The 53,534-nt window shown below is 61.8% G+C and carries 64 protein-coding genes and 1 pseudogene; 16 read left to right on the top strand and 49 right to left on the bottom strand.

Going from position 1 to position 53,534, the window contains the following annotated elements; translation table 11 throughout:
* Positions 1–79: 79 nt before the first annotated feature.
* Positions 80–1,345, bottom strand: coding sequence for an NAD(P)/FAD-dependent oxidoreductase (locus NKH54_RS22290; protein WP_023710542.1), 1,266 nt, complete (start codon positions 1,343–1,345; stop codon positions 80–82).
* A gap of 178 nt (positions 1,346–1,523) precedes the next feature.
* Here NKH54_RS22290 and NKH54_RS22285 point away from each other — a divergent pair, with 178 nt between their 5' ends.
* Both NKH54_RS22285 and NKH54_RS22280 read left to right on the top strand, forming a co-directional pair.
* The gene (locus tag NKH54_RS22285) at positions 1,524–2,207 is read left to right on the top strand and encodes a 5-formyltetrahydrofolate cyclo-ligase (RefSeq protein WP_023710543.1); all 684 of its coding nucleotides are present in this window, start codon (positions 1,524–1,526) and stop codon (positions 2,205–2,207) included.
* 78 nt (positions 2,208–2,285) lie between these two features.
* Positions 2,286–2,699 (top strand): hypothetical protein, encoded by a 414-nt coding sequence (locus NKH54_RS22280; RefSeq protein WP_031202102.1) that lies wholly within the window; start codon positions 2,286–2,288, stop codon positions 2,697–2,699.
* Here the strand turns inward: NKH54_RS22280 and NKH54_RS22275 are convergent.
* Positions 2,696–3,169 carry an Lrp/AsnC family transcriptional regulator gene (locus tag NKH54_RS22275; protein WP_023668897.1) on the bottom strand — a complete coding sequence of 158 codons (474 nt, stop codon included), beginning with the start codon at positions 3,167–3,169 and terminating at the stop codon, positions 2,696–2,698. The genes NKH54_RS22280 and NKH54_RS22275 overlap by 4 nt on opposite strands.
* Before the next feature lie 155 nt (positions 3,170–3,324).
* On the opposite strand from NKH54_RS22275, the gene ald reads away from it, so the two are divergent.
* On the top strand, positions 3,325–4,440 hold the full coding sequence (gene ald, locus NKH54_RS22270) for an alanine dehydrogenase (protein WP_352741584.1): 1,116 nt from the start codon (positions 3,325–3,327) through the stop codon (positions 4,438–4,440).
* Between the two features lie 387 nt (positions 4,441–4,827).
* Here the strand turns inward: ald and NKH54_RS22265 are convergent, their stop codons facing one another.
* The 4 genes and pseudogenes from NKH54_RS22265 to sseA all read right to left on the bottom strand — a co-directional run bounded on the left by NKH54_RS22265 (position 4,828) and on the right by sseA (position 6,974).
* Entirely contained in the window at positions 4,828–5,295 is a 468-nt protein-coding gene (locus NKH54_RS22265; protein WP_353028880.1) for a DUF1203 domain-containing protein, read from the bottom strand.
* Positions 5,296–5,429: 134 nt separating this feature from the next.
* A pseudogene (locus NKH54_RS22260) lies at positions 5,430–5,534 on the bottom strand (OmpA family protein); the annotation flags it as partial.
* 19 nt (positions 5,535–5,553) lie between these two features.
* Entirely contained in the window at positions 5,554–6,117 is a 564-nt protein-coding gene (locus NKH54_RS22255; RefSeq protein ID WP_353028879.1) for a GNAT family N-acetyltransferase, read from the bottom strand.
* Positions 6,118–6,122: 5 nt separating this feature from the next.
* The gene (gene sseA, locus NKH54_RS22250) at positions 6,123–6,974 is read right to left on the bottom strand and encodes a 3-mercaptopyruvate sulfurtransferase (protein ID WP_353028878.1); all 852 of its coding nucleotides are present in this window, start codon (positions 6,972–6,974) and stop codon (positions 6,123–6,125) included.
* Positions 6,975–7,180: 206 nt separating this feature from the next.
* Between sseA and NKH54_RS22245 the strand changes: the two genes are divergently transcribed.
* From NKH54_RS22245 to NKH54_RS22235, 3 genes are read left to right on the top strand one after another with little or no spacing between them, the layout of a single operon-like run.
* The gene (locus tag NKH54_RS22245; protein WP_023672793.1) at positions 7,181–7,612 is read left to right on the top strand and encodes a hypothetical protein; all 432 of its coding nucleotides are present in this window, start codon (positions 7,181–7,183) and stop codon (positions 7,610–7,612) included.
* Positions 7,612–8,478, top strand: a complete 867-nt coding sequence (locus tag NKH54_RS22240; RefSeq protein WP_353028877.1) for an alpha/beta fold hydrolase — start codon at positions 7,612–7,614, stop codon at positions 8,476–8,478. Before NKH54_RS22245 ends, NKH54_RS22240 begins: the two co-directional genes overlap by 1 nt.
* A gap of 32 nt (positions 8,479–8,510) precedes the next feature.
* On the top strand, positions 8,511–9,299 hold the full coding sequence (locus NKH54_RS22235) for a Stf0 family sulfotransferase (protein ID WP_023672791.1): 789 nt from the start codon (positions 8,511–8,513) through the stop codon (positions 9,297–9,299).
* 9 nt (positions 9,300–9,308) lie between these two features.
* Here the strand turns inward: NKH54_RS22235 and NKH54_RS22230 are convergent, their stop codons facing one another.
* The gene (locus NKH54_RS22230) at positions 9,309–10,511 is read right to left on the bottom strand and encodes a cytochrome P450 (protein WP_353028876.1); all 1,203 of its coding nucleotides are present in this window, start codon (positions 10,509–10,511) and stop codon (positions 9,309–9,311) included.
* A gap of 220 nt (positions 10,512–10,731) precedes the next feature.
* Here NKH54_RS22230 and NKH54_RS22225 point away from each other — a divergent pair, with 220 nt between their 5' ends.
* Both NKH54_RS22225 and NKH54_RS22220 read left to right on the top strand, forming a co-directional pair.
* On the top strand, positions 10,732–11,658 hold the full coding sequence (locus NKH54_RS22225) for an Lpg1974 family pore-forming outer membrane protein (protein ID WP_156931562.1): 927 nt from the start codon (positions 10,732–10,734) through the stop codon (positions 11,656–11,658).
* 51 nt (positions 11,659–11,709) lie between these two features.
* Positions 11,710–12,567 (top strand): alpha/beta fold hydrolase, encoded by an 858-nt coding sequence (locus NKH54_RS22220; protein ID WP_353028875.1) that lies wholly within the window; start codon positions 11,710–11,712, stop codon positions 12,565–12,567.
* A 53-nt stretch (positions 12,568–12,620) separates the two neighbouring features.
* Here the strand turns inward: NKH54_RS22220 and NKH54_RS22215 are convergent, their stop codons facing one another.
* Together NKH54_RS22215 and NKH54_RS22210 are read right to left on the bottom strand one after the other, a co-directional pair.
* A complete protein-coding gene (locus NKH54_RS22215) occupies positions 12,621–13,364 on the bottom strand; it encodes an alanyl-tRNA editing protein (RefSeq protein ID WP_353028874.1) in 744 nt (247 codons plus the stop codon).
* Positions 13,364–14,398 (bottom strand): cysteine synthase A, encoded by a 1,035-nt coding sequence (locus NKH54_RS22210; protein WP_023672785.1) that lies wholly within the window; start codon positions 14,396–14,398, stop codon positions 13,364–13,366. Before NKH54_RS22210 ends, NKH54_RS22215 begins: the two co-directional genes overlap by 1 nt.
* Positions 14,399–14,612: 214 nt before the next feature.
* Between NKH54_RS22210 and NKH54_RS22205 the strand changes: the two genes are divergently transcribed.
* The gene (locus tag NKH54_RS22205; protein WP_353028873.1) at positions 14,613–15,434 is read left to right on the top strand and encodes an SDR family oxidoreductase; all 822 of its coding nucleotides are present in this window, start codon (positions 14,613–14,615) and stop codon (positions 15,432–15,434) included.
* 70 nt (positions 15,435–15,504) lie between these two features.
* The gene (locus NKH54_RS22200) at positions 15,505–16,485 is read left to right on the top strand and encodes an alpha/beta hydrolase (protein ID WP_352459015.1); all 981 of its coding nucleotides are present in this window, start codon (positions 15,505–15,507) and stop codon (positions 16,483–16,485) included.
* Between the two features lie 93 nt (positions 16,486–16,578).
* Here the strand turns inward: NKH54_RS22200 and NKH54_RS22195 are convergent, their stop codons facing one another.
* The gene (locus tag NKH54_RS22195; protein WP_023698795.1) at positions 16,579–18,015 is read right to left on the bottom strand and encodes a DEAD/DEAH box helicase; all 1,437 of its coding nucleotides are present in this window, start codon (positions 18,013–18,015) and stop codon (positions 16,579–16,581) included.
* 407 nt (positions 18,016–18,422) lie between these two features.
* Here NKH54_RS22195 and NKH54_RS22190 point away from each other — a divergent pair, with 407 nt between their 5' ends.
* Positions 18,423–19,955: an acyl-CoA carboxylase subunit beta gene (locus tag NKH54_RS22190; RefSeq protein WP_353028872.1), complete on the top strand. Its 1,533-nt coding sequence runs from the start codon at positions 18,423–18,425 to the stop codon at positions 19,953–19,955.
* A gap of 99 nt (positions 19,956–20,054) precedes the next feature.
* The gene (locus tag NKH54_RS22185; protein ID WP_353028871.1) at positions 20,055–21,032 is read left to right on the top strand and encodes a M48 family metallopeptidase; all 978 of its coding nucleotides are present in this window, start codon (positions 20,055–20,057) and stop codon (positions 21,030–21,032) included.
* A 25-nt stretch (positions 21,033–21,057) separates the two neighbouring features.
* Here the strand turns inward: NKH54_RS22185 and NKH54_RS22180 are convergent, their stop codons facing one another.
* Positions 21,058–23,058: a hypothetical protein gene (locus NKH54_RS22180; protein WP_353028870.1), complete on the bottom strand. Its 2,001-nt coding sequence runs from the start codon at positions 23,056–23,058 to the stop codon at positions 21,058–21,060.
* Positions 23,055–24,608 carry an NAD(P)H-hydrate dehydratase gene (locus NKH54_RS22175; protein ID WP_353028869.1) on the bottom strand — a complete coding sequence of 518 codons (1,554 nt, stop codon included), beginning with the start codon at positions 24,606–24,608 and terminating at the stop codon, positions 23,055–23,057. Before NKH54_RS22175 ends, NKH54_RS22180 begins: the two co-directional genes overlap by 4 nt.
* Positions 24,609–24,992: 384 nt before the next feature.
* Between NKH54_RS22175 and NKH54_RS22170 the strand changes: the two genes are divergently transcribed.
* Positions 24,993–25,331, top strand: a complete 339-nt coding sequence (locus NKH54_RS22170; RefSeq protein ID WP_006205430.1) for a P-II family nitrogen regulator — start codon at positions 24,993–24,995, stop codon at positions 25,329–25,331.
* A gap of 58 nt (positions 25,332–25,389) precedes the next feature.
* Positions 25,390–26,799, top strand: a complete 1,410-nt coding sequence (gene glnA / locus NKH54_RS22165; protein ID WP_023672775.1) for a type I glutamate--ammonia ligase — start codon at positions 25,390–25,392, stop codon at positions 26,797–26,799.
* Positions 26,800–26,935: 136 nt separating this feature from the next.
* Here the strand turns inward: glnA and NKH54_RS22160 are convergent, their stop codons facing one another.
* Positions 26,936–27,976 (bottom strand): glutamine synthetase beta-grasp domain-containing protein, encoded by a 1,041-nt coding sequence (locus NKH54_RS22160; protein ID WP_023755199.1) that lies wholly within the window; start codon positions 27,974–27,976, stop codon positions 26,936–26,938.
* A gap of 316 nt (positions 27,977–28,292) precedes the next feature.
* Here NKH54_RS22160 and NKH54_RS22155 point away from each other — a divergent pair, with 316 nt between their 5' ends.
* On the top strand, positions 28,293–28,490 hold the full coding sequence (locus tag NKH54_RS22155; RefSeq protein ID WP_023682589.1) for a DUF2735 domain-containing protein: 198 nt from the start codon (positions 28,293–28,295) through the stop codon (positions 28,488–28,490).
* A 94-nt stretch (positions 28,491–28,584) separates the two neighbouring features.
* Here the strand turns inward: NKH54_RS22155 and NKH54_RS22150 are convergent, their stop codons facing one another.
* The 8 genes from NKH54_RS22150 to NKH54_RS22115 all read right to left on the bottom strand — a co-directional run bounded on the left by NKH54_RS22150 (position 28,585) and on the right by NKH54_RS22115 (position 37,779).
* Complete coding sequence (locus NKH54_RS22150) at positions 28,585–30,471, bottom strand: MFS transporter (RefSeq protein WP_023682590.1); 1,887 nt, start codon at positions 30,469–30,471, stop codon at positions 28,585–28,587.
* A 177-nt stretch (positions 30,472–30,648) separates the two neighbouring features.
* Positions 30,649–31,440 carry an ATP12 family chaperone protein gene (locus tag NKH54_RS22145; RefSeq protein WP_027050821.1) on the bottom strand — a complete coding sequence of 264 codons (792 nt, stop codon included), beginning with the start codon at positions 31,438–31,440 and terminating at the stop codon, positions 30,649–30,651.
* An 11-nt stretch (positions 31,441–31,451) separates the two neighbouring features.
* The gene (locus NKH54_RS22140; protein WP_502907564.1) at positions 31,452–32,309 is read right to left on the bottom strand and encodes a DMT family transporter; all 858 of its coding nucleotides are present in this window, start codon (positions 32,307–32,309) and stop codon (positions 31,452–31,454) included.
* Between the two features lie 62 nt (positions 32,310–32,371).
* Positions 32,372–33,352, bottom strand: coding sequence for an RluA family pseudouridine synthase (locus NKH54_RS22135; protein WP_023691252.1), 981 nt, complete (start codon positions 33,350–33,352; stop codon positions 32,372–32,374).
* Between the two features lie 133 nt (positions 33,353–33,485).
* Complete coding sequence (crcB, locus tag NKH54_RS22130) at positions 33,486–33,860, bottom strand: fluoride efflux transporter CrcB (RefSeq protein ID WP_353028867.1); 375 nt, start codon at positions 33,858–33,860, stop codon at positions 33,486–33,488.
* 53 nt (positions 33,861–33,913) lie between these two features.
* On the bottom strand, positions 33,914–34,744 hold the full coding sequence (locus NKH54_RS22125; RefSeq protein WP_353028866.1) for an aspartyl/asparaginyl beta-hydroxylase domain-containing protein: 831 nt from the start codon (positions 34,742–34,744) through the stop codon (positions 33,914–33,916).
* A 183-nt stretch (positions 34,745–34,927) separates the two neighbouring features.
* Complete coding sequence (locus NKH54_RS22120) at positions 34,928–36,238, bottom strand: replication-associated recombination protein A (protein WP_023701776.1); 1,311 nt, start codon at positions 36,236–36,238, stop codon at positions 34,928–34,930.
* Between the two features lie 47 nt (positions 36,239–36,285).
* Entirely contained in the window at positions 36,286–37,779 is a 1,494-nt protein-coding gene (locus NKH54_RS22115) for a DegQ family serine endoprotease (protein WP_023736687.1), read from the bottom strand.
* Positions 37,780–37,913: 134 nt separating this feature from the next.
* Between NKH54_RS22115 and NKH54_RS22110 the strand changes: the two genes are divergently transcribed.
* Positions 37,914–38,540 carry a hypothetical protein gene (locus NKH54_RS22110; protein ID WP_023832214.1) on the top strand — a complete coding sequence of 209 codons (627 nt, stop codon included), beginning with the start codon at positions 37,914–37,916 and terminating at the stop codon, positions 38,538–38,540.
* A gap of 82 nt (positions 38,541–38,622) precedes the next feature.
* Here NKH54_RS22110 and rplQ read toward each other — a convergent pair whose 3' ends face one another.
* From rplQ to NKH54_RS21970, 28 genes are all read right to left on the bottom strand, one after another.
* Positions 38,623–39,054, bottom strand: a complete 432-nt coding sequence (gene rplQ, locus NKH54_RS22105; RefSeq protein WP_023682598.1) for a 50S ribosomal protein L17 — start codon at positions 39,052–39,054, stop codon at positions 38,623–38,625.
* 105 nt (positions 39,055–39,159) lie between these two features.
* Positions 39,160–40,170, bottom strand: a complete 1,011-nt coding sequence (locus NKH54_RS22100; protein WP_023682599.1) for a DNA-directed RNA polymerase subunit alpha — start codon at positions 40,168–40,170, stop codon at positions 39,160–39,162.
* 102 nt (positions 40,171–40,272) lie between these two features.
* A complete protein-coding gene (gene rpsK / locus NKH54_RS22095; RefSeq protein ID WP_006205444.1) occupies positions 40,273–40,662 on the bottom strand; it encodes a 30S ribosomal protein S11 in 390 nt (129 codons plus the stop codon).
* A gap of 125 nt (positions 40,663–40,787) precedes the next feature.
* Positions 40,788–41,156: a 30S ribosomal protein S13 gene (gene rpsM, locus NKH54_RS22090; protein ID WP_006205445.1), complete on the bottom strand. Its 369-nt coding sequence runs from the start codon at positions 41,154–41,156 to the stop codon at positions 40,788–40,790.
* 211 nt (positions 41,157–41,367) lie between these two features.
* A complete protein-coding gene (locus NKH54_RS22085; RefSeq protein WP_023682600.1) occupies positions 41,368–41,976 on the bottom strand; it encodes an adenylate kinase in 609 nt (202 codons plus the stop codon).
* Entirely contained in the window at positions 41,973–43,313 is a 1,341-nt protein-coding gene (gene secY, locus NKH54_RS22080; RefSeq protein WP_023672761.1) for a preprotein translocase subunit SecY, read from the bottom strand. Before secY ends, NKH54_RS22085 begins: the two co-directional genes overlap by 4 nt.
* Before the next feature lie 257 nt (positions 43,314–43,570).
* A complete protein-coding gene (gene rplO, locus NKH54_RS22075) occupies positions 43,571–44,041 on the bottom strand; it encodes a 50S ribosomal protein L15 (RefSeq protein WP_023682601.1) in 471 nt (156 codons plus the stop codon).
* 22 nt (positions 44,042–44,063) lie between these two features.
* Positions 44,064–44,261: a 50S ribosomal protein L30 gene (rpmD, locus tag NKH54_RS22070; protein ID WP_006205449.1), complete on the bottom strand. Its 198-nt coding sequence runs from the start codon at positions 44,259–44,261 to the stop codon at positions 44,064–44,066.
* Between the two features lie 24 nt (positions 44,262–44,285).
* Positions 44,286–44,849, bottom strand: a complete 564-nt coding sequence (rpsE, locus tag NKH54_RS22065) for a 30S ribosomal protein S5 (RefSeq protein WP_006333394.1) — start codon at positions 44,847–44,849, stop codon at positions 44,286–44,288.
* A 153-nt stretch (positions 44,850–45,002) separates the two neighbouring features.
* Positions 45,003–45,362, bottom strand: a complete 360-nt coding sequence (rplR, locus tag NKH54_RS22060; protein ID WP_023682602.1) for a 50S ribosomal protein L18 — start codon at positions 45,360–45,362, stop codon at positions 45,003–45,005.
* Positions 45,363–45,502: 140 nt separating this feature from the next.
* Positions 45,503–46,036, bottom strand: coding sequence for a 50S ribosomal protein L6 (gene rplF / locus NKH54_RS22055; protein WP_023755194.1), 534 nt, complete (start codon positions 46,034–46,036; stop codon positions 45,503–45,505).
* Positions 46,037–46,077: 41 nt separating this feature from the next.
* Positions 46,078–46,476: a 30S ribosomal protein S8 gene (gene rpsH, locus NKH54_RS22050; RefSeq protein ID WP_006205453.1), complete on the bottom strand. Its 399-nt coding sequence runs from the start codon at positions 46,474–46,476 to the stop codon at positions 46,078–46,080.
* Positions 46,477–46,488: 12 nt separating this feature from the next.
* Positions 46,489–46,794 carry a 30S ribosomal protein S14 gene (gene rpsN / locus NKH54_RS22045; RefSeq protein ID WP_010909282.1) on the bottom strand — a complete coding sequence of 102 codons (306 nt, stop codon included), beginning with the start codon at positions 46,792–46,794 and terminating at the stop codon, positions 46,489–46,491.
* A 27-nt stretch (positions 46,795–46,821) separates the two neighbouring features.
* Positions 46,822–47,421, bottom strand: coding sequence for a 50S ribosomal protein L5 (gene rplE, locus NKH54_RS22040; RefSeq protein WP_023672755.1), 600 nt, complete (start codon positions 47,419–47,421; stop codon positions 46,822–46,824).
* Positions 47,414–47,728 (bottom strand): 50S ribosomal protein L24, encoded by a 315-nt coding sequence (gene rplX / locus NKH54_RS22035; protein WP_013531428.1) that lies wholly within the window; start codon positions 47,726–47,728, stop codon positions 47,414–47,416. Before rplX ends, rplE begins: the two co-directional genes overlap by 8 nt.
* 12 nt (positions 47,729–47,740) lie before the next feature.
* The gene (gene rplN / locus NKH54_RS22030; protein WP_006205457.1) at positions 47,741–48,109 is read right to left on the bottom strand and encodes a 50S ribosomal protein L14; all 369 of its coding nucleotides are present in this window, start codon (positions 48,107–48,109) and stop codon (positions 47,741–47,743) included.
* A 72-nt stretch (positions 48,110–48,181) separates the two neighbouring features.
* On the bottom strand, positions 48,182–48,421 hold the full coding sequence (gene rpsQ, locus NKH54_RS22025) for a 30S ribosomal protein S17 (protein ID WP_010909280.1): 240 nt from the start codon (positions 48,419–48,421) through the stop codon (positions 48,182–48,184).
* An 11-nt stretch (positions 48,422–48,432) separates the two neighbouring features.
* Positions 48,433–48,633, bottom strand: a complete 201-nt coding sequence (gene rpmC / locus NKH54_RS22020) for a 50S ribosomal protein L29 (RefSeq protein WP_006205459.1) — start codon at positions 48,631–48,633, stop codon at positions 48,433–48,435.
* A 13-nt stretch (positions 48,634–48,646) separates the two neighbouring features.
* The gene (gene rplP / locus NKH54_RS22015) at positions 48,647–49,060 is read right to left on the bottom strand and encodes a 50S ribosomal protein L16 (RefSeq protein ID WP_006205460.1); all 414 of its coding nucleotides are present in this window, start codon (positions 49,058–49,060) and stop codon (positions 48,647–48,649) included.
* 26 nt (positions 49,061–49,086) lie between these two features.
* Positions 49,087–49,812: a 30S ribosomal protein S3 gene (gene rpsC, locus NKH54_RS22010; protein WP_023672753.1), complete on the bottom strand. Its 726-nt coding sequence runs from the start codon at positions 49,810–49,812 to the stop codon at positions 49,087–49,089.
* Positions 49,812–50,201: a 50S ribosomal protein L22 gene (rplV, locus tag NKH54_RS22005; protein WP_006205462.1), complete on the bottom strand. Its 390-nt coding sequence runs from the start codon at positions 50,199–50,201 to the stop codon at positions 49,812–49,814. The genes rpsC and rplV overlap by 1 nt, the downstream gene beginning before the upstream one ends.
* Positions 50,202–50,203: 2 nt before the next feature.
* A complete protein-coding gene (gene rpsS / locus NKH54_RS22000; RefSeq protein WP_006205463.1) occupies positions 50,204–50,482 on the bottom strand; it encodes a 30S ribosomal protein S19 in 279 nt (92 codons plus the stop codon).
* A 16-nt stretch (positions 50,483–50,498) separates the two neighbouring features.
* Positions 50,499–51,332, bottom strand: a complete 834-nt coding sequence (gene rplB, locus NKH54_RS21995) for a 50S ribosomal protein L2 (protein WP_023706515.1) — start codon at positions 51,330–51,332, stop codon at positions 50,499–50,501.
* A gap of 22 nt (positions 51,333–51,354) precedes the next feature.
* Positions 51,355–51,648 (bottom strand): 50S ribosomal protein L23, encoded by a 294-nt coding sequence (locus NKH54_RS21990; RefSeq protein ID WP_023672751.1) that lies wholly within the window; start codon positions 51,646–51,648, stop codon positions 51,355–51,357.
* A complete protein-coding gene (gene rplD / locus NKH54_RS21985; RefSeq protein ID WP_023672750.1) occupies positions 51,645–52,265 on the bottom strand; it encodes a 50S ribosomal protein L4 in 621 nt (206 codons plus the stop codon). The genes NKH54_RS21990 and rplD overlap by 4 nt, the downstream gene beginning before the upstream one ends.
* Entirely contained in the window at positions 52,265–52,993 is a 729-nt protein-coding gene (gene rplC / locus NKH54_RS21980) for a 50S ribosomal protein L3 (protein WP_023682606.1), read from the bottom strand. Before rplC ends, rplD begins: the two co-directional genes overlap by 1 nt.
* Positions 52,994–53,054: 61 nt before the next feature.
* Positions 53,055–53,363 (bottom strand): 30S ribosomal protein S10, encoded by a 309-nt coding sequence (gene rpsJ, locus NKH54_RS21975; RefSeq protein WP_010909272.1) that lies wholly within the window; start codon positions 53,361–53,363, stop codon positions 53,055–53,057.
* 69 nt (positions 53,364–53,432) lie between these two features.
* Positions 53,433–53,534 (bottom strand): EF-Tu C-terminal domain-related protein (locus tag NKH54_RS21970; RefSeq protein ID WP_152536282.1); only part of this gene is annotated, 102 nt, incomplete at its 5' end.

The raw sequence follows: 53,534 nt of genomic DNA, 5'->3' as shown, positions 1-53,534 counted from the left end.
CCGGCCATGTCCATCGGGAAGTCAGTCGATCAGCAAAAGGTGACGGCTGGATGAATATCCTTGGCCGCGGTTGAGAACCTCAGCCCTTGTTATCATCGCCCTGGGTGATCAGCCGCGCGCTGCGCTGGCCGGTGAAATAGATCCATAGCCAGCTAAGCGACACCGAGAGCCGGTTGCGAAAACCGATCAGGAAGTAGATATGCGCCACGCCCCACAGCCACCAGGCAAGCCATCCCGTGAGCTTGATCGAGCCGAAATCGATCGCGGCTGCCCACTTGCCGATCGTCGCCAGGTCGCCGGCATGTTTGTAGCGGAAAGGGCGCGGCGCGCTATCGCCGGCCAGCCGCGCCCTGATTGTCGCGGCAACATGCTTGCCCTCCTGCTTGGCGGAGGGCGCCACGCCTGGCACCGGCTTGCCGTCCAGCCGCAAGACATGCGCTGTGTCGCCGACGACGAAGATCTCCGGACTGTTCGGCACGGTCAGATCGGGCTCGACCATTACCCTGCCCGCCCGGTCCACCGGCGCGCCCAGCCACTCTCCCGCGGGCGAAGCCGCTACGCCGGCGGCCCACAGGATGGTTCGCGCCGGCAGATGCGTCTCGCCAAAGACGACGCCTTCGGCATCGAGGCGCGTGACGGCGCGGCCAAGCTCGACCGTGACGCCCCGCCGCTCCAGCGCCTTGCGCGCATAGTCGGACAGCTTTGGCGCGAAATTGGCTAGGATCCTGTCTCCGGCCTCCACCAGCACCACACGCGCCTCACGCGTGTCGATGTTGCGGAATTCGCCGCGCAGCGTTTCATGCGCGAGTTCGACAATGGTGCCGGCAAGCTCCACGCCGGTCGGGCCGCCGCCGACGATGACCAGTGTCAGCAGTGCCTGGCGCTTGGCCGGATCGGTCTCGCGCTCGGCCTGCTCGAAGGCGAGCAGGATGCGCCGGCGAATGGTGGTTGCGTCTTCAAGCGTCTTCAGCCCGGGCGCGAAAGGCTCCCATTCGTCGTGGCCGAAATAAGCATGACGCGCGCCGGTGGCGAGCACCAGCGTGTCGTAGGGAACAGAACTGCCGTCCTCAAGCAGCACGCGTTTGCCTGGACGGTCGACGCCGGTGACGTTGCCGAGCAGGGTCGTCACGTCCTCGCGCTTGCGCAGCAGATGACGGATCGGCCAGGCGACTTCCGAGGTCGCCAGCGAGGTGGTCGCCACCTGGTAGAGCAGCGGCTGGAAAAGGTGATGGTTGCGCTTGTCGATCATGGTGATGCGCACGGGTGCGCCGGCCAGCGCCCGGGTGAGTTCGAGACCGCCGAACCCTGCGCCGACGACAACGACATGATGGCTGGTTTCACTCATCGCATTCACCCCTATTTGTCTCCCTTTATCTAGTGATTTTTGTGCACCGCAACAATGTCGCGGCGAGCTAGATTGCCGCTTAAGGCTGCCCAGGACTCGTCGCCGGATGTCGCGAATGCCTATGTCGGCAAGCATGGACGGGTATAGCCTTGCAGGGCTGGAACCACGGGAGTGAAGCATGGCCAACGACGATGACAAAGATGGCAAAGGGCGGGCGCAATATTCTTCGCCGCCTTGCTTCATGCACGAACTCGATCCGGAATTTCGCGCGCCATTGACCGACTGGACCGATGTGCGCCGTTGGCGCAAGGCCGAGCGCGAGCGTCTGATCGCGGCACGGTTGGCGGTTTCCGCCGATGCGCGGGTGGCGATGTCGCGGGCTATCGCCGAAGGGCTCGACGCGGCAATCGGCGACATTGCCGGCCGCATGGTCAGCCTCTATTGGCCGTTTCGCGGCGAGCCGGACCTGCGGCCGTGGATGGCGTCGATCAACGAACGCGGCGGCCGCACGGCGCTGCCCATCGTGATCGAGAAAGGCCAGCCGCTGATCTTCCGCGCTTATGTACCCGGCGACCGGCTGGAAAAAGGCATCTGGAACATCCCGATCCCGGCCGAAGGCGAGCCGGTGCTGCCCGACATCGTCATCTCGCCGATCGTCGGCATCGACCCGCGAAACTACCGCCTGGGCTATGGCGGTGGCTTCTTCGACCGCACGCTGGCTGCCATGCCGTTCAAGCCATTGGTCATCGGCGTCGGCTACGAACTGCAGCGCATAGCCACCATCTACCCGCAGCCACACGACATCCCGATGGACCGGCTCGTCACCGAGGCCTCCGCCGTATTGCAGCGCAGTGTCACCTGACAAAAATCCGACTTGGTCGATAAATAATCTTCAAAAAGGAACACGCTGCGGAGAACCGTTTCGACAACGGATGACAAGATGATCGGACGAACCATAGCGGCTGCCCTTGCAATTGCGTTCTCCCTTTCGCCCTCGCATGCGCAACCACAGCATCGTTTGCCGAGCGGTTATAAATGGGGCCGCTGCCTGCTTGTTGTTGACGGTCAGACCCGCATATCCGGAAGATGCTCCTATCAAATCGAGACGGGCGGCGATTTTAACATCCAGGGACGCAAGCAAGTTTTTGCAGGGATCGACTATCCTGATCCGCATAGTGGCGCTGGCGAAATGTCCAAAGATTACTGGGCGGTTGTCTACAAGGACGGTGATATCTGGGCAGGCTATGCGAACTCGGACATTCCCGAAACTCACGGGGATGAACGTTGGGAAGAACTTCGCCGCGAAGGCGCGTGCTATATCGGAAAGAACATCCGTATATGCCTTTGGCGTTAAGCCAGTTCCGGCTTCATGCCCATGGCCGTGCGATCGACGATCTCGCGCAGGGCAAACGACGAATTGATCTTGGTCACGTGCGGCATCGCCGACAGCCATTCCTTGTGGATGCGCTCATAGTCGACTAGGTCCTTGGCGGCGATGCGCAGGATATAGTCATATTCGCCCGACATCAGGTGGCAGGACAGCACATTGGGGCAGCGCTTGATCGCCGCCTCGAAATCCGACAGCGTCTTTTCGAATTGGCCCGACAGCGATATGTGCACGATCGCCGTCATCTGGTGGCCGAGCGCGGCATTCGAAAGCCGAGCGTGATAGCCGCGGATGGTGCCGGATTTCTCCAGATTGTCGAGCCGGCGCGAACAGGCCGACTGCGACAGGCCGACCCTTTCGGCGAGCGCCGCATTGGGTATGCGCCCATCCTTCTGCAGAGCCTCGAGAATGGCGATATCGATCCTGTCGAGCGGCATTTCTCGTGATTCCTGCGAAATTTCCTTGATTTCGCGCAACGATTATCGAAACGCGTGACCCCGCGCAAGCGCATTCGCAAACACCTGCGCAACGATTCGTGGTTCACTCGGTTGATACAGGGAACGAGCCCGAAGGGCCGGATCAGGAGAAGACTATGCGCGTCGGCTGCCCCAAGGAAATCAAGAACCACGAATACCGCGTCGGCCTGACGCCGGGCTCCGTCCGCGAATATGTCGCGCATGGCCATGAAGTGCTGGTCGAAAGCGGCGCCGGCGCCGGCATCGGCGCCGATGACAATGCCTACCGCGCCGCCGGCGCCACCATCGCCAGGACCGCCGCCGACGTGTTCGCCAAGTCCGACATGATCGTCAAGGTCAAGGAGCCGCAGCCCAACGAATGGGCGCAGCTGCGTGACGGCCAGATTCTCTACACCTATCTGCACCTGGCCCCGGATCCGGAGCAGACCAAGGGCCTGCTCGCGTCCGGCGTCACCGCAATCGCCTATGAGACCGTAACCGACGACCGCGGCGGCCTGCCGCTCTTGGCGCCGATGTCGGAAGTTGCCGGCCGCCTGTCGATCCAGGCCGGCGCGACCGCGCTCCAGAAGGCCAATGGTGGCCGCGGCGTGCTGCTCGGCGGCGTGCCCGGCGTACTGCCCGGCAAGGTCACGGTGCTCGGCGGCGGCGTCGTCGGCCTGCATGCCGCCCGCATGGCGGTCGGCCTCGGCGCCGACGTCACCATCATCGACCGCTCGATCCCGCGCCTGCGCCAGCTGGACGACCTCTTTACAGGCCGCGTCCACACCCGCTACTCCACAGTCGAGGCGCTTGAGGAAGAATGCTTCTCGGCCGACATCGTCGTCGGCGCCGTGCTCATCCCGGGTGCTGCTGCACCCAAGCTGGTGACCCGCGAAATGCTGTCGGGCATGAAGAAGGGCTCGGTGCTGGTCGACGTCGCTATCGACCAGGGCGGCTGCTTCGAGACTTCGCACGCCACCACCCATGCCGAGCCGACCTATGAGGTCGACGGCGTGATCCATTACTGCGTCGCCAATATGCCGGGCGCCGTGCCGGTGACCTCGGCGCACGCGCTCAACAACGCGACGCTGCATTATGGCCTGCAGCTGGCCGACAAGGGCCTGAAGGCGCTGGTCGACGACCACCATTTGCGCAACGGCCTCAATGTCCACAGGGGCAAGATCACCAATCGCGCCGTCGCCGAAGCACTCGGCTATGAGCTGGTCGAACCGAAGGCGGTTCTGGCGGCCTGACCAGACCTACATCCTGATCTCACCTAAATTGGGAAGACTTGCTCCCGTCAGCCCGCCGGCTCATCCCGGTGGGTTTTTTCTTGCGGGCAAAACACCGGCAACAAAAAGCGGAGCCAAAGCCCCGCTTCCTCGTTGTCGAGATCGCCGCCGGTTCATCCGCGGTCGGCAAACCCATCGACACTCGTCTTTTAATGGACGAATGCGACGGGAGTGCGACAGTTCACCGGCAGTCGGCGCGCCACCAGGCCGGCGACAATCGCGGCGCTTGTGTGAAGTGCTTCACATCAGCCATTCGAAAAACATGTGCAGACAGGGATGCCAACTTGACGGCTCGTGCCGTCACACGGTTCCCAACTGCCCGCCAGACCACCGGCGGGCATCTTTTTGTCAGAAACGCTCGATGCGGCACTGATAACAATTGTTGCGCGCCGAGCGGACGTGGACATAGGCGATGTCAGCGCGCTCAAACAGCGTCTCTGCCCGCGCCGCAATGCCGCCAGTCGGAATGACGCCGCCGCTGCCATAGACGATGCGGTCATCCGCACCATAGCTGCGCACGATATAGCCGCTGCTCTCAAGCATCTCTGGAAGCGCTTCCGTCTCGGCTGCGCGTTCGCATTCCTGCGCATGCAGGAAGATCGGTCCTGTCTCGGCGTAAGGCTGCAACGCCGGAAATGGCCGATAGGCCATGATCAGATAGCCATCGCCTTCGGCGACGTTTCTCAGGCAATGCCGGCACGGCACCCCGTCGCCATCTGAAACCTTCCGCTCCGGCGTTTGCCCGTAGGCGTCCGGCCCGCCGCGCTGCAGCGCTCTCACATCTTCTGTCGGCAAGGCTTTGAACTGGACGGTCATGGCTAAATCTCCGGTGTGGTTGACCGGAAATTATGCCCCCGCCGAGGTGCTTCCCACCCGATTCCTGTCAACTGTCAGCAGCCCGGCCAGTCTCAGGCCGGACTGCTTCGGCATTGGGCAGGCCCCGCGCCGGCTCAGCGGATGAAATCGTCGAAGCGGCGCAGCGTCACCCGGCGCCTGCGCCAGTTCTCGTCCTGGGTCCGCACGAGCAGGAATTCCTCGCCATGAACGGTCGGTTCGGCCTTCAGTCGGAGAAAGTCACGGCCGCATGACGCTGGCCGAGCGCTCGGCGAACGACAGCGGATGCACGGTCTCCTTCTTTTGCGCCACCGGCGCAAAACCGAGCTTCTGGTAGAGCGGCAAGGCAGCCGGATGGTCGAGCGTGCAGGTCTGCACCGTTACCCGTTTCGGCCCATACGACCATGCTGCGGCAATCGCCGCACCGAGGAACCAACGGCCGATGCCTTGCCCGGTCGCATGTTCCATCATGCCGAAATAAGCGAGTTCGACCTCTTCCGGCAGATGCGGCTTGAGGTCGAAGAACCCGGCTGGCGCGCCGTCAAGATAAAGCACCCGGATGTCGCGGTCCTCGCGGTGAATGCCGGCCGCAAGCTCTTCATCGTCCAACCGCAGCACATTGACCCAATGCCATTTGCGCCCCACCCGATCCATCAGGTAGCGGTAGAAATGCAGCGGAATGTCCTTGGTCTTCAACAGCGCGATCTGCCTGTTGTAGGGCACCGGCGGCGAATAGGCCGGCGGCACATGCATTTCCAGAAACGTCACCGTGACTTCGATGTCTTCCAGCACACCGTTTTCCATCGCCGTCATTCCTTGCCCGTTGCAACGGGCGTATCGGATAGCCCGCCCCATTCCGTCCATGAGCCGTCATAGAGCCGGTTGTCGGTGTGACCGAGCGTCTCCAGCGCCAGAGTGACGACAGCCGCCGTGATGCCGGAACCGCAAGAGGTGACGACCGGTTTCGACAGATCGATACCGGCATCCTCAACGGCCTTGCGCAACTGGTCCTTCGACAATAGCGCGCCATCCTGTGACAGCGCCGAATAAGGCAAATTGTGCGCGCCGGGCATGTGGCCGGAGCGAACACCCGCGCGGGGCTCTGGCTCGGCGCCGGTGAAGCGGCCCGCGCCTCGGGCGTCCGCAATCTGGCTCTCGCCAGTCTCGACGATGCGGCGCATGTCGGCAAGGCTGGCGACGCGAGCGGCATCGAAATCGGCATGAAACACATTCGGCGCGATCTTGGTCGGCTCCGCCGTCACCGGCCGGCCCGCCGCCTTCCAGCGGTCGAAGCCGCCGTCGAGCACATAGACCTGGAACACGCCCATGACGCGGAACATCCACCAGGCGCGCGGCGCCGAGAAGAAACCCGGACCGTCATAGACGACAATGGTGTCGTCGGCCGAAATTCCCATGGCGCCTACATATTGCGCGAAATGCTGTGGCGAGGGCAGCGTGTGCGGCAGCTTGGCATCAGGATCGGAGGCCGCATCATGATCGAAGAATCGCGCACCCGGAATATGCGCAGCCTCATACTCGGCGCGCGCATCGCGCTTCTGCGCCGGCAGATACCAGGATGCATCGACGATCGTCAGGCCGGGCTCGCCAAGACGGCTCTGCAACCAGTCCGCATCGACTGTGAAAGGGCTGTCATCGGCCATCGTTGTTCTCCTGCCTTGTTGGCCGACTACTAAATTTTGGCGGCCATTCGGTTCCGGATCCTGTTTGGCCCGACAATCTGAATGCGCAGCGAGCGCACGACGTAGTCAGCCGCAGCAGTGTGTTGATTCTGATTGTTTTCGTGTTTCGTGGCGAGTACGGAGTGATGGTTATGATCTGGGATGGGCGGGGTCAATAAAATCTCGACATGAGCAATCTCTTGTTTTCCCGAACTCCGAGCAATCCGGCTTCGCTCGGGCTTGTTTGCAATTTTCTTGCACACTATCCGCCTTTCGATGGTTACGAATTCGGCTTGATGGTGAAGACGCTACGCTATCAAATGGATCAGCAGACACATATGATCGGCTCGATCGACGACGTTATCGTGGCCTACGTTGGATGGATCCAGACCAGTCGCGAGATAGCGGAGGCATGGGCGAAGAATGGCGGTCCGCTCAATCCTTTTCCCGGCGGCGACGCTACCGCCGTCACGGTGCTGGCGACGCGGTCTTCGTCCCATATCCTGCCACTTATCAAGAACGCCAAGCTCATAAACCTTGACAAGTCGGTGTTCTGGAAACGCGACTTCATTGACAACCGCGGCTCGGTCAAGCGTGCCGTCCGCAAGCGCGACATCTGATGAGTTCGGCCAAGCCTGCCGAGGCACTGACGCAAGAAATACTTATCCGGCTGGATGACCGGTATGCCGCAATGTTCGTGCGCATCTGGCGGCCAGCCGGCACGCCTCACGCCACAGTTTTCTGCCTTCACGGCTTCACCGGCAATGGTGCCGATTTTAACTACCTCGCCACATTCTTGTGCCGCAATGGTTTCCTGGTTGTCTGCCCAGACCTGTTGGGGCGCGGGCGTAGCGCCTATCTGGGCTCCGGCTACGACATCAACGTCTATTCCAAGTGCCTGCGCGCGCTTGGCGAGTTCGCCGGCACGGAGAACCACTTCATCGGCACTTCGTGGGGCGGCACGATCTTGCTGTTGTTTCTGCACATGACTCGCTCCAAGGCCACGAAAATCGTTCTCAACGACGTTCCAATGCTCGGCGGGCCTAAGGTCGACGTTATGAGAGACGACGTCATGAAGGAAAGTGCGCTTAAATTTGAGAGCCGTGCGGCTGCCAAGGACTATCTGGCCACCACCAGATCCCTCATGGGGCCGGTCGAGGACGCAGTGTTCAATCGCTATGTGGAGAACCGGATCGCAGCCGGTCCCGCGGGCTTCCGGCTCGCCTATGACCCCGCAACGACGGGAAATTTTGGCGCACTGACCGGCCGCCAATACGATCTTTTCCCAATCGCTGCCAAGATCGACGCCCGCGTTCTGTTGATGTACGGCCGCGACAGCCAATTCGTCGACCGGCAGGCCATCGAGCGCACACGGCTCGCACGGCCTGATCTGTGGCTTGTCGACAACATCGATGCTGGCGATCCGCCATCGCTGATGACGCTGGACCAGGCTCTGCTCATCCTGGGGTTCCTGTCTGCGGCCTAAATCTGGCGTGTGATTGTGGGTTGGTTCCGGATATGCATTTCGACGATTTGTACAGTGAATACATCTCGGCGACCTATGATCGCCAAAGCTCAAGCGAAAATCCCGCCAAGATCCTGATTTGCACCACTCCGCGAACGGCCGGGCATTCCTATTGCCAAACCTTGCAACAGTTCGGCTTGGGAATCCCAACAGAGTATTTTCAGTGGCAGTATGCCTTGCCGCTGATGATACGCTGGTCGGCCGACAACACAATTGATCTTGAAAAACTCAACGAGCGGGCAATGGCCTATGGTCGCCAGCTCCTGGCGAAAAGGACTGAGAACGGTGTGTTCGCCGCCAAGATCTTTTTTGAAAACCTGCCATTCGCACGCAATTCAATCGGCAACGACGACGGCAACTCGTTCTATGTCTTCCTCTCAAGAAGAAACAAGGTGGATCAAACCATAAGCCTGCTTTCGATGCTCCATACTGGCCAGCCGTTCGACAGTCGGGAGACGCTGCCTGGAATCCCCAAGGTGACAATTTTGACCGAGAGGGTTGCCAGGGATACCGCCCAACATATTTTTGACAGCGAAATCAGGTGGAAAAATTACCTGAACACCCTTGATCAGAGCAGAGTGGCTGAGGTCTGCTACGAGGACTTCATCGCCAACCAGCAGGAAAACGTTTCCGCCACGATGAGCAACTGGTTCCCAGGTTTCGAGTTGAAATCAAAAGCCGTATCGACGGGTGCGCGCTATGCGCATGATGCCGAACTCAAGGCGATGATCAAAAGGCAATTTGGGGACTATGTCGCTCGGTTTTGGCAGGACCATGCCTGACCCTGCGTTTCATCGACGCGAAACACTGACGGAGGCACCCTGCGCCGGGCGCAGTGCCAGCGCATAGTCGAACCGGATGACATCGTCGGCCCGGCTAAAAGCAAACTGGCGCACAATGGCCAGGACTGCCTCCCGAACTTCCAGCCGGCCGAGACGCGCGCCACCGCACATGCGCGGTCCGGTGAGGAAAGGAATGAAGGCCCTCCGATCAAAGCTGTTGTCGAGGAACTCCTTCCGGCTGGCATCGAAGACACGCGGGTTTGACCAGAAAGCCGGGTTCTGGTGCACGCCGACGATCGACACCATGATCAATTGCCCGGCGTAGAGACGCCGACCTTCGAGAACCGTATCGGCACCGACTTCCCGGGTCAGGAACGGAATCGGCGGGAAAAAGCGCATCGTTTCGTTGATCATGCAATCGGTATACGGCGTCTGCGCATCGCCCGAGAGAACCTCGGCATGGATACGGTCTTGCACCTGCTGGTTTGCCCCCAGTCGATCGATCACCCAAAGTGCGGTCGTCACCGATGTCTCGACGCCTGCGAAGAAGTTCATGACAAACTCCTCCACAGGCGAGAAGCCTTCGATATCTGTGGCTTCGCTTCTAAAGCGGTCCATCTCCGCAGCGGCGCGGGGATCCGCCATCAGCAGCGATGCGAAATCGGCGACCACCGCGCGAGCGTCCTGGATAGCGTTCCCACGTTCGGCGGTCGTCGGCGTCACCCAGGAATAATATTGGAGACGCCTCAGAACGTCGCGGACCCTGTCGAGCAGCAACAGCGTCGCCGCCATATCGGGAACAAGGCCGAAAGCCCGGTAAAATGTGGTCATCGACGCGGCGAACAACGCTTGCTGGATGGCTGGTAGCGTGGCGTCGCTACTGGACAGACAGGTGGCGAAGATTTCCGCAACGGGATGCTGCTGCGCCGGCTTGGCGGCCGCCAAATAGACGTCCTGGGTGATGGTACGCCGGACCGACCAATCCTGATCGTTCGTGTTGAAACGGCTGAAACCGAGCGCCGAGATCAGGGAGAAGTTCTTCCGAAAGAGCTCCGGCGCCTTGACGATTGTGTCGACGGCTCCCGGATTGTCAAAGACAACCATGTTGCCGAAGTCGCTGGGCCGACCACTCGTTTCCGCCTGCCCGCCATGAGCAAAAAGCGCATAGACGAGGTTGTTGAGAACGCTTTCGATTTGTATCCGGTCGTCCATCGATGCCCCCCGCGCAGCCGTAGACACCAGGCGGCCAGCGCCGACATCTCGACCAGAAACTCCTACGCTATCATATTCGATTCGCAGAGATAAAACGGGTTCTGTGGCAAACGCGTAACACTGCCCGATCAAATGATTATGGCAGCTATGACGAAAGGTGCCGCTGCGGTAGTGTGCGAGTGGGCTAATGTCAATTCAGTTCGATTCCAGGCGGGGAAAAATGCGAAATCAGGTTTCAAGTAAGCTTCTTGCTACGGTTGCAGCGTCTGCCGCTTCGGTGACATCAGTTGGTGTGGTCGCGGCTCACGCCGCCGATGCACAGGTAACCGATCCTGCAGTGGTCGATTCCCGCATCAAGATTGCCTTCGAAGGCGCGGTCTATCAATCCAACGTCGACAAGCTTGGCGATACCAGCGACAAGCTCGGCAGTGGCAATGATTTCGGCGATCTCTACGGATCAGTGGCGCTCACCAAAGCGATTTCTTCGGATGTGGACTGGAGGCTCGCTGGTACTTTTCACGCCGGCCAGGACAACGACTTTAGTCTGAATGTCCCGCAAAGTGGCGGCGTCATCGGCCTGTCGTTCGGCAACAGCTACAATTTCCAGACGCTCGACTTCGATATCGGCAAGCATGTCGAGGCGCAGGGCGCCGACATCCGGTTCTTCGGCGGTCTGCGCTTGCTGCACTCCAAGGAGAAGCTGAATTTCAATGTGAGCGCCACTCCCAATGATCCGGCCGACAAGGGCGGCAACGCTGACAAGCTTGGCTCATCCGAGTTCTACGGCATCGGTCCGCGCCTCGGCGCCGAAGTCTACTATCCGCTGGGTGAGACGTGGGGTCTTACCGGTGCGGTTTCGGGCTCGGCTATGTGGGGCCGACGGACGGACAAGTTTAGCCTCCACGAACATGAGAGCGATCCAAGCGATCCTACTCCTGATCCAGATATCAACGTCAGCGAAAGCCAGCATTCCAACAAGGTTGTTACCAGCATAGACCTTTCCGGTGGCGTGACTTTCAAACCGTGGGAAAATACCACGTTCACCGCAGGCTATCGGGTCGAACAGTGGCACAATCTGCTTGAGATGGCGGACAAGAGCACCCAGACATTCAACGGCCCGTTCCTGCGCCTCGAAGTCAAGATGTAGGCCGGCGGTTCGAGCCTCCCAGCTCGGACTACTGCTTCGAATGGATTGCAATTGACGGAACAGGAAGTGGCGTTTGAATCTAGGGTTGCCGTCAATGGCAACGTCAAACTGCACTACACAGCGGCGGGCTCAGGCCCGCCGATTGTGTTTCTGCATGGCATTCCGGATCACGGAATGGGCTGGCGCCGGCAGATGCAAGCGCTCTGCGACCGATATCGGGTGATCGCGCCGGACCTGAGGGGCTTCGGACAAAGCGATGGACCACAAGGCCATGGCAACTATGCGCTGACCCACCTGGTCAACGACGTGCTGGCTGTTCTTGCAGCGGAAAAGCTGACCCAGGCCGCTATTGTCGGCCATGACTGGGGTGGCATCATCGCATGGTGGCTGGCCATACGCGTGCCGCAGGTCGTGCGCCATCTCATCCTGCTGTCGGCACCGCACCCCCGCAACTATCTGCGTGCGGTCGCCGATCCGGCCAATGCCGAGATCATCGGATATGTACGTGGCTTCCAGGTCCCGGGCGCCACCCAGATGCTGGACATCGACAAACTCGCCACCTGGGTCGCCGATCCGCAGGACAGGCAGGCCCTGACAGATTCGCTCAGGCGATCCGATCCGGAAGCGATGCTGGGCTACTACAGGGCCAACATACCGCTTGGCAGGGTGCCGGATCTGGGCCAGCTGCCTTTGGTCAAGGCGCCGACCCTTGTGCTGTTTGGCTCCGACGATCCCTATGTGCCGTCAAGCGCTTTTGAGGGGACCTTCCGAGAAGTCGACAACGTTACCGCCGTGATTGCTTTGCCCGGGGCTGGCCACTTCATCCACCATCAAGCAGCCAAGTTTGTCACCGAGCAGATCGAAGCATGGGTTGAGCGATCACTGTCCAGTTTCCGACACCTTGGTTAAGCCAAGGTGTCTCAGACCGGCTGAGCAACATAGAGGCCACGTGCTATTTGACCCTAATTCGCCGGCATTGGTCCGAAGCGAATGCGAAAACGCCGGTTTTCGCGGCCCTTCTTCTCGATCTTGCCGATATGGATTTCACCGACTTCGCCGGTGCTTTTGACATGGGTGCCGCCGCAGGGCTGGCTGTCGATCGAAGCGTTGTCGCCGATGCAGACCAGGCGGATCTTGCCGGTGCCGGCGGGCGGCCGGACATTCTTGGATTTCACCAGGCCAGGATTGGCTGCCAGTTCCTCGTCGGTGATCAGCCTGATGAAGATCGGATGATCGGCTCGCACCAGTTCCATCAGCCCGGCGGTGACGTCTTCCCTGGTGAAGCCGGCATCGGGAGCGTCGAAGTCGACGCGGCTGTCATCTTCGGAAACCGCAGCACCGGTAATCGGAAACGGACAGACGACGGTGAGCAAATGGCAAGCTGCGTGCATGCGCATCAGGAGATGCCGCCGCTCCCAGTCGATGGCGAGTTTCACCCGCTCGCCGACCTCGGGTGCCGGCTGCTCCGGCGCCGGCACATGGATGATCTCGTCCTTGGTCTCGCCGGTGATGGTGGCGGCAATGGCGATGCGGCTGCCGTCGGCGCGCTCTAATGTTCCGGTATCGCCAGGCTGGCCGCCCGATGTGGCATAGAAGATGGTCCGGTCGAGAATGATGCCGCCGCGCTCGTTGATGGCGACAACAGTGGCGTCAGCCGCTCTGAGATAGGCGTCGTCGCGAAACAGCGCTTCTGTTCTGTGCGCCATCAGGCGACCTTCTCATACGGCACCGGAATTGTGCTGCGCTCATCCATCCAGCCCGGCACCGGCAGGTTCTTCTCGCGCAGGAATTCCGGGTTGAACAGCTTCGACTGGTAGCGCGTGCCATAGTCGGCAAGGATAGTCACGATGGTGTGGCCGGGGCCAAGCTCGCGCGCCAGCCGTATCGCGCCGGCAATGTTGATGCCGGTCGAACCGCCGACGCACAGGCCTTCTTCCTGGATCAGGTCGAAGACGATCGGCAGCGCTTCCTCGTCCGGCACCTGGAACGAGAAGTCCGGCGTGAACCCATCGAGATTTGCCGTGATGCGCCCCTGCCCTATCCCTTCGGTGATCGAGCTGCCGTCGGACTTCAATTCGCCACTCGTGTAGAAGGAATAGAGCGCCGCACCTAGCGGATCGGCGAGCGCGATCTTGACGTTGCTGCTCCTGGCCTTCAGCCCGAAGGCGACGCCGGCCAGCGTTCCGCCCGAACCCACCGCCGAGACGAAACCGTCGACCTTGCCGCCGGTCTGCGTCCAGATTTCTTCCGCCGTGGTGCGGATATGGCCGTCGCGATTGGCAACGTTGTCGAACTGGTTGGCCCAGATCGCGCCGTTCGGCTCCGACCTCGCCATCTGCTCGGCCAACCGCCCCGACAGTTTCACGTAATTGTTGGGGTTCTTGTAAGGCACCGCCGGCACTTCGATCAGCTCGGCGCCAAGCAGCTTGATCGTGTCCTTCTTTTCCTGGCTCTGGGTGTCGGGAATAACGATCACTGTGCGATAGCCCAGCGCCTTGGCAACCAGCGTCAGGCCAATGCCGGTATTGCCGGCCGTGCCTTCGACGATGACCCCGCCCGGCTTCAACAGCCCGCGCTGTTCGGCGTCGCGGATGATGAACAGGCCTGCGCGATCCTTGACCGACTGGCCGGGGTTCATGAACTCGGCCTTGCCCAGGATCTCGCAGCCGGTCTGCTCCGAGGCCTTGTTGAGGCGGATCAGGGGCGTGTTGCCGATCGCTTCGATCACAGAACGGGGCATCCGGGATTCCTTATGTAGCTGCGGCGAGACCCTAGAAACCCGAAGCGTGCGTTTCAAGGTAAGAATTCGCCTGGTCCAGTCGCATTTCGGGCACTGCAATCTCCCGCGGCCGGACAACGCGCGATGACGATCATTTCAACCAGGACGGAAAAGCGCTCTTTTCATTCGATTTTTTCACCGCTAGAGCACTAATGACAGATCGGCAGGGCGCAGAATGACACTTTACCGGGCCAACCCGAAGCACGGCGTCGCCTGGATAACCGGCGGCAGCAGCGGCATCGGCCGTGCGCTGGCAAAGGACCTCGCGGCAAAGGGCTTTGTCGTCGCGGTCACCGCACTCGACGGCGACCCACTCGACGCGCTCATCGTCGAGACTGCGCAGATGCCGGGACGTGTCGTCGCCTACCCTTGCGACGTCACCGATGAGCCGCGCATGGCAAGCACGGTGGCGGCGATCGAAAAGGAGCTCGGCCCGATCGTGCTCGCCGTCTTCAACGCCGGCAACTACATCGCCACGCCCGGCGAAGACCTCAGGGTCCGCGACTTTCGCCAGACCTTCGAGGTCAACTATTTCGGTATCATCAATGGCATCGTCCCGCTCATGGAGCGCATGCGCATCCGTGCGCGCGGCCATATCGTGCTTGTCGGATCGGTTACCGCCTATTTCGGCTGGCCGACCACGGCGGCCTATGGCGGCTCGAAGGCGGCGATCAACATCCTAGCCGAGTCGCTGAAATACGATTTCGACAAGATGAATGTCCGGATCCAGGTGATGAATCCGGGCTTCATCGACACCCCGCTGACGGAAAAGAACATGCTGCCGATGCCGGGGCTGATGCCGGTCAACCGCGCCTCGCGCCGCCTGCTGCGCGGCATCGAGCATGGCGGCTTCGAGGTTACCTTCCCTCACCGGCTGAGCTGGGGGCTGAAGTTGCTGGCACTGCTGCCAAGGCCAGTCTGCCGGTGGTTCATCAGCACGGCGACCCGCTGGACAGGGCGGCCGCTGAATTTCGACCGCAAGCCGCCGAACGAATAGCTGTCCACAGCCCCGGCTGTTGCCTGACTGCACCGGCCGCCATAGCTTTAGAATTGTCATGGAGTCTGAGATGGGGCGGCGGATCGTGCTTGCGGTGCTGGGCGTCGTCATCATCCTTGTCCTGGCCTTCCTGCTTGGTCCGCGCGTTCCCGTCGACACAACAATCAGCTTCGACCCCAAGGTGATCGGCGACGATCCGCAAGCATATATCGCGCGTGAAGAGGCTGCCGTGCCCAACGTCCGCGACGGGCTCGAGAAAGAAATCATCTGGGCCGATCCGATGGTTCACGCCAGGACGCCATTGGCGATCGTCTATATCCATGGCTTTTCGGCATCGAAGGGCGAGGTTCGCCCGCTGGCCGACGAGGTCGCCGACCAACTCGACGCCAACCTTTTCTACACCCGCCTCACCGGTCATGGGCAGGACGGCGCCTCGATGGCGCAATGCAGCGTCAATGCCTGGATCAACGACTACGAGGAGGCGCTCGCCATCGGCCGGGCCATCGGCGACAAGGTGATCGTCATCGGCACCTCGACCGGTGGATCGCTGGCGGCATGGGCGGCGACTGAGCCTGGCGCATCGGACGGCGTCGCTGCAATCGCATTCATCTCGCCGAATTTCGGCATCAGGGCTTCAGGCGCCGAGCTGCTGACCATGCCCTGGGGCAGGCAGATCGCCGAGTTCGTCGGCGGCAAAGAGCGCAGCTTTACGACCCGCAACGCGCTGCACGAGAAACTCTGGACGCACACCTATCCAATGGCGGCCGTGCTACCGATGGCGGCGCTGACCAACCTTGCCTACGCAGCGCCTGTGGAGAAGGCAACCATACCGGCGCTGTTCATCTTCTCGGATTCCGACAAGGTGGTGCGCCAGGATCGCACCCGCGAAATCGCCGGCCGCTGGGGCGCACCGCATGAACTGGTGCCCGTCGACGACAATGGCGATCCCGACGACCACGTCATTGCCGGCGACGCGCTGTCGCCCTCGACCACGGCTTTCCTGGCGCAGCGGATCGTCGTGTGGGTGAAGGCAATTACCGGGCAGCCCTAAACGAAAAGGACGGCCGAAGCATTGCCCCGGCCGTCCTCATATTCAATCGTCAGCAATCAAGCCAGGCTCGACGAGCCTGACCGGTTCGTCTGATCAGGCAGCCCGCGCAGCGGGCCGCTTGCCGCCGAAGCGGCGCTTGTTGTTGCCCTTGAAGGCCTTGGCGCCTTCCGGCTTGCGCTCGCTTGCACCCGCAAAGGCCGGCTTGTCACCAAAACGCTTCTTGGCGAAGCCGTTGTTCTGGCCACCGGGCCGCCTGCCGTCGCGACGGCCATTGCGGTCGTTGCGATCATTGGCGGGCTCGAAGCGCTCGTTCTTTTCGGCCGGATTGCGCACCGGATCCGGGCTGCCGAGATGGTCGGCAACGATCGGCAGCTTGCTGCGGATGATGCGCTCGACCTGACGCAGCTTGCTGTTTTCGGAAGGATCGCAAAGCGTGATGGCGATGCCGTCCATGCCGTTACGGCCGGTACGTCCGATGCGGTGGACATAGCTTTCGGCCTCATCCGGCAGGTCGAAATTCACCACATGGCTGATGCCGGGAACGTCGATGCCGCGCGCCGCGATGTCGGTCGCGACGAGAATGCGCACCGAACCCTCGCGGAAATCGTTGAGCGCCTTCTGGCGGGCGTTCTGCGACTTGTTGCCGTGGATGACGGCGGCCTTGAAGCCGTCGCGCTCGAGGTCCTTGGTCACCCGGTCGGCGCCATGCTTGGTGCGCGAAAAGATGATGACGGACTTCATCGCTTCGTCGGCGAGCATCGTCGACAGCACCTGGCGCTTCTGCTTGGTGCGGGCAAAGACGACGCCCTGCACGATCTCGGCGGCCGCGGTGCTCTGCGGCGCGACTTCGACGCGGATCGGGTTCTTCAGCAGGCCCTTCGCCAGCTCGGCGATTTCGTTGGGCATGGTGGCCGAGAACAGCACCGTCTGACGGTCGGGCGCGGTCGCCTTGGCGATCCGCTTGACGTCGTTGATGAAGCCCATGTCGAGCATGCGGTCACCCTCGTCCAGCACCAGCCATTTGGTGTCGGAGAGAATGAGGTCGCCCTCGCGCACCAGGTCGGTCAGGCGGCCGGGCGTGGCGATCAGGATGTCGACGCCGGGCGCAACCTTCTTCACCTGGCTGAAGCGCGAGACGCCGCCAAGCACGAGAGCGGTCGAGACATGCGCGCCCTTGGCGAGGATCTTGATGGTGTCCTCGATCTGGACGGCGAGTTCGCGCGTCGGCGCCAGGATCAGCGCACGAGTGGTCTTGGCTCGGCGCTTGGTGCCGAGCGCGATGATCTTCGACAGGATCGGCAGCGCGAAGGCAGCGGTCTTGCCCGAGCCGGTCTGGGCGATGCCGAAGATATCACGGCCTTCCATCTGCGGCGGGATCGCCTGCGTCTGGATCGGCTTCGGCTCGGTGAAGCCGGCGCCATGCGTCGCCTTGAGCAGCGCGCCGGTAATTCCAAGAGCTGCGAAACCGGTGAGTTCCGTAGTGTTGCCGGCCGAGATTGCGTTACCGGCTGAGGTGTTTTCGTTGGTCAAAATAGTCTTCTTTCACGCGGTCTTGGCCGCAAACATCGATGGCGGCAGGGCGCAACCTGCCGTCGAAAAATTTGATATGAAACGACAAGGCGGGCGGACGGTAACGTCCACTCGGCTGCGCTGTCGTGCCCGCAGGCGTCATGCCACGGGGCTCTTTCGCCACTTCGTGATGTATCGGAAAGAGAGGCCGATATACCGGAAAGAGGGAAAACAGACGCAACCAGTCTCATTTGTCGAGAAGGCCGGAATCTCCGGCCCAAGCGCCTATGGGCTGCATATGGCTGAGTTCGCTCCGGAATGCAAGGGGCCACATGTTGCAGCGCAATAATCGAGGCCGAAAGCGGCGCTTGCACACGCCTGCAGGCATCATTACCACAAAGGCAGCTGCCATTTCTGGGGACCGAGCGATGAAGGACGTGCTGAAGGAACTTGAGCGCCGCCGCGAGATCGCCCGCATGGGCGGCGGCCAGGCCCGCATCGACGCCCAGCACAAGAAGGGCAAGCTGACGGCGCGCGAGCGCATCGATGTCTTTCTCGACGAAGGCTCGTTCGAGGAGTTCGACATGTATGTCGAGCATCGCTCGACCGACTTCGGCATGGAGAAAACCAAGATCGCCGGCGATGGTGTCGTCACCGGCTGGGGCACCGTCAACGGCCGTCCGGTCTATCTCTTCGCCAAGGATTTTACCGTCTTCGGCGGCTCGCTGTCGGAGGCTCACGCCGAAAAGGTCATCAAGGTGCAGGAGATGGCGCTGCGCAACCGCGCGCCGATCATCGGCATCTACGACGCCGGCGGCGCCCGCATCCAGGAAGGCGTGGCGGCGCTAGGCGGCTATGCCGAGATCTTTCAGCGCAACGTGCTCGCATCCGGCGTCATTCCTCAGATTTCCGTGATCATGGGCCCGTGCGCCGGCGGCGACGTCTATTCGCCTGCGATGACCGACTTCATCTTCATGGTGCGCGACACCTCTTACATGTTCGTCACCGGGCCGGATGTGGTCAAAACGGTCACCAACGAGACGGTGACGGCCGAGAGCCTTGGCGGCGCGTCCGTCCACACGACCAAATCGTCGATTGCCGACGGCGCCTACGACAATGACGTCGAGGCGCTGTTGCAGATGCGCCGGCTGGTAGACCTTTTGCCCGCGTCAAATACGTCGGAGCTTCCTGAGATCGAGTGCTACCAGTCGGTCACCGACCATGATCTGTCGCTCGACCGGCTGATCCCAGACAACGCCAACAAGCCTTACGACATCAAGGAGCTGATCCTCAAAGTTGCCGATGAAGGCGATTTCTTCGAGATCCAGCAGAACTTTGCCAAGAACATCGTCACCGGTTTCGGCCGCGTCGAAGGCCGCACCGTCGGCTTCGTCGCCAACCAGCCGATGGTGCTGGCCGGCGTGCTCGATTCCGACGCAAGCCGCAAGGCGGCGCGCTTCGTGCGCTTCTGCGACTGTTTTTCCATTCCCATCGTCACCTTCGTCGACGTCCCCGGCTTCCTGCCCGGCACCGCGCAGGAATATGGCGGCCTGATCAAGCATGGCGCGAAACTCCTGTTTGCCTACGCCGAGGCGACCGTGCCGAAAATCACGGTCATCACCCGCAAAGCCTATGGCGGCGCCTATGACGTGATGGCCTCAAAGCACCTGCGTGGCGACATGAACTATGCCTGGCCGACGGCGCAGATCGCGGTGATGGGGGCGAGAGGCGCGGTCGAGATCATCTACCGTAAGGATATCGGCGACGCCGAAAAGATCGCAGCCCACACAAAGTCTTACGAAGACCGCTTCCTGTCGCCCTTCGTCGCCGCCGAACGCGGCTATGTCGACGAGGTGATCATGCCGCATTCGACCCGCCGCCGCATCGCGCGGGCGCTGCGCATGCTGCGCAACAAGGACATGCAGAATCCCTGGAAGAAGCACGACAACATCCCGTTGTAACATCCAATGTCGCGACTGATCATCAGCGCCGGTCGGCGGTTTGGCAGGTTCACGGTCCTGTTTTTCGTTGTTCCCGCTCTCATCATCTTCTGCGTCTGGATGTCCCTGCTCGACAACCATCCAATCTGGTTTATCGCCAGCGGCTTCGTCGTCATGCCGATCGCCACCACGGCCTTGGCATTTCTGTTCGGCACATTGTTTGCGGGCTTCCGACGCAGCAAGATCAAAGGCGTCAGTGAAGCAGAAGCGCCCGGCCTGTGGGCGCTGTGGCGGAGCGTCGCCGGACCGCGCCGTGCTGCGCGCACGGTTGTCATACTAGAGGGCAACCTGAACGCCAGCGTGCGCGAAGAGCGCACGCTTCTCGGCCTTCTCGGCAATCGGCTGTTTCTAACCATTGGCATCCCTCTCCTCGCAGTGACCGATGAAAGAGCGCTTGCCGCGATCCTTGCCCATGAGGACGCGCATGTGCGCAACAAGGATACCAATGGCAGCCTCAATCTCGCTGAGTTCGAAAACGGTTTCGGATTTGTCTTCGAGTATGCCCCGCCCGGAACCACGATCACAGGCAGCCTGCTCCACGCCGCTATCGGCTGGCTGTCGCAATCGTTCGAGCGGGAAGAAATCCGGCTTTCGCGCGAAGCGGAGATCAAGGCAGATCGACACACGGCATCCTCCGGCGACGCCGAGCACGCCGCACGCGCGCTGTTGCTTCTTGCCACGGCAGACGTGCATTTCACGGAGACGGTCTATGACCCTTTGCAGCATGAATTGCGAGGTGCTTTGCGTCCGCCGCGACCGCCGCTCGAGCGCATGCTGGAAGCTGCCGGCCAGCTGCGAGAACCCATTTGCCTCGATGTTTGCGCCCGCAAGGCGTGGGCAAGCCCGGATGATGCAAAGTCCACCCATCCATCATGGGCTCAACGGCTGGCGGCGCTTGGCTACTCGGAGCCGCCCGACCTGGACCCGATCGCCGTGACCGCGCTCTCGACGCTGCTGAACTCGAGCGTAGCACAGCGCCACATTTCGGAATTCGACACCAAATGGACTGCGCGGATGGAAGACTATCTCCAGCGCTGAACTGGTGGTCGCCCAACTCGCAGGCTCACTCCTCTTCCGCCGCCCCGAACCCCGCATCCCTGGGGGCGCTGGTCGCGCTCGCCCAGGGCGTCGCGTGATTATCGATGCGCATCTGGAAGATGAAATAGGTCGGCGAGCAGTAGCCGATGCCTTTCACCTTGGCGGCGCCCGGCGTGTCCGGCGGCAGCGACTGGCACATATAATCCTCGCGGCAGAAATGATCGGCCGAACATGCGGGACGGTTGCCGCGGTTGACCGCGCCGCCGAGGCACTGGTCGAAATTGTTGGTGGCGACGCAGGTGTCGAATTTCTTGCCGCCGACCATGCCGCAAATTTCCGATGGCATCGGCTTGCCCGTCTTGAAGGCGGCGAAGCTGCGGTCCTTGTCGTCGCAACCGCGATAAGCGATGCCTGCCGGTACGCCGATTTTCGGTGGCCGGCAGGTGTAGGCGGTCCGCGAAAAGGTCGGCGCAAAAGCAGCGAACTGGCCGGTGATCTTGTAGCGGTCGTTGAACGGCTGAGACGGGTTGCTGGAGATCGACCCGGTCAGGCAGGGATGGCCCGAAAACATCTTTGGACTGTCCTTGGGCAACAGACATTGCGCCAGCGTGGTGCGCACGCCTGAGGCCGTCGCCAGCGGCGTGCAGACGGTGCCGCCACCGCATTGCCAGGTCGCGCCGAAGCGTTTTGCATCATCCGGCATCAGGCACGGCATCGCGATCTCGGCCGGGGCGTAGTCGACATCGCCGGCATCGGTCCATGTCGCCGGCGGCGCAAAGGACAGCGGCCGGTAGCGGTTCGGCTCCTTGCCTTCTTCGGTCGCGCGCAGCCAGGCCTCACGTCGCGCAATCTCGGCATGGAGATGCGGCGAGATGCCGACCTCGATCCGGTTGAGAGGCGACGTCGTTTTGTCGTCGAGGCCGATGAAGTGAAAGCCGGCCGTCGAGCCCGCCTGGTGGCAGCCCTGGCAGGCGCCATTGTCCAGCCGCTCGACCAGCGCCTCCGGTGTCCGCACCAGTTTCAGCGCCGCATAGTCCAGGCCGGCGAAATCCGCTGGCTGGAACAGCGGCGTGAACGGATGGTTGGCCTGTCTCGCGCTGCCGAAGGTCGACCACGAAATGATTTTCTTCGCCAGGAATTCGTCGGGGATTTCGTAGACGCCGAGATCGACCGCCGCGACATTGGCGATGACATAGTCGGCGAGCCTTTTCTTGAGTGCAGCATCGTCGGAGAGCCGCGCGACGTCTGGCGTATTCTCCAGCGGATTCTCGCTGACGGTAGCGCCATCGATGCCGAAGATCCGCATCAGATAGGCCGCCTGCCCGCCGAATTGGGTCTCCTGTCCCGAGGGAAAACGCACCACCTGCGCATTGAGTTCAAGCTGCTTGAACGTCAGTTCCTCCGGTGCCAGCGGCCCGCCGGCCAGCCAGCCGGCATCGACGTTTTCGTCGATCTGCGGTGTCCAGCGCCCGGCAACGCCGACGCAGCCGCCATCGGCATCCGGCGCCACGCTGTAGACGGCGTTGAAATTGAATGGCAGCCGCGATGCCAAAACCTTGCCGTTCTTGCGGAAACTGTAGGCCAGGCGATAGATGAAGCGCACCTCGCCACAGCTCTTGTCGCCTTGCAGCGCGGTGAAGTCACGCCGGTCCAGCCGGTTGACGACGCCGACCAGGCGGAAGCGCGCGGCCTCGGTCTTCAGCCAGCGCATATCCATGATGCGGCCGACATTGCCGTCGGTCACCTCGTAGAGCGTGCGCCCGCCGGCCTTTATCTCGGCCCGCAGCGTGGCAATATCGGCCGCCACCATGTCGACAACAGCACGATAGGCCGGCACCTCGCTGTAGAGCGTCTTCAGATCGTCCGGGCCATCGACGGCGAAAATGCCGGCGAAGCCAAACCCCTTGGCATCGAGGGCGGCCAGCACCGCCGGATCGTCGACGATGGTCACCGGCTGCTCAGCGCGCACGCTATGCGACGCGAACAGCGCGATGATGGCCGCAATGACGAACGCGAAATGCTTCATCTGATCGTCACCTTCTGCCGTGCATCGACCAGTTCACGCAGCACCGGCACCAGGGCCAGCGGCAGATCCTCCGCGATCAGCCCCGGACCGAAGCGGCTGCCGGCCTCGGCATGGATCCAGACAGCGGCGCAAGCTGCTTCGAAGGGCAACATGCCTTGCGCCAGCAGCGCGGCAATTATGCCGGCAAGCACGTCCCCTGACCCGGCGGTGGCCAGCCATGGCGCGCCATTGGCGTTGATCGCGGCGCGGCCGTCGGAAGCCGCGATGACGGTGTCGGCGCCCTTGTAGACCATGATGGCGTTGGCTCGTTCAGCGGCTGCGCGCGCCTTGGCGAGTTTCGACTGCTTCTTGTCCTTCGCGATGCCGGGAAAAAGTCTGGCGAATTCGCCTTCATGCGGCGTCAGCACCAATACCGGCGCCAACGGGAGCAGCGCGGCGTCGAACAGGGCCTGAGGCTGATGCGCCAATGACGTGATGGCGTCAGCATCCAAGACAATGGCAGGGCGCTGAATTCCGAATGAACTCGTCGACGTGCGGTTTAGGTCAGCGACCGTCGCGATCAATTGCAACGCGAAATCCCCCACTTTGGGTTTCGGCCCGAGCCCTGGTCCGAACACAAGTACTTCGGGGTGCCTCGCCGACAAAAATTCCTGCACTTCCTCCATCGAACCGGCCTCGCGCAGCATGATCGATGTCAGATGCGCGGCGTTTACCTGCATGGCATTTTCAGGCGAGAGCACGGTCACCGCCCCTGCCCCGGCTCTGGCTGCAGCCATCGCCGACAGCCGCGCCGCACCTGTCGCGCTCGGCCCGCCGGAAAAGACGCTGACGTGGCCGCGCTTATACTTATGTGTATCGACCGCCGTTTTCGGAAAACTGTATAGCCAAAAGTCAGGCGTGTTCTCGAACGTCTTGATCTTGAACTCATCGACGATCGCATCCGGAATGCCGATATCGGCGATGATGATCTCACCGCAGAGGCTGCGCCCCGGCATCAGCAGATGGCCGGGCTTTTTCCGCACGAACGTCACCGTCACGTCGGCCTTGAAATAAGCGTTGCTCAAGCCGGTCTCGCCCGACACACCAGAAGGCAGATCGATTGACACCACAGGCACGCGCTCCGCCGCGGCCAATCCTGAGACGGCAGAGGCATGCAGGGATATCTTCTTCGACAATCCCGCACCATAGAGCGCGTCCACGACGACTTCACCCGGTTCCGGGTAGCAGTGTCCGATGTGCTCGACCGGCAGATTGCAGGCCTCGGAAGCTCGCGCCGCATCACTCCCGGGCTTCTGCTTGCCTTCGGCCCAGAGCGCCACATTCACACCGGCCTCGGCCAGCAACCGCGCTACAACATAGCCGTCGCCGCCATTGTTGCCGGGGCCGCACAGCACGTGGACACGGCTCGCCGCGGGATAGCGCGCCAGCACGACAGCAGCGACCGCCTCGCCGGCACGCTGCATCAGGCCATAGCCGTCGAGCGGACCGGCTGCGATTGCCAGCCGGTCGGCCTCGCCCATCTCGGCCGGCGACAGGACTTCATTGCTCATGGATTGCCGATCCGCATTTCGTTCAAGGCCGACCCCTTTGTCCCTATCGAGCATTGTCCAGTTTCGGATTCGAAGCAAACGGCCAGGTGCTGCGTTGGCGTGCGGCCAATCCTTTCGCAGACTGGTGCCACGGATCCGCGCAGGCCTGCAAAATGCGCAATCTGCCTAATTATCGTGCAGACGCCCGAAGCGGCAATGTGTAGGCTTCGGGCAGCTTTGCCGCAGCCGAAGCAGAGGATGACGCGAATGTGCATCCCGGCGCGGCGCGGCATTGGAATTGCGCGAAACCGCTTCGCGTGGGCTGAAATTGGCACAGTTCGTGCTTGATGGAGGCGCAAGCGGGGCGCACAACCCGTTTTTTTGGCAGTGGAGGCCACTTTCTACATGAAAAAGATCGAAGCGATCATCAAGCCGTTCAAGCTAGACGAAGTGAAGGAAGCGCTTCAGGAGGCCGGTCTGCAAGGCATTACCGTGACCGAGGCCAAGGGCTTTGGCCGCCAGAAAGGCCATACCGAACTCTATCGCGGCGCCGAATATGTCGTCGACTTCCTGCCCAAGGTGAAGATCGAAGTCGTGCTGGGCGACGACGCCGTCGAAGGCGCCATCGAAGCCATCCGCAAGGCGGCGCAGACCGGCCGCATCGGCGACGGCAAGATCTTCGTCTCCAACATCGAGGAGGTCGTTCGCATCCGTACCGGCGAAACGGGGATGGACGCCGTCTGAGCTTTCTGATTTCAGATTAACGTCTCCTCGAAACGTCATCACACAGGGAAGAAACGACATGACGACAGCCAAAGACATCATGAAGCAGATCAAGGACAACGACGTGAAATTCGTCGACCTGCGCTTCACCGATCCGAAGGGCAAGCTGCAGCACGTGACGATGGATGTCATCGAGGTCGAGGAAGACATGTTCGCCGACGGCGTCATGTTCGACGGCTCCTCGATCGCCGGCTGGAAGGCGATCAACGAGTCCGACATGGTGCTGATGCCCGATGCGGACACCGTCCACATGGATCCGTTCTTCGCCCAGTCGACCATGGTCATCCTGTGCGACATTCTCGATCCGGTCTCCGGCGAATCCTACAACCGCGATCCGCGCGGCACTGCAAAGAAGGCCGAGGCCTACATGAAGGCCGAAGGCATCGGCGACACCATCTATGTCGGCCCCGAAGCCGAGTTCTTCGTCTTCGACGACGTCAAGTACAAGGCCGATCCCTACAACACCGGCTTCAAGCTGGACTCGACCGAACTGCCGTCCAACGACGACACCGATTACGAGACCGGCAATCTCGGCCACCGCCCGCGCGTCAAGGGCGGCTACTTCCCTGTGCCGCCGATCGACAGCGCGCAGGACATGCGCTCCGAAATGCTGACCGTGCTCGCCGAAATGGGCGTGCGCGTCGAAAAGCACCATCACGAGGTTGCCGCTGCCCAGCACGAGCTCGGCATCAAGTTCGACACGCTGGTCCGCAACGCCGACAAGATGCTGATCTACAAATATGTCGTGCACCAGGTCGCCAATGCCTATGGCAAGACGGCCACCTTCATGCCGAAGCCGATCTTCGGCGACAACGGCTCGGGCATGCATGTCCACCAGTCGATCTGGAAGAACGGCAAGCCGACCTTCGCCGGCAATGAATATGCCGGCCTGTCGGAGTCGTGCCTGTTCTACATCGGCGGCATCATCAAGCACGCCAAGGCGATCAACGCCTTCACCAACCCGCTGACCAACTCCTACAAGCGCCTTGTACCTGGCTATGAAGCCCCGGTGCTGCTCGCCTACTCCGCGCGCAACCGTTCGGCCTCCTGCCGCATTCCGTTCGGCTCGTCCCCGAAAGCCAAGCGCGTCGAGGTCCGCTTCCCCGATCCGGGCGCGAACCCCTACCTCGCTTTCGCCGCCATGCTCATGGCCGGCCTCGACGGCATCAAGAACAAGATCCACCCGGGACAGCCGATGGACAAGGATCTCTACGACCTGCCGCCGAAGGAACTGAAGAAGATCCCGACCGTCTGCGGTTCGCTGCGCGAAGCGCTGCAAAGCTTGGACAAGGACCGCGGCTTCCTGAAAGCCGGCGGCGTCTTCGACGACGACCAGATCGACTCTTACATCGAGCTCAAGATGGCCGAAGTGATGCGCTTCGAAATGACCCCGCATCCGGTCGAATACGACATGTACTATTCGGTCTGAACGATAACCTCAGCGACAAGGAAAAACCCCGGCGTCAGTTCAGACGCCGGGGTTTTTGTTTGACCAATAGCAGACTGTAGACGTGTTAGCAGCAGGCTACGGCGCAGGCTTACGAAGCCTGCGCCGCTATAGATGCTTAGGCGGCCGCCGAAACCTGGGCGCTGGTCGAAACCTCCGCGATGGTCTTCAGGATCTGCGAAGCGATCTGGTAGGGGTCGCCTTGCGAATTCGGGCGGCGGTCTTCCAGGTAGCCCCTGTAGTCATTGTTGACGAAGGAATGCGGCACGCGGATCGAGGCGCCTCGGTCGGCGATGCCGTAGCTGAAGCGGTTCCACGGAGCGGTCTCATGCTTGCCGGTCAGGCGCTTGTCATTGTCCGGGCCGTAGACGGCGATGTGGTCCATCAGGTTCTTGTCGAATTGAGCCATCAGCGCTTCGAAATAGGCCTTGCCGCCGACTTCGCGCATATAGGCGGTCGAGAAGTTGGCGTGCATGCCCGAGCCGTTCCAGTCGGTGTCGCCGAGCGGCTTGCAGTGATACTCGATGTCGATCTCGTACTTTTCGGTCAGGCGCTGCAAGAGATAGCGGGCCATCCACATCTGGTCGGCGGCCTTCTTGGAGCCCTTGCCGAAAATCTGGAATTCCCACTGGCCCTTGGCCACTTCGGCGTTGATGCCTTCATGGTTGATGCCTGCTGCGAGGCAGAGGTCGAGATGCTCCTCGACGATCTGGCGCGCGATCGGGCCGACATTCGAATAGCCGACGCCGGTGTAGTACGGGCCCTGCGGCGCCGGATAGCCGCTCTCGGGGAAGCCGAGCGGACGGCCGTCCTTGTAGAAGAAATACTCCTGCTCGAAGCCGAACCAGGCGCCCTCGTCGTCGAGGATGGTGGCGCGCTTGTTGGACACATGCGGCGTCACGCCATCTGGCATCATCACTTCGCACATCACCAGCACGCCATTGCTGCGGGCCGGGTCCGGGAATACGGCGACCGGCTTCAGCACGCAGTCGGAGCTGTGGCCTTCGGCCTGCTGCGTCGAAGAACCGTCGAAGCCCCACAGCGGCAGCTGCTCGAGCGTCGGGAACTCGGCGAACTCCTTGATCTGGGTCTTGCCGCGAAGATTGGGGACCGGCGTGTAACCATCGAGCCAGATATACTCGAGCTTGTATTTCGTCATTCTAGAGCCTCTCGTTGCTTGATCACCGAACCTGGATGACGCCGGCGCGCCGAGCCATCCAGCAGCCCAGCTGCCGGTCGATAAAATGCAAATCGTGTGCCACTTCAGTTGGTCAGGGTGCGGCAAAAATGCCCTTTCATCCCGCCGGTGATGGCAAGCCGCCTAAGCAATGCGCCCGGATCAATCAAAGGCAGAATTTGCTTAAATAACAGGCAAATGCCGATCTTTCTTTAGGCATCTTGCCTAAAAGGATTGCAGGACCTACCTTGATGGAAAGATGAATCGAAGAGCCTCTCCAGAAGAAAGGAGACCGACCATGGAAATCACCTCAGCCCGTCCGTCGGCCAAAATCCTGATGTTCCCGGTGGCAGCGCGTGCGGGTGCCTCAAATTTAGGCGTAAAGGCCAAGTTTGCGGCAGAGCTTGCTTCGCTGCGCGATCACCCGCTTGCCCATGGCGAGGCCTGGTATCATGAGGCCGCCATTGCGGAGGCCGAACAGCCTCGCAAGAGCTAGGCGTCTTCCGCGCTGATAGATCGAACAGGCCCACAAATCAAAAACCCGGCGCGATCGCTCGCGCCGGGTTTTTTGCTTGATACAGAGCCGTCGGCTACTGCTTGGTATGCAGGTCGGTGCCGAGCGTATCCCTGACGAAGATCATGCCGATGATCAGCGTCACCGCCGCGATCACCACCGGATACCAAAGGCCGTAATAGATATCGCCCTTGTAGGCGCTGAACGCGAACACGATCGCGGGCAGCAGGCCGCCGAACCAGCCATTGCCGATGTGATAGGGCAGTGACATGCCGCTGTAGCGGATGCGTGTCGGGAACATCTCGACCAGGATCGCCGCGATCGGCCCGTAGACCATGGTCACGTAGAGGACCAGGATGAACAGGATGCCGATGACCTTTGCCCAGTTGACCTGTGCGGGGTCGGCAAACATCGCGAACGCGCCCGCTGCCGGAACGCTGTACACGGTCACCTCGGTGGCGCCCGCGGCCTCATCCTTGGTCAGCACCTTGTCCTTGATGGCCTGTTCGGTCGGGACCGCGGTCTTTTCGCCGGCGCGGATGGCTGCCGCATCGAGCTTCAGTTCAGGATTGGCCGCGACAAAGGCGTCGAGCTTCTGGTCGGCAACCTTGGCGGCAGCACGCTTCAGCGGATAACCGCCACCCTGAAGCGCGAGGTTGATACCCTTCTTGAAGGCAGCGTCGCTGGCAGCCTTCTTGTCGCCCGCGGCCTTGGCATCATAAGACGCCACGGTTTCGCTGCCGATCATGACACTCGCCGGGGTCCCCGCCGCCGCCGTCGAGACGATGTCGTAAGGCACCGAGTTCTTGGCAAGGAAATCGGTCGCGATATCGCACGAACTGACCGGTACGCGCGTGCCGGTCGGATTGAACTGGAAGTTGCAGTCTCCCGGAGCCGCCGTCACTGTGGCGCGCGTGTTCTGCTGTGCTGTGGCGAGCGCCGGATTGGCGGCCCAGGTCAACGCCTTGAACAGCGGGAAGGTGGTGACGACCGCCAGCGCAAGGCCGGCCATGATGATCGGCTTGCGGCCGATCTTGTCGGACAGCCAGCCGAAGAAGACGAAGAAGCCCGTGCCGAGTGCCAGCGCAATGGCGATCATGATGTTGACCGACTGCGCGTCGACCTTGAGCACATTGGCCAGGAAGAACAGTGCATAGAACTGGCCATTGTACCATACCACGGCCTGACCGGCGGTGAGGCCGAACAGCGCCAGGATGGCGATCTTGGCGTTTTTCCACTGGCCGAAGGCTTCCGACAGCGGCGCCTTGGAACTCTTGCCCTCTTCCTTCATGCGCAGGAAGGTCGGCGATTCCGAAAGCGACAGCCGGATCCAGACCGAAATGCCGAGCAGGATAGCCGAGACCAGGAACGGAATGCGCCATCCCCAGGCGTTGAAGGCGTCCTTGCTTACGGAATTCTGCACCAGCAGGATGACAATCAGCGACAGGAAAAGGCCGAGCGTCGCCGTCGTCTGGATCCATGAGGTGTAGAAGCCGCGACGGTCGTCCGGCGCATGTTCCGCGACATAGGTCGCGGCGCCGCCGTACTCGCCGCCAAGCGCCAGGCCCTGCAGCATGCGCAGCGCGATCAACAGGATCGGCGCCAGAATGCCCAGTGTCTCTGAACCCGGAAGCAGGCCGACAAGGAAAGTCGACAGACCCATGATCATGATGGTGACAAGGAATGTGTATTTGCGGCCGACGAGATCGCCGATGCGGCCGAACACCAGCGCGCCGAACGGGCGCACGATGAAGCCGGCGGCGAAGACCAGCAGCGTGAAGATGTAGCGGGTGCTTTCGGGAAACGAGTTGAAGAAGGTCAAGCCGATCGCGCCGGCCAACGCTCCGTAGAGATAGAAATCATACCATTCGAAAACCGCGCCCAGCGAGGAGGCGAAGATGACCTTCTTCTCCTCTCGTGTCATGCCGCGGCTGGCTCCGCCGGCGGTCGATGCCAATGCCATTGAACTGTCCTCCCGTGAATCGTCTGCCTTCGACGCTGGGCGTCATCGTCGGCGTTCCCTCTGAACGCGACTCGAACCAGCCATCAGCGTAAAAAATGACAGAAAGCGACCGCCGGAGGCAGACAGACCTTGGATTTATGACTTTGGTATTAGGTGCAGTGCGGCAAAGGCCGAGGATCAGGTCTTCAGCGCATCGAGCAGGCCGACGGCCGCCATCATGTCGCGTTTGCGGGCCGAGCGGCGTGCGACAGCCTCGGCATCCTGGCCCCAATGCTCGATCTGCCAGTCCTCGTCGACATGGCCGGCGGCCCAAGCCGCGTCGCCATCGAGCGCGCCGTAATCGACCGCCAGCGCGAGCAGCGCCGACCCGGTCAGCGAAGTCATGACATGGATTGCGGCCAGCCGCAGCGGCTCGGCACGCTGGGCAAGATGAGCGCCGAGCACTGCGATGCTCTCGCGCGGCTGCTCGACATGGATGATGCCCTCGGCGAGATTGAACCGAGCCCCTAATGTCGCTCTCGCCCAGTCGATCACCGGATCCCAATGCTGGTTCTGCCGCTCGACCAGCCCCTGTGGCGCGTCGGCGCGGTAGCAGGTCAGATCGGACGAGGCGAAGCGCAAGACGTCCTCCAGCACCGCCTGCGGGTCGCTGGCGACGCCGTCGATGGCGGTGTTGACCAGACGCAGCACCGGCATCGTGACCGGGTCGATGGTCTCGCCCTGTGCAGCGAACTCATTGGCGACCAGGGCGGCGGCCTTTTCGGTCGGCAGCGCCAGCAGCGCCTTGCCCGGCGTGCGCACCGGCTTGCCGTCGAGATGGACGGCAAAAACGTCCTCCACAGCTGCGACCGACACGTCCTTGTAGAAGCGCTTCGGCAGGTGCGTCTTCATCTGGATCTGCGCGCGGCGGACCGGATCCGGATCGGACAGATGCTTTCCCGCTTCGAGGTCGTTGAGGATGTCACGCATGGTCGAACTTTCTATCCAGGTACCTGCTTGCGCGCCGGCCGGTTGACGATGATCAGGCCGACTGCGATCAGCCCAAGCGCCACAAAGATCCTGGTCGTTGGCGCCTCGCCAAGAATGATAGCGCCGCAGAGGACGCCGAACACCGGCGACAGGAAGGCGAAGCTCGACAGGCCCGATGCCGGATAGCGCCTGAGCAGCCAGAACCACAGCACATAGGTGAAGGCAACTATATAGAGCGACTGGAACAGCAGCGCCAATGTCGGCAAGGCACTGACCGCGCGGATCGGCGGGCCGGCGAAAGGCAGAACCAGGACACCGACAATGGCCGCACCGGCCAGCTGATAAAGCAGCAATTTCTCGGCACTGGTCTCGACCAGTTTCGAACGCTTGATGACGATACTGGTCGCCGCCCACAGAATACCGGAGCCGAGGCTGAGCAGATCGCCCATCAAGGTCACGTCGGTGCCGCCGGCAATCCCGTCTGAAAACACCGCCACCAGGCCGCAGAAGGCGAGAACGAGCCCGCCAAGCTTGCGCGCGTTGATACGCTCACCGAGCAGGAAATGGCCGCCGATCAGGACCCAGAACGGCATGGTGTTGACCAGCAGTGTGTTGCGGGCAACGGTCGTGTATTCCAGCCCGATATAGAGGCACAGGAACTCGACGCCGAACAGCACGCCGACGATGATGCCGGCGACAAGCGACCCGTCGGCCTTAAACAGCCTGATGCCGCGCAGCCAGCACCAGCCGAGCACACAGAGCCCGCCAATGATCGAACGTGCGATCGAGACGAAAACCGGATCGAAGCCGGCATAGGAGAGCTTGGCGGCGACGTAGTTCAGCCCCCAGGAAAAGGTCAACCCGACCATGATGGAAGCAGCCGCCAGATCGACCGCATCGCGGCGATCCAATACCGAGGCAACGGCCAATGTCAGTCCTCCGCGCTGGCGTCGTCGAAGCCGATCAGGTTCCAGCTCTGGCGCATATGCGGCGGCATCGGCGCGGTGACGTCGATGACGCCCTTGTCCGGGTGCGGAATGACGATGCGGCGCGCATGCAGATGCAGGCGGTTCTGAATGCCGCCCGGAAAGTCCCAGTTGGTGTCGGCCTCGAAATATTTGGGGTCGCCAAGGATCGGGCAGCCGATATAGGCGGCATGAACGCGCAGCTGGTGGGTGCGGCCAGTGTACGGCTCCATTTCCAGCCAGGTCATCGTCTGAGCCGCCTGCTCGATGATGCGATAGTAGGACACGGCGTGGTCGGCGCCCTTTTCGCCATGGGCTGCCACGCGCACGCGGTCGCCGTCCTCGGTCGGCTCCTTGATCAGCCAGGTCGAGATCTTGTCCTCGCGCTTGGGCGGGACACCTTTGACCAGCGCCCAATAGGTCTTCTTGGTCTCACGCGCCCGGAATGACTCGGAAAGCTTCATCGCCGCAAGCCTGGTGCGGGCAACCACCAGCACGCCCGATGTGTCGCGGTCGAGCCGGTGCACCAGGCGCGGCTTCTCGCCCTTCTGGCTGCGCCAGGCCTCCAGCATGTCGTCGACATTGCGGGTGACGCCCGAGCCGCCTTGCACCGCCAGGCCCGCCGGCTTGTTGAAGACGAAGACTTTTGGATCTTCGTGGATCAGCATCTTGGCCAGCACATCGGCGTCGCCCTGGTTGCGGATCGAGTAACCCGTAAGCGCACTCTCGCCCTTCTTGTCGACCTCGAGCGGCGGCACACGCACCACCTGGCCGGGCTCGACACGGCTGTCGGCCTTGACCCGGCTGCCATCGACGCGGATCTGGCCCGAGCGCAGCAACTTCTGCAGATGGCCAAAGCCGAGGCCGGGGAAATGGGTCTTGAACCAGCGATCGAGCCGCATGCCCGCCTCGCCGGCCTCCACCGTGATCTGTTCTACGCCTGCCATGATTTTCGCTTTATCCGTTTCTAACGCGTGACCCCGAAAATCTACTCCGGCCTTCGGAAAGGATCATGCGCAAGATCAAAGTTTCTGCAGCGCGTCCAAAGGATGCGGCGTGCTCCAGGTCGGGGCAATAACACTATGAAACGGTTCTTGCGAGCCAAAGTCCCAGAAACAGGGCGATAATGGCGCCAACGACGCTGGCCAGCGCATATCCCAACGCCGGCAGCGTCGCTCCGCGCTCCCATAGGGTCGCGAAATCGAGCGAAAAGGCGGAGAAGGTGGTGAAGCCGCCAAGGACGCCGGTGGCGACGAACAGCCGGAGCTCATTGGAACCGCCGCGCCGCATCAGCGCGGCGACGAACAGCCCCATGGCAAAGGAGCCGACGATGTTGATCGCCATCGTCCCCCAGGGGCAGTTGGGGCCGACGAGGCGCAAGGCGCCGATGTTGGTCAGGTGGCGGATGCCGGCGCCGATGCCGCCGCCGACCACAACAAGAAGCAGATTGAACATGCCCGTTTACTGCCCGGCCAAGGCAGTGCGGTCAATCCCTTCAGGCCAACGCCTCAGGTCGTCTCGACCTTCTTTGCCTTGCTCGAGCCGATCATCTTCCAGTTCTTGTAGAACATGGAATTGATGCGCTCGACGGTTACCGAAACGATGGCCAGAAGTCCGGCGATGAAGCCGGGGAACGGCGACGGGCGGATGATGTCCATGAACACGCAGTAGCGGCGTCCGTCATACTCGTTGACCGAGCGGTGCAGCAGCGTGTCGTCGAAAATATAGAGCGGGTTGTCGTGCCAGTAATTCCTCGCGCCGTTGCATTCGACGAAAACCTCTGCCTTCACCGGCAAGAGATTGTAGAGGATGCGCAGGCTGAGCCGCAGCGGTCCGAAATGCCAGGAAGTCGATTCCTTGCCTCTGAAGACAGATACGGCAATGGTCTTGATGTATTTGAAATCCTTGTTGAATTCCGCGACATTGTCGATCCGGTGCTTGCCGTACCACTGATAGACATACATGCCGCGACGACCGGTGCCGAAATTGGCGTCGATATCGGCGATGATCTCGTCCTTGCGCGCCTTGAAGACGTCAAGAACCTCGTTGACCTCGCGCCGATAATCGGCGGGAAACTGCTCCAGCTTCCACACGCCCGGGTTCCTGTAGCAAACGAGGTCCACCAGCAGATTGAAGGGCGACAGCAGCCAGGTGAAGATGCCATTGCCGAGGAAATAGCCGCGCAACAGCGACAGATCCTTGTTGGCGTTGCGCAGCACATCGATCAGGCCGCAGACGATCCAGATCGTGGTCAGGATCGGAATGAAATAGAAGCCGAGCGCGAGCAGCGGGACAGCAATCACAGCCTGGCGAAGCGTTTTGCGAAGGGATTTTGTCATTTTCTGTTCGCGCGGCGCGCTGTCCCCGTTCCGAATTATCGCCCGTCCTGGCAGCCTCCCGGCCGAGTCATGCGACGTGATAGGGCTTTTTGTCATGCGGTACAATCACACTGCTGTGACTGGCGGGGACAGAATTTCAGTTCATCGCGGGCAGGCCGAGTTCGTCACGTTTGTCCCGCGCACCTATTTTTCCCGCTCGCTGCGCAGCTTTGCCCAATAGTCCAGCCGTTTCTTGATATCGCGCTCGAAGCCGCGTTCGGGCGGATCGTAAAAGGTCTGCCGGCCCATCTTTTCGGGGAAATAGTCCTGGCCGGAAAAGGCATCGGGCTGGTCGTGATCGTAGCGGTAGCCGGCGCCGTAATCCTCCTCTTTCATCAGCTTGGTCGGCGCGTTGAGGATGTGCTTGGGCGGCAGCAGCGAACCGAACTCCTTCGCCGCCCGCGTGGCTGCCTTGAAGGCGGTATAGACGGCGTTGGATTTGGGCGCGGTGGCGAGATAGACGGTGGCCTCGGCGAAGGCCAGTTCGCCTTCGGGCGAGCCGAGATAGTCGTAGGCGTCCTTGGCGGCGTTGGCGATAACCAGCGCCTGCGGGTCGGCCAGCCCGATATCCTCCATCGCCATGCGCACCAGCCGGCGGCCGAGATAGAGTGGATCCTCGCCGGCGTCGAACATGCGGGCAAGATAATAAAGCGCCGCGTCCGGGTCGGACCCACGCACCGATTTGTGCAGCGCGGAGATCAGATTGTAGTGACCGTCCTGGCCCTTGTCATAGATCGGCGCGCGGCGCTGGACGATGCGCTGCAGCCCTTCGGGATCGAAAACCTCGCCGGGTTTGGCGGCGCGCCAGACTTCCTCGGCCAGCGTCAGCGAGGCCCGGCCGTCACCATCGCTCATGCGGATGAGCATCGCCCGCGCCTCTTCGTCGAGCGGCAGCGCCCTGCCCTCCGTCTCCTCCGCGCGCGTCATCAGCTTGGCGATGCTCTCCTCGCCCAGCGAGTGAAACACCAGTACCCGCGCGCGCGACAAAAGCGCGGCGTTCAGCTCGAAGGACGGATTTTCGGTCGTGGCGCCAACCAGCACGACGGTGCCGTCCTCCATGACCGGGAGAAACGAATCCTGCTGGGCGCGGTTGAAGCGATGGATCTCGTCGACGAACAGCAGCGTCTGGCGGCCATTGGTGCGACGCAGCTTTGCCGCCTCGAACACTTTCTTCAAATCGGCGACGCCGGAAAACACCGCTGAGATCTGCTCGAAGGCAAGGCTGGTCTCGCCGGCCAGCAGCCGCGCCACGGTGGTCTTGCCGGTGCCGGGTGGCCCCCAGAAAATCATCGAGCCGAGCGAACCGGAGTTGATGAGCCGCGTCAGTGCGCCGTCGGGGCCGGTCAGATGCTCCTGGCCGACGACCTCGCCAAGGTTTTTCGGGCGCAGCCGATCGGCCAAAGGCCGGCCGGGCGGCGCTCTTTCCGGTTCATCGACGCTGAACAGATCGGCCATCTAGGTCTTCTGGTTGGAGCACGATCCTCAGAAATGGGAAGATCGCCTCAGTAACGCAACACCTGGCGCAGTATCTGCCCGCCGCGCTCGACGGTAAAGCGCCACCAGCGTGTATCCTGCTGGGCAAGCTGCGCCAGTGTCGCCGCCGTATCGACCGTCGTGCCGTTCACCTCGCGCACGATGTCGCCGGGCTGGAAGCCGAAATCGGCGGCCGGCGAATCGCGGTTGATGTCGACCACGGTGACCCCCTTGAGGTCGGTGCGCAGGCCGAGCCGCTGGGCGAGCCTGGGCGACAGTTCCGCGACCTTGGCGCCGGAGAACGGGCTGCGGCCATGCAGGGTCACTTCCGACGCCTTGGCGCCTTCCGGCGCGCGCTCCAGTGCAATCTCCATCGTCGCCTGCTGGCCCTTGCTCAGGATGGCGAAGGTCGCCTTGGTGCCGATCGACAGGGTCGCCATGCGGTAATCCAGCGCCTCGATGCCTTCGACCGTCGTGCCATTGAGCTGCAGCACGACATCGCCGGGCTTCAGCCCTGCCTTGGCCGCCGGTCCGGCTTCCTCAACCGACGACACCAGCGCGCCGGTCGGCTTCTCCATGCCGAGCGATTCGGCGATCTGCGGTGTGACCGCTTCGAATTCGGCGCCTATATAGGGCCGCTCGAAGAAATCGAGCCCGGCCTTGGCCGCGTCGGCGAAGGCGCGCACCATGTTGGCGGGGATGGCAAAGCCGATGCCGATCGAGCCGCCGCTGCGGCTGTAGATGGCGGTGTTGATGCCGACCAGCTGGCCGCCCATGTTGATCAGCGCGCCGCCGGAATTGCCGGGATTGATGGCGGCGTCGGTCTGGATGAAGTAGCCCGAATCCGAAACGCCGATATGGCTGCGGGCAAGCGCCGAAACGATGCCGCTGGTGGTGGTCTGGCCGACGCCGAACGGATTGCCGATGGCCAGCACCAGGTCGCCGACCTCGAGCGCGTCGGAATCGCCGATGGCGATCACCGGAAACGGCTTGTCGGAGGTGATCTTGAGCACGGCGAGGTCGAGCGTCTCGTCCTTGAGCATGACCTTCGAGGTGAATTCGCGCCCGTCGGCGGTCGCGACCTTGACCTCGTCGGCATCCTTGATCACGTGGAAATTGGTGACGACGACGCCGCTCGGGTCGACCAGCACGCCCGAGCCGAGCGAGGATTGCGCGCGCGGCTGCGCGCGGCCGAAAAATTCCTCGAAGAACGGATCGCCGTCAAAGGGCGACGTGACCTTGGCCGTCTGCGACGCATAGACATTGACCACGGCCGGCGCCGTCTGCTTGACCAGGGGCGCAAACGACAGCTGCACCTCTTCGCGGCCGAACGGCACGCGCTTGTCGGGACCGGAGGTGCCGTTCTCGCCCTCGACGCCATGCAAGAGGTCGGTCAGCACATCGGAGAGCCCCGGATCGGCTGGCTTGGCGGCGTCCTCGGCCAGGGCGTCTTTCACGGCCGGTGCCGCGGCAAAGGCGGCCAGCGCGCAAAGGGCAACAAGAAACAGCCGTTTGAAGTGCATTCCGAATCCTCCAGGTCGGGCGCCATTGTCCCGACGATTGTGCAAAATGAAAGGCTAAGCCCCTGAAATCTGATTATTCTGGCCCGCAAAGCAGCTATAGGTCGGCTTGAAACTGAAAACCTGCGTCGACCTTCATGAAAAAACAACTCCTGTCATTCCGTGACTTTTTGAAGACCGGCACTTTTGGGCCTGTTTTCCCTTCTCTGAAAATGATCGACATCGCCAGTATGCTAGGTCCGCCTGACGGCTGGATCACGGAACATGCAGAGACGATTCCGGTCTATTGGACTTTCGGAAAGCTCGAAATTTCCTTTGATGAAGAAGCACCTCATTGGATGAACTGGTTTCAGATCGAAGAAGCGGGCTATCTCGAAGGTGATTTTGAGGTTCTCACCGATCGCCTTGTGCTCTCATTGGATGGGTTCAGTGGAGAGACGACACCTTCGGAATTCTTGACTGCCGGCCTTTGGGCTCCAGAAGAGGCAGCGGTGTTCTACGCCGCCTTGAGCGACGAAATATTGCTGAACATCTGCGCGGGTCCCGTTCAGATTCATTTCCGAGTCGATACAGACTTCATCGAAGATGGGGACGCCCAAAAATACCTGACCAATTCCACCGTGTCGCGAGTGGTCAGCGATATAGATTCCCGCGCCACCCTCGACAGTATCTATTCCTATCCCCAACCGGCGTTCGAAGAGATTCCCGGCGCCTTCAATTGGAATCTGCTTAGCGGTCGCGACTACCTGATGCTTACTCGCTAAACGTAAGACACGCTAAACGTAGGACGCCGGTAACAAAAAGGGGCCCGAAGGCCCCTTGAAGTCATTCCTGAAAAACCGAGCCTTATGCGGCAGCGGCTTCCTCGTCGGTGCCTTCGGCCTCGATGCGGGCGCGGTCGCCGGCGCCCTTGGCCGAGGTGTCGCGATCGACGAACTCGATGACTGCCATGGCGGCATTGTCGCCGTGGCGGAAGCCGGCCTTCATGATGCGCAGATAGCCGCCATTGCGGGTGGCGTAGCGCGGCGCGATGGTGTCGAACAGACGCTTGACGACGCCTTCATTGCCGATCTGGGCAATGACCTGGCGGCGCGCATGCAGGTCGCCGCGCTTGCCGAGCGTCACCAGCTTCTCGACGATCGGACGCAAATCCTTCGCCTTCGGCAGGGTGGTGACGATCTGTTCGTGCTCGAGCAGCGACACGGCGAGGTTGGCGAACATCGACTTGCGATGGCTAATGCTTCGGGCGAAGCGGCGGCCTTTAAAACCGTGGCGCATGGCTCTTTTCCTTCTTCAGTTGTTCAAGAGGCCGTGGCCTCTGATGGTTTTCCGCATGACCGTCGGATCGAGCGGCCCACGCCGCCGATCCTTGGAAATTCATGCTCAATATTGGTCTTCGTAACGCTTGGCGAGGTCTTCGATGTTTTCCGGCGGCCAGTCCGGCACTTCCATGCCGAGGTGCAGGCCCATCGCCGCGAGCACTTCCTTGATCTCGTTCAGCGACTTGCGGCCGAAGTTCGGGGTGCGCAGCATCTCGGCTTCGGTTTTCTGGATAAGATCGCCGATGTAGACGATGTTGTCGTTCTTCAGGCAGTTGGCCGAACGCACCGAAAGCTCGAGTTCGTCCACCTTCTTGAGCAGCGCCGGGTTGAAGGCGAGCTCGGTGACGGCCTCGGTGGCGACTTCCTTCTGCGGCTCGTCGAAATTGACGAACAGGCCAAGCTGGTCCTGCAGGATGCGGGCAGCGAAAGCCACCGCGTCCTCGCCCGAGATCGAACCGTCGGTCTCGATAGTCATGGTCAGCTTGTCATAGTCGAGAACCTGGCCCTCGCGGGTGTTCTCGACCTTGTAGGAGACCTTCTTGACCGGCGAATACAGGCTGTCGACCGGGATCAGGCCGATCGGCGCGTCTTCGGCGCGGTTGCGGTCGGCCGGCACGTAACCCTTGCCGGTGTCGACGGTGAATTCCATGCGGATTTCAGCGCCCTCGTCCAGCGTGCAGATGACGTGGTCGGGGTTGAGGATCTCGACGTCGCCAACCGTCTGGATGTCGCCAGCCAGAACCGCACCCGGGCCCTGCTTGCGAACGACCATGCGCTTGGGACCATCGCCTTCCATGCGGATGGCGATTTCCTTGATGTTGAGGACGATGTCGGTCACGTCCTCACGCACGCCGGCAATCGACGAGAATTCATGCAGAACGCCGTCGATCTGCACGGCGGTGACAGCCGCACCGCGCAGCGAAGACAAAAGCACGCGGCGCAGCGCGTTGCCGAGCGTCAGGCCGAAGCCACGCTCGAGCGGCTCGGCGACCAGCGTGGTCAGCGTCTTCTTCTTCGACGAGAACTCGATCTTGTTCGGCTTGATCAGTTCCTGCCAATTTTTCTGGATCATGATGCTTTCCTTCCGTTGACCCACCACCATCCAATCGTGGCGGGCGACCTGGAGTGCCGTGGAGGAGCGCCTTGAGGCGCTCACGCGGCGTTCGGTAATGTCTTAGACGCGGCGCTTCTTGCGCGGGCGGCAGCCATTGTGCGGGATCGGCGTCACATCACGGATCGAGGTGATGGTGAAGCCGGCCGCCTGCAGGGCGCGAAGCGCCGATTCACGACCGGAGCCGGGTCCGCAGACCTCGACTTCGAGCATGCGCATGCCGTGCTCCTGGGCCTTCTTGGCGACGTCTTCGGCAGCCATCTGGGCGGCGAACGGGGTTGACTTGCGCGAACCCTTGAAGCCCTGGGCACCGGCCGACGACCAGGCAATGGAATTGCCCTGCGCGTCGGTGATGGTGATCATCGTGTTGTTGAAGGTCGAATTGACGTGGGCAACGCCCGACGAGATGTTCTTGCGTTCACGACGGCGAACACGAGCGGCTTCCTTGGCCATGATAGTCCTTTCAGTTGATCTCTACACCGCCGTAATGCCAGCGGCTCCACCTTTGAAAGCGATTAGTGAGCAGGGACTAGCGAATAGGGACCCCTACTCGCTAATGGCTACTCGCTATCGCTCACTTACTTCTTCTTGCCGGCGATCGACTTGGCCGGGCCCTTGCGGGTGCGTGCATTGGTGTGCGTGCGCTGACCGCGAACCGGCAGCGAACGGCGGTGACGCAGGCCGCGGTAGCAGCCGAGGTCCATGAGACGCTTGATGTTCATCGACACTTCGCGGCGCAGGTCGCCTTCGACCTGGTAGTCGCGGTCGATGGTCTCGCGGATCTGCAGCACTTCCGCGTCGGTCAGTTGGTTGACGCGGCGCTCGGCCGGGATGCCGACCTTGTCGACGATCTCCTGGGCGAACTTCTTGCCAATGCCGTGAATGTACTGAAGCGCAATGACGACGCGCTTGTTGGTCGGAATGTTGACGCCGGCTATACGAGCCATATTCTTCTCTTCTCCATGTGGGACCGGCCGGCCTTCAAAATAAGGCACGCGCGGCGCTGTTCAAATTACCCCGCGTCCGGTGGAGGCCGGCCCTTGCGGGAGTTCCCTAGTTTCAATGCGGCTGCCTTGCCCTTGCGGACAAGCAAGCCTCATGCCTGATAGGAAGACGGGCCGCCATAACCCAGCGAACCGTTCCAGTCAAGCGCAATCTTTACTTTACCGTAACGGTCTCCCGCGTCACCGCCGCGAGCAGCGCTTCAATCTCCGCCGTCACGGTGTCGACAGGAGCCATGCCGTCGACACTCCTAAGCGAGCGTTTGGCGTAATAATAGCCGATCAGCGGCGCCGTCTTCTTGTAATATTCCCGCAGGCGCTCTTCGAACACCACCGGATTGTCGTCCTTGCGCACCGGCTGTCCGGCGGCCTTGGCGTCGTCGGCGCGCTTGACGATGCGGCCGACCAACGCTTTGTCGTCGACGACGAACTCGATCACGGCATCGAGGCCAATGCCGCGCTCGGCGAGCATCGATTCAACCGCATCAGCCTGCACCAGCGTGCGCGGATATCCGTCGAGGATGAAACCGCTGGTGCAATCGGGTTGGTCGATGCGCTCGGCCACGATCGCGTTGACAATGGCGTCGGAAACCAGCTCGCCGGCATCCATCACCGCCTTGGCGCGCTTGCCGACTTCAGTGCCGGCCTGTACGGCGGCCCGCAGCATGTCGCCCGTCGACAGCTGCGGTATGCCGTATTTTTCTACCAGTCTTTGTGCTTGCGTCCCCTTGCCCGCTCCTGGCGGCCCAAGCAATATCAATCTCATCTGGCCTTCTTCCCCCCGCGCAGCTTCGACTTCTTGATCAGGCCCTCATACTGGTGCGCGATCAGGTGACCCTGGATCTGCGCCACCGTATCGAGGGTTACACTGACCACGATCAGAAGCGATGTGCCACCGAGGTAGAATGGTACGCCAGTTGCCGAAATCAGGAACTCGGGCAGCAGGCACACCAGCACCAGATAGATGGCGCCGACGACGGTGATGCGCGTCAGGACATAGTCGATGTAATCGGCGGTGCGCTCACCCGGACGGTAGCCCGGAATGAAGCCGGAATGCTTCTTGAGCTGGTCGGCGGTGTCCTTCGGATTGAACACGATGGCCGTGTAGAAGAAGGCGAAGAACACGATCATTGCCGCATAGAACAGCATGTAGAGCGGCTGGCCGTGGCCGAGCGAAGCGAGCACGGTGCTTGCCCAGGCCGGCAGGTTTGTCGTCTGCGAGAAGCCAGCGACCGTTGCCGGCAGCAAAAGCAGCGACGACGCGAAGATCGGCGGAATGACGCCCGACGTGTTGAGCTTCAGCGGCAGATGCGAGGTATCGCCCTGGAACATGCGGTTGCCGACCTGGCGCTTCGGATACTGGATCAGCAGGCGGCGCTGCGCGCGCTCGAAGAACACGATCAGCGCGATGACGATTATGGCCAGCACGATGATCGCGAGTATCAGCCCGGTCGATAGAGCGCCGGTGCGGCCGAGCTCCAGCGTGCCGGAGATGGCGCGCGGCAGGCCGGCGACGATGCCGGAGAAGATGATCAGCGAAATGCCGTTGCCGATGCCGCGGGCGGTGATCTGCTCGCCCAGCCACATCAGGAACATGGTGCCGCCAACCAGCGTGACGACGGTCGAGATGCGGAAGAACATGCCGGGATCGTTGACGATGCCGTTGCCGCCTTCCAGGCCCACCGAAATGCCGTAGGCCTGCACCAGCGCCAGGAGTACCGTGCCGTAGCGCGTGTACTGGTTGATGACCTTGCGGCCCTGCTCGCCTTCCTTTTTCAGCGCCTCCAGCGACGGAATGACCGAGGTCATCAGCTGCATGATGATGGAGGCTGAGATGTAAGGCATGATGCCGAGCGCGAAGATCGCCATGCGCTGCACGGCGCCGCCGGCGAACATGTTGAACATGCCGAGCACGCCCTTGGCCTGCGAAGAGAAGGCCTGCGCGAATGCATCCGGATTGATGCCGGGCAGCGGGATATAGGTGCCGAGGCGATACACGAGCAGCGCGCCGACGGTGAACCAGATTCGCTTCTTCAGGTCCTCCGCCTTGGCGAAAGCCGCAAAATTCAGATTCGAGGCTAGTTGTTCAGCAGCCGAAGCCATGCCTGATTCTCCGCTAGAGCATGATGCCGAAAAGTGTGAAGCGGTTTTCGGACAACGTCATGCGCTACTTCTTTGATTTGTATGTCACGCTCGATGCCCGCAGCTCAGGCGGCGCGTGGCACCGAAGCTCACGAGATAAGCTCCGGGCTCTAAACATGCAAGCGGCCGCGTTGACGCGGCCGCCTAATTGATCGGATCAAAGCGCAATCGTGAACAAAAACGGATACCGTTCCTGCCGGCCGCACTTCAAATTGCCGTTACTCCGCTGCCGCTTCCGGCAGCTTGACCGAACCGCCGGCCTTTTCGATCTTCTCGATCGCGGCCTTGGAGGCGCCGGCGACGTCGAAGACAAGCTTTGCCTTGAGCTCGCCGTCCGAGAGGATGCGCACGCCGTCCTTGACGCGGCGAATAACGCCGGCGGCAACGAGTGCCTCGGCCGTCACGGTCGCCTTGGCGTCAAGCTTCTTGGCATCGAGCGCGGTCTGGATACGAGCCAGCGAAACGACGACAAAGCTCTTGGCGAAGATGTTATTGAAGCCACGCTTCGGCAGGCGCCGATAGAGCGGCATCTGGCCGCCCTCGAAGCCGTTGATGGCAACGCCGGAGCGCGCCTTCTGGCCCTTGACGCCGCGACCGCCGGTCTTGCCCGAGCCGGAGCCGATGCCACGGCCGAGACGCTTCTTGGAGTGCGTCGCGCCGTCCTTGTCACGCAGATCGTTGAGTTTCATCTGGGTTCTCCTGCGCTTTTGCTCAGCCCTCGTCCACGACGCGGACGAGATGCTGGACGGCAGCGATCATGCCGCGCACCGAGGGAGTGTCCTCCAGCGTGCGCTGCTTGTGCATCTTGTTGAGGCCGAGGCCGACCAGCGTTGCGCGCTGTTCCTTCGGGCGGCGGATCGGCGAACCGATCTGCTCAACGGTGATGGTCTTGGTTGCTTTCTTGGCCATGGTCAAAATCCCTGGTCAGATCGACTATTCTTCAGCCGCAACGGCGGTGCCGCGGCGGGCCTGAAGGGTCGAATATTTGATGCCGCGCGCAGCAGCCACATCCTTGGGATGCATCTGGCTCTTCAGCGCGTCGAACGTGGCGCGAACCATGTTGTAGGGGTTCGACGAACCCATCGACTTGGCGACCACGTCATGCATGCCGAGCGTCTCGAAGACAGCGCGCATCGGGCCGCCGGCGATGATGCCGGTACCCTGCTTGGCAGCGCGCAGCAGCACGCGTCCGGCACCCCAGCGTCCTTCGACGTCGTGGTGCAGCGTGCGGCCCGAGCGCAGCGGCACGAAAATCATGTCGCGCTTGGCCGACTCGGTTGCCTTGCGGATCGCTTCCGGCACTTCGCGCGCCTTGCCGTGACCGAAGCCGACGCGGCCCTTCTGGTCGCCGACGACGACGAGTGCTGCAAAACCGAAGCGACGGCCGCCCTTGACGACCTTGGCGACACGGTTGATGTGGACGAGCTTGTCCACCATGCCGTCATCGCGTTCTTCACGATCGCGGCCGCGGCCACCATCCCTACGTTCCTGTGCCATATCCTGTTCCTTGTTTTTTTCCGGAAGCACGGTTGCTGATAAAATCCGGTGCGCCTCTTTGGGTCACCGGGGGCGAGTTATTTTTCCTTGCATGATCTTGTCCGAAAGTCTGCAACTTTTTGCTGCGCTGACCTTCGGTTCGGGAACAGGCAATTAGAAGCTCAGACCGCCTTCACGGGCAGCCTCGGCCAGCGCCTTGACGCGGCCGTGATAGATGTAGGCGCCGCGGTCGAAGACGACTTCCTTGACGCCGGCCTTCGAAGCGCGCTCGGCGATCAGCTTGCCAACAGCGGCTGCTGCCTCGGTGTCGGCGCCGGTCTTGAGCGAACCCTTGAGGTCCTTCTCGAGTGTCGATGCAGCCGCGATGGTATGGCCCTTGGCGTCGTCGATGACCTGCACGTAGATGTTCTTCGACGTGCGGTGAACCGAGAGACGCGGACGTTCGCCGGCGACCTTCTTGATCTGGCGGCGGACGCGCTGCGCGCGGCGCTGGATGGATTCCTTGGTAGCCATGATAGTCTTCCTTGCCTTCAAAAAACGGGGGCCGCCATGTGCGGTAGGCGAAAGCGCCTCCCGCGACCGCTCCCCGCGGCGTTGCACTTCTTTGGCTTGGCCTTTTCCGAAAAGTCTGCAACTTTTCGGGGCCAGGCCTACTACTTCTTCTTGCCTTCCTTGCGGACGATCTTCTCGCCGGCATAGCGGACACCCTTGCCCTTGTAGGGCTCGGGACCGCGATACTCGCGGATCTCGGCTGCAACCTGGCCGACCTGCTGCTTGTCGATGCCGGTCACGGTGATTTCCGTCGGCTTCGGCACAGTGATCGTGATGCCAGCCGGCGTCTGGTAGACGACATCATGGCTGAAGCCAAGCGCCAGCTGCAGGTTCTTGCCCTGGAGTGCCGCGCGATAGCCGACGCCGGTGATCTCGAGCTTCTTCTCGAAACCGTCCTTGACGCCCTGCAGGATGTTGACGATCTGCGTGCGCGACATGCCCCACTTGGAGCGGGCGGCCTTGGTCTGGTCGCGCGGCTGGACAGCGATTTCGCTGCCTTCCATCTTGACCAGCACTTCGTCGTTCACCACGAACTTCAGCTCGCCCTTGGGGCCCTTCGCCGTCACGGTCTGGCCGTTGACGGTCGCGGTCACGCCCTGCGGCAGCGAAACGGGTTTTTTTCCAATACGAGACATTTGGTTGTCCTCGTCACTTCTCTTGTTTCAGGTCTGCCGAATTAGAAAATCTGGCAGAGGATTTCGCCGCCGACATTCTGTTCGCGTGCTTCGTGATCGGCCATCACGCCCTTCGGCGTCGAAAGGATGGCGATGCCGAGGCCGTTGGCGACGTGCGGGATCGACTTGGCCGAAACGTAAACGCGGCGGCCCGGCTTCGAGACGCGGGCGATTTCGCGCACGACCGGAGCACCGTCGAAATACTTCAGCTCGATTTCGATCTCGGACTTGCCGTTGTCGAAGTCGGTCTGGCTGTAGTCGCGGATATAGCCTTCAGCCTTCAGCACGTCGAGGACGCGGGTACGCAGGCGCGAGGCCGGCGTCGAAACGCTCGACTTCTTGCGGCCATACGCGTTGCGGATGCGGGTCAGCATATCGCCGAGAGGATCGCTCAATGACATGTTATGTCCTCCTTACCAGCTCGACTTGACCAGGCCCGGGATCTGGCCGTTATTGCCGAGATCACGAAGCGCGATGCGCGATACTTTGAGCTTGCGATAATAGGCGCGCGGACGGCCGGTAACTTCGCAGCGGTTGCGGATGCGGATCTTGGCCGAGTTGCGCGGCAGGGCAGCAAGCTTCAGCTGAGCGCGGAAACGCTCTTCCATCGGCTTGGACTGGTCCATGATGATCGCCTTCAGGGCAGCGCGCTTGGGACCGTACTGGTCAGCAAGCTTGCGGCGCCTGTTGTTCTTCTCGACTGAGCTGGTCTTTGCCATTTCAGATTTTTCCTTTTCTCGCTGCCGTTACTGGCGGAAGGGGAAGTTGAAGGCCTTGAGCAATGCCCTGGCTTCGTCGTCCGTCTTCGCAGTCGTACAAACGATGACGTCCATGCCCCAGATCTGATCAACCTTGTCGTAGTTGATCTCCGGGAACACGATGTGTTCCTTGATGCCCATGGCGTAGTTGCCACGGCCATCGAAGCTCTTCGGATTCAGTCCGCGAAAGTCGCGGACGCGCGGCAGTGCGATGTTCACGAGACGGTCGAGGAACTCGTACATGCGTTCCTTGCGCAGCGTGACCTTGGCGCCGATCGGCATCTTCTCGCGGACCTTGAAGCCGGCGATCGAATTACGGGCGCGGGTGACGACGGCCTTCTGGCCGGCGATCATCGCCAGGTCTTCGGCCGCGATCGAAGGCTTCTTCGAATCCGCGGTCGCTTCGCCGACGCCCATGTTCAGCACGATCTTGTCGATGCGCGGAACCTGCATCTCGTTCTCGTAGCCGAACTGCTCCTGCAGCGCCTTGCGGATGGTCTCGTTGTAGACCTGCTTGAGGCGCGGCGTGTTCTGGGCCTTGGACTGTTTGCTTTCAGCCTTGGGCTTCGTGGTTTGAGCCTTAGCCATTGATGACTTCTCCCGAGCGCTTGGCGACGCGCACCTTCTTGCCGTCCTTCTGGAAGATGAAGCCGACGCGGGTCGGCTTGCCATCCTTGGGGTCGGCCAGCGCGATGTTCGACAGCTGGATCGGCGCTTCCTTGGTGATGATCCCGCCCTCTTGGGACTGGGACTGCTTCTGGTGACGACGGATCATGTTGACGCCGCGCACCAGCGCGGTGTCTTCCTTCGGCTGAACCGAGAGGACTTCGCCCGAACGGCCCTTGTCCTTGCCGGCCAGCACGACGACCTTGTCGCCTTTTCTAATCTTTTGCATTGGTCCGGCTCCTTACAGCACTTCAGGCGCGAGCGAGATGATCTTCATGTGGTTCTTGGCGCGGAGTTCGCGCGGAACCGGTCCGAAGATACGCGTGCCGATCGGCTCTTTCTTGTTGTCGACGAGAACGGCCGCGTTCTTGTCGAAACGGATCACGCTGCCGTCCGGGCGGCGGATGTCCTTGGCCGTGCGAACCACGACCGCCTTCATCACATCGCCCTTCTTAACGCGGCCGCGCGGAATGGCTTCCTTGATCGACACCACGATGATGTCGCCTACGGAAGCGTATTTCCGCTTCGAGCCGCCCAGCACCTTGATGCACATGACACGACGGGCGCCGGAATTATCCGCGACGTCGAGGTTTGTTTGCATCTGAATCATGACTGGCCGCCTTCTTCTCTTCTAACGGGACGGGCTCAAAGCCCCTCCCCGGTCTGTCCAAAATTCGGTTTGTTACGCCTGGTCCGAAGACACGACGATCCAGCGCTTATCCTTGGAAATCGGCTTCGATTCCTGGATGAACACCTGATCGCCGACCTTGTGGGCGTTGTTCTCGTCGTGCGCCTTGTACTTCTTGGTCATGCGCACGGTCTTCTTCATCACGGGATGCGTGAAGCGCCGTTCGACCTTGACGACTACCGTCTTCTCGTTCTTGTCGCTGACGACAGTGCCCTGCAGAATGCGCTTTGGCATGATTTTCGTCCTTAAGCCTTCTTGGCCGCGGACTTTTCCGCAGCGATGGTCTTGATACGCGCAATGTCCTTGCGAACCTGCCGCACGCGCGCGGTCTTCTCGAGCTGGCCGGTGGCCTTCTGGAAGCGCAGGTTGAACTGCTCCTTCTTCAGGCTGGCCAGATCGTCGGTCAGCTGGTCCTGGGTCTTGGTCCGGATGTCTTCGGCTTTCATGATCAGCCCGTCCTTATTCTGCGATGCGCTGTACGAAGCGCGTCCTGACCGAGAGCTTGGCCGCGCCGAGACGCAGCGCCTCACGGGCGGTTTCTTCGTTGACGCCGTCGATCTCGAACATGATGCGGCCCGGCTTGACGCGCGCCGCCCAGTAGTCGACAGCGCCCTTGCCCTTGCCCATGCGCACTTCGGTCGGCTTCGACGTCACCGGCACATCAGGGAAAATACGGATCCACACGCGGCCGGCACGCTTCATCTCACGAGTGATCGCGCGGCGGGCCGCCTCGATCTCACGCGCGGTGACGCGGTTCGGCTCAAGCGCCTTCAGCCCGAAACCACCGAAATCCAGGTTGGTGCCGCCCTTTGCGGTGCCATGGATACGGCCCTTGAACTGCTTGCGGAACTTTGTGCGCTTTGGCTGCAGCATCGTTCTAACTCCAAATTCCTAAATAATCAGGCGTTTTCGCGACGACGACCGCGTTCGCGATCACCACCACCGCCATGCGCAGCATCACCCTCGGTCGCGCGACGCTCCGAAGCCATCGGATCGTGCTCGAGGATTTCGCCCTTGAACACCCAGACCTTGACGCCGCAGATGCCGTAAGCCGTATGCGCTTCGGCCGTGCCATAGTCGACATCGGCGCGCAGCGTATGCAGCGGCACGCGGCCTTCGCGGTACCATTCCATGCGTGCAATCTCGGCGCCGCCGAGACGGCCGGCGCAGTTGATGCGGATGCCTTCGGCGCCCAGGCGCATGGCCGACTGAACGGCGCGCTTCATGGCGCGGCGGAACGCGATACGACGCTCGAGCTGCTGGGCGATCGACTGGGCGACCAGGGTCGCGTCGATTTCCGGCTTGCGCACTTCAACGATGTTCAAGTGCGTCTCGGACTTCGTCATCTCCATCAGCTTCTTGCGAAGCTTTTCGATGTCGGCGCCCTTCTTGCCGATGATCAGGCCCGGGCGCGCCGCATGGATGGTGACGCGGCACTTCTTGTGCGGGCGCTCGATCACGACCTTCGAAATCGCAGCCTGCTTGAGTTCCTTTTCAAGATATTTGCGGATCTTGATGTCCTCATGCAGCAGTTTGCCGTACTCGCCGGTGTTCGCGAACCAGCGCGAATCCCAGGTGCGGTTGATGCCGAGGCGCAGACCGATCGGATTGACTTTCTGGCCCATTATGCGGCCTCCCCTTTTTCTTCGACTTCACGAACGACGATCGTGAGGTGCGAGAACGGCTTTTCGATACGGCTGGCGCGACCGCGGCCACGAGCATGGAACCGCTTCATGACGATCGACTTGCCGACATAGGCTTCCGCCACGATCAGCGCATCGACGTCAAGGTCGTGGTTGTTTTCCGCGTTGGCGATCGCCGATTCCAGCGTCTTCTTGACCGTGCCGGAAATCCGCTTGGCCGAGAATTCGAGATCGGAAAGCGCTGTCGCGACCTTCTTGCCGCGGATCAGCGCGGCAACCAGGTTCAGCTTCTGCGGGCTGATACGGATCGTGCGCAGAACGGCGCGCGCTTCGTTGTCAGCAAGCCTGCGCGGAGCTTTGGCCTTGCCCATGATTATTTCCTCTTCGCCTTCTTATCCGCGCCGTGACCGTAATAGGTCCGGGTCGGAGCGAATTCACCGAACTTGTGACCGACCATGTCCTCGTTCACCGAGACGGGAACATGCTTCTGGCCGTTGTAGACACCGAAGGTGAAGCCGACGAACTGCGGCAGGATGGTGGAGCGACGGCTCCACATCTTGATCACCTCATTGCGACCACCTTCACGAACCTTGTCCACCTTCTTGAGAAGGTAGCCGTCGATGAAGGGGCCTTTCCAAATAGAACGAGTCACTTGGCGTTACCTCTTCTTAGCTCTTGCGCTGATGGCGCGAGCGCAGGATGAACTTGTCGGTCGCCTTGTTGGACCGCGTCTTCTTGCCCTTGGTCGGCTTGCCCCACGGGCTGACCGGATGACGGCCACCGGAGGTGCGGCCTTCACCACCGCCATGCGGATGGTCGACCGGGTTCATGGTCACGCCGCGATTGTGCGGGCGCTTGCCGCGCCAGACCGTGCGGCCGGCCTTGCCGTCGTTGATGTTGCCGTGGTCGGGGTTCGACACGGCGCCGACGGTGGCCATGCAGGAGCCGTGAACGACACGCTGCTCGCCCGAATTGAGGCGCAGGATCGCCATGCCCTGGTCGCGACCGACCAGCTGGCCGTAGCCACCCGCCGAGCGGGCAACCTGGGCGCCCTTGCCCGGCTTCAGCTCGATGTTGTGGACGATCGTGCCGACCGGCATCGAGGCCAGCGGCATCGCATTGCCCGGCTTCACGTCGACCGATTCACCGGCCACGATCTTGTCGCCGGCGGCAAGGCGCTGCGGAGCGATGATGTAGGACAGCTCGCCATCGTCATACTTGATCAGCGCGATGAAGGCGGTGCGGTTCGGATCGTATTCAATGCGCTCGACCGTGCCGACGACGTCGAACTTGCGGCGCTTGAAGTCGATGATGCGGTACGAACGCTTGTGACCGCCGCCGATGAAGCGGGCCGTGATGCGGCCGTGATTGTTGCGGCCGCCCGACTTCGTCAGGCCTTCGGTCAGGCCCTTGACGGGCTTGCCCTTGTAGAGGCCCGAGCGGTCGACGATGACCAACTGGCGGGTGCTCGGCGTTACCGGGTTGAATTTTTTAAGTGCCATTGTCCTGTCCTCGCGGCCTAGCTCAGAGACCCGTCGCGACGTCGATCGACTGGCCGTCGGCCAGCGTCACGATCGCCTTCTTGACGTCGCTCTGGCGGCCGATCGTGCCGCGGAAGCGCTTGATCTTGCCCTTGCGGACAAGCGTGTTCACGGCCGTAACCTTGACGCCAAACAGCGCTTCGACAGCGGCCTTGATTTCCGGCTTCGACGCCTTCTTGGCGACGTTGAAAACAACCTGGTTGTTCTCGGAAGCCATGGTCGACTTTTCGGTGATCGCCGGCGAGACGATCACGTCGTAATGACGGAGGTCGGTCATTTAAAGCGCTCCTCGAGAGCCTCGACGGCGGCCTTCGAAAGGACCAGCGTGCCGCGGCGCAGAATGTCGTAGACGTTGATGCCCTGGATGGGCAGCACATCGATGTTCGGGATGTTGGTCGCCGCCAGCTTGAAGTTCTGGTCAAGCTCGGCACCGCCAATCACCAAGGCATTGGTCAGGCCCAGCGTCGCGAAATTCGCGATCAGCGCCTTCGTCTTGGCCTCGGTCAGCTTCAGCTCGTCGATGATGATGATCGACGCGCTCTTGGCCTTGGCCGAGAGAGCATGCCGCAAGCCCAGAGCGCGCACCTTCTTCGGCAGATCGTGCTCGTGGCTGCGAACGACCGGGCCGTGGGCCTTGCCGCCGCCGCGGAACTGCGGAGCGCGTGCCGAATGGTGACGGGCGCGGCCCGTACCCTTCTGCTTGTACATCTTGGCGCCGGTGCGCGCGATTTCGGCGCGGCCCTTGGCCTTGTGCGTGCCCTGCTGCCGTTTGGCCAGCTGCCAGCGCACGACGCGCTGCAGGATGTCCTCGCGCGGATCAAGGCCGAAAATCTCCTCGGAGAGTTTCACCTTGCCGGCGTCCTTGCCGCCAAGCGTTGTGATCTTGAGATCCATTATTCTGCTCCCTCTGCGGCCGGAGCCTCGTTCTTGGCGCCACTCTCGGCGGCAACGGCGCGGATCGCGGCAGGCTTCGGCGCATTGGCCGGCAGTGCCACCTTGGCCGCATCGCGGACCAGGATCCAGGCGCCCTTCGATCCGGGAACCGCACCGCGGATCAGGATCAGGCCGCGATCGGCGTCGGTCGAAACGATCTCGACATTCTGTGTGGTGACGCGGGTGTCGCCCATGTGGCCAGCCATATGCTTGCCCTTGAACACTTTGCCCGGATCCTGACGCTGGCCGGTCGAACCGTGCGTACGGTGCGAAACCGAGTTACCGTGCGTCGCGCGGCCACCACCCATGTGGTGGCGCTTGATGACGCCCTGGAAACCCTTGCCGATCGTCGTGCCCGTCACATCGACCTTCTGGCCGGCGACGAAGTGCTCGACGGTGATCTCGGCGCCGACATCGATCATGTTGTCGGCGGAGACGCGAAACTCGGCGACCTTCGCCTTCGGCTCGACGGAAGCGGTCGCGAAATGGCCGCGCATCGCCTTCGACGTGTTCTTCACCTTGGCAAGGCCAACGCCGAGCTGGACGGCCGTATAGCCGTTCTTCTCCTGCGTGCGCTGAGCCACGACCTGGCAGTTCTCCATCTGGAGAACGGTGACGGGAACATGTTCCCCGGCATCATTATAGATGCGGGTCATTCCCACCTTCTTTGCAATCACACCTGAACGCATCGGTTCAATTCCTTTAGAGTTCCGGGCCAGGGGCACCGCCCCTTACCGCGCTCTCATTCCCTTAGAGCTTGATCTCGACGTCGACACCGGCGGCCAGATCGAGCTTCATCAAAGCATCGACCGTCTGCGGGGTCGGATCGACGATGTCGAGCAGACGCTTGTGCGTGCGCATCTCGAACTGCTCGCGGCTCTTCTTGTCGACGTGAGGCGACCGGTTGACCGTGAACTTTTCGATCCGCGTCGGCAGCGGAATGGGGCCGCGGACGTTTGCTCCGGTGCGCTTGGCCGTCGACACGATTTCTTTCGTCGAGGCGTCAAGCACGCGGTGATCAAACGCCTTCAGGCGGATGCGGATATTCTGTCCGTTCATGCGTCACTTCCTTGTTCTGGCGCGGCGCGGGCAAATCCTGCGCCCGCGACAGATCGGTTTAAGTCTAAATTACTCTTTGATGGTGACGACGATGCCGGCACCGACGGTACGGCCGCCTTCACGGATGGCGAAGCGCAGCTTCTCTTCCATGGCGATCGGCACGATCAGCTC

This window comes from Mesorhizobium sp. M1004 (genome assembly GCF_040318795.1).
GTDB lineage: Bacteria > Pseudomonadota > Alphaproteobacteria > Rhizobiales > Rhizobiaceae > Mesorhizobium.
This window is presented reverse-complemented; position numbering and strand designations above follow the sequence as displayed.

What these genes read in the sequence shown, in the direction of transcription:
- NKH54_RS22290 (WP_023710542.1), bottom strand. Translation starts at nt 1,345, where the DNA reads ATGAGTGAAACCAGCCATCATGTCGTTGTCGTCGGCGCAGGGTTCGGC.
- NKH54_RS22285 (WP_023710543.1), top strand. Translation starts at nt 1,524, where the DNA reads ATGGCCAACGACGATGACAAAGATGGCAAAGGGCGGGCGCAATATTCT.
- NKH54_RS22280 (WP_031202102.1), top strand. Translation starts at nt 2,286, where the DNA reads ATGATCGGACGAACCATAGCGGCTGCCCTTGCAATTGCGTTCTCCCTT.
- NKH54_RS22275 (WP_023668897.1), bottom strand. Translation starts at nt 3,169, where the DNA reads ATGCCGCTCGACAGGATCGATATCGCCATTCTCGAGGCTCTGCAGAAG.
- ald (WP_352741584.1), top strand. Translation starts at nt 3,325, where the DNA reads ATGCGCGTCGGCTGCCCCAAGGAAATCAAGAACCACGAATACCGCGTC.
- NKH54_RS22265 (WP_353028880.1), bottom strand. Translation starts at nt 5,295, where the DNA reads ATGACCGTCCAGTTCAAAGCCTTGCCGACAGAAGATGTGAGAGCGCTG.
- NKH54_RS22255 (WP_353028879.1), bottom strand. Translation starts at nt 6,117, where the DNA reads ATGGAAAACGGTGTGCTGGAAGACATCGAAGTCACGGTGACGTTTCTG.
- sseA (WP_353028878.1), bottom strand. Translation starts at nt 6,974, where the DNA reads ATGGCCGATGACAGCCCTTTCACAGTCGATGCGGACTGGTTGCAGAGC.
- NKH54_RS22245 (WP_023672793.1), top strand. Translation starts at nt 7,181, where the DNA reads ATGAGCAATCTCTTGTTTTCCCGAACTCCGAGCAATCCGGCTTCGCTC.
- NKH54_RS22240 (WP_353028877.1), top strand. Translation starts at nt 7,612, where the DNA reads ATGAGTTCGGCCAAGCCTGCCGAGGCACTGACGCAAGAAATACTTATC.
- NKH54_RS22235 (WP_023672791.1), top strand. Translation starts at nt 8,511, where the DNA reads ATGCATTTCGACGATTTGTACAGTGAATACATCTCGGCGACCTATGAT.
- NKH54_RS22230 (WP_353028876.1), bottom strand. Translation starts at nt 10,511, where the DNA reads ATGGACGACCGGATACAAATCGAAAGCGTTCTCAACAACCTCGTCTAT.
- NKH54_RS22225 (WP_156931562.1), top strand. Translation starts at nt 10,732, where the DNA reads ATGCGAAATCAGGTTTCAAGTAAGCTTCTTGCTACGGTTGCAGCGTCT.
- NKH54_RS22215 (WP_353028874.1), bottom strand. Translation starts at nt 13,364, where the DNA reads ATGGCGCACAGAACAGAAGCGCTGTTTCGCGACGACGCCTATCTCAGA.
- NKH54_RS22210 (WP_023672785.1), bottom strand. Translation starts at nt 14,398, where the DNA reads ATGCCCCGTTCTGTGATCGAAGCGATCGGCAACACGCCCCTGATCCGC.
- NKH54_RS22205 (WP_353028873.1), top strand. Translation starts at nt 14,613, where the DNA reads ATGACACTTTACCGGGCCAACCCGAAGCACGGCGTCGCCTGGATAACC.
- NKH54_RS22200 (WP_352459015.1), top strand. Translation starts at nt 15,505, where the DNA reads ATGGGGCGGCGGATCGTGCTTGCGGTGCTGGGCGTCGTCATCATCCTT.
- NKH54_RS22190 (WP_353028872.1), top strand. Translation starts at nt 18,423, where the DNA reads ATGAAGGACGTGCTGAAGGAACTTGAGCGCCGCCGCGAGATCGCCCGC.
- NKH54_RS22185 (WP_353028871.1), top strand. Translation starts at nt 20,055, where the DNA reads ATGTCCCTGCTCGACAACCATCCAATCTGGTTTATCGCCAGCGGCTTC.
- NKH54_RS22180 (WP_353028870.1), bottom strand. Translation starts at nt 23,058, where the DNA reads ATGAAGCATTTCGCGTTCGTCATTGCGGCCATCATCGCGCTGTTCGCG.
- NKH54_RS22175 (WP_353028869.1), bottom strand. Translation starts at nt 24,608, where the DNA reads ATGAGCAATGAAGTCCTGTCGCCGGCCGAGATGGGCGAGGCCGACCGG.
- NKH54_RS22170 (WP_006205430.1), top strand. Translation starts at nt 24,993, where the DNA reads ATGAAAAAGATCGAAGCGATCATCAAGCCGTTCAAGCTAGACGAAGTG.
- glnA (WP_023672775.1), top strand. Translation starts at nt 25,390, where the DNA reads ATGACGACAGCCAAAGACATCATGAAGCAGATCAAGGACAACGACGTG.
- NKH54_RS22160 (WP_023755199.1), bottom strand. Translation starts at nt 27,976, where the DNA reads ATGACGAAATACAAGCTCGAGTATATCTGGCTCGATGGTTACACGCCG.
- NKH54_RS22155 (WP_023682589.1), top strand. Translation starts at nt 28,293, where the DNA reads ATGGAAATCACCTCAGCCCGTCCGTCGGCCAAAATCCTGATGTTCCCG.
- NKH54_RS22150 (WP_023682590.1), bottom strand. Translation starts at nt 30,471, where the DNA reads ATGGCATTGGCATCGACCGCCGGCGGAGCCAGCCGCGGCATGACACGA.
- NKH54_RS22145 (WP_027050821.1), bottom strand. Translation starts at nt 31,440, where the DNA reads ATGCGTGACATCCTCAACGACCTCGAAGCGGGAAAGCATCTGTCCGAT.
- NKH54_RS22140 (WP_502907564.1), bottom strand. Translation starts at nt 32,309, where the DNA reads ATGGTCGGGTTGACCTTTTCCTGGGGGCTGAACTACGTCGCCGCCAAG.
- NKH54_RS22135 (WP_023691252.1), bottom strand. Translation starts at nt 33,352, where the DNA reads ATGGCAGGCGTAGAACAGATCACGGTGGAGGCCGGCGAGGCGGGCATG.
- crcB (WP_353028867.1), bottom strand. Translation starts at nt 33,860, where the DNA reads ATGTTCAATCTGCTTCTTGTTGTGGTCGGCGGCGGCATCGGCGCCGGC.
- NKH54_RS22125 (WP_353028866.1), bottom strand. Translation starts at nt 34,744, where the DNA reads ATGACAAAATCCCTTCGCAAAACGCTTCGCCAGGCTGTGATTGCTGTC.
- NKH54_RS22120 (WP_023701776.1), bottom strand. Translation starts at nt 36,238, where the DNA reads ATGGCCGATCTGTTCAGCGTCGATGAACCGGAAAGAGCGCCGCCCGGC.
- NKH54_RS22115 (WP_023736687.1), bottom strand. Translation starts at nt 37,779, where the DNA reads ATGCACTTCAAACGGCTGTTTCTTGTTGCCCTTTGCGCGCTGGCCGCC.
- NKH54_RS22110 (WP_023832214.1), top strand. Translation starts at nt 37,914, where the DNA reads ATGAAAAAACAACTCCTGTCATTCCGTGACTTTTTGAAGACCGGCACT.
- rplQ (WP_023682598.1), bottom strand. Translation starts at nt 39,054, where the DNA reads ATGCGCCACGGTTTTAAAGGCCGCCGCTTCGCCCGAAGCATTAGCCAT.
- NKH54_RS22100 (WP_023682599.1), bottom strand. Translation starts at nt 40,170, where the DNA reads ATGATCCAGAAAAATTGGCAGGAACTGATCAAGCCGAACAAGATCGAG.
- rpsK (WP_006205444.1), bottom strand. Translation starts at nt 40,662, where the DNA reads ATGGCCAAGGAAGCCGCTCGTGTTCGCCGTCGTGAACGCAAGAACATC.
- rpsM (WP_006205445.1), bottom strand. Translation starts at nt 41,156, where the DNA reads ATGGCTCGTATAGCCGGCGTCAACATTCCGACCAACAAGCGCGTCGTC.
- NKH54_RS22085 (WP_023682600.1), bottom strand. Translation starts at nt 41,976, where the DNA reads ATGAGATTGATATTGCTTGGGCCGCCAGGAGCGGGCAAGGGGACGCAA.
- secY (WP_023672761.1), bottom strand. Translation starts at nt 43,313, where the DNA reads ATGGCTTCGGCTGCTGAACAACTAGCCTCGAATCTGAATTTTGCGGCT.
- rplO (WP_023682601.1), bottom strand. Translation starts at nt 44,041, where the DNA reads ATGAAACTCAACGATCTGCGTGACAAGGACGGCGCGACGCACTCCAAG.
- rpmD (WP_006205449.1), bottom strand. Translation starts at nt 44,261, where the DNA reads ATGGCCAAGAAAGCAACCAAGACCATCACCGTTGAGCAGATCGGTTCG.
- rpsE (WP_006333394.1), bottom strand. Translation starts at nt 44,849, where the DNA reads ATGGCACAGGAACGTAGGGATGGTGGCCGCGGCCGCGATCGTGAAGAA.
- rplR (WP_023682602.1), bottom strand. Translation starts at nt 45,362, where the DNA reads ATGGCTACCAAGGAATCCATCCAGCGCCGCGCGCAGCGCGTCCGCCGC.
- rplF (WP_023755194.1), bottom strand. Translation starts at nt 46,036, where the DNA reads ATGTCTCGTATTGGAAAAAAACCCGTTTCGCTGCCGCAGGGCGTGACC.
- rpsH (WP_006205453.1), bottom strand. Translation starts at nt 46,476, where the DNA reads ATGTCATTGAGCGATCCTCTCGGCGATATGCTGACCCGCATCCGCAAC.
- rpsN (WP_010909282.1), bottom strand. Translation starts at nt 46,794, where the DNA reads ATGGCAAAGACCAGCTCAGTCGAGAAGAACAACAGGCGCCGCAAGCTT.
- rplE (WP_023672755.1), bottom strand. Translation starts at nt 47,421, where the DNA reads ATGGCTAAGGCTCAAACCACGAAGCCCAAGGCTGAAAGCAAACAGTCC.
- rplX (WP_013531428.1), bottom strand. Translation starts at nt 47,728, where the DNA reads ATGCAAAAGATTAGAAAAGGCGACAAGGTCGTCGTGCTGGCCGGCAAG.
- rplN (WP_006205457.1), bottom strand. Translation starts at nt 48,109, where the DNA reads ATGATTCAGATGCAAACAAACCTCGACGTCGCGGATAATTCCGGCGCC.
- rpsQ (WP_010909280.1), bottom strand. Translation starts at nt 48,421, where the DNA reads ATGCCAAAGCGCATTCTGCAGGGCACTGTCGTCAGCGACAAGAACGAG.
- rpmC (WP_006205459.1), bottom strand. Translation starts at nt 48,633, where the DNA reads ATGAAAGCCGAAGACATCCGGACCAAGACCCAGGACCAGCTGACCGAC.
- rplP (WP_006205460.1), bottom strand. Translation starts at nt 49,060, where the DNA reads ATGCTGCAGCCAAAGCGCACAAAGTTCCGCAAGCAGTTCAAGGGCCGT.
- rpsC (WP_023672753.1), bottom strand. Translation starts at nt 49,812, where the DNA reads ATGGGCCAGAAAGTCAATCCGATCGGTCTGCGCCTCGGCATCAACCGC.
- rplV (WP_006205462.1), bottom strand. Translation starts at nt 50,201, where the DNA reads ATGGGCAAGGCCAAAGCTCCGCGCAGGCTTGCTGACAACGAAGCGCGC.
- rplB (WP_023706515.1), bottom strand. Translation starts at nt 51,332, where the DNA reads ATGGCACTTAAAAAATTCAACCCGGTAACGCCGAGCACCCGCCAGTTG.
- NKH54_RS21990 (WP_023672751.1), bottom strand. Translation starts at nt 51,648, where the DNA reads ATGACCGACCTCCGTCATTACGACGTGATCGTCTCGCCGGCGATCACC.
- rplD (WP_023672750.1), bottom strand. Translation starts at nt 52,265, where the DNA reads ATGGATCTCAAGATCACAACGCTTGGCGGCAAGGACGCCGGCAAGGTG.
- rplC (WP_023682606.1), bottom strand. Translation starts at nt 52,993, where the DNA reads ATGCGTTCAGGTGTGATTGCAAAGAAGGTGGGAATGACCCGCATCTAT.
- rpsJ (WP_010909272.1), bottom strand. Translation starts at nt 53,363, where the DNA reads ATGAACGGACAGAATATCCGCATCCGCCTGAAGGCGTTTGATCACCGC.